Origin of the sequence: Dorea sp. 210702-DFI.3.17 (assembly GCF_020560825.1) — a bacterium.
Taxonomy (GTDB): domain Bacteria; phylum Bacillota; class Clostridia; order Lachnospirales; family Lachnospiraceae; genus Dorea; species Dorea formicigenerans.
In genome coordinates this window covers 1-57,671 of record NZ_JAJCNB010000015.1, presented here as the reverse complement: position 1 = coordinate 57,671, position 57,671 = coordinate 1, and the positions used below count along the sequence as shown (strand labels likewise).

Annotated in this window: 50 protein-coding genes, 2 tRNA genes, 1 pseudogene and 1 riboswitch (1 of these 54 running past the window's edge); of the genes and pseudogenes, 13 read left to right on the top strand and 40 right to left on the bottom strand. The window is 42.2% G+C overall.

Features of this window, described 5'->3' with window-relative positions; genetic code table 11:
* The 14 genes from LI149_RS09050 to LI149_RS08985 all read right to left on the bottom strand — a co-directional run.
* A protein-coding gene (locus LI149_RS09050) for an ammonium transporter (RefSeq protein WP_304515582.1) crosses the window boundary here: on the bottom strand, nucleotides 1-1,476 show its 5' portion. It extends 279 nt beyond the left edge of the window; 1,476 of the gene's 1,755 nt are visible here — the first part of the coding sequence; the start codon lies at nucleotides 1,474-1,476; its stop codon lies off the left edge, out of view.
* A gap of 346 nt (nucleotides 1,477-1,822) precedes the next feature.
* Nucleotides 1,823-2,071, bottom strand: a complete 249-nt coding sequence (locus LI149_RS09045; RefSeq protein ID WP_005334533.1) for a hypothetical protein — start codon at nucleotides 2,069-2,071, stop codon at nucleotides 1,823-1,825.
* Between the two features lie 66 nt (nucleotides 2,072-2,137).
* Entirely contained in the window at nucleotides 2,138-2,605 is a 468-nt protein-coding gene (gene smpB, locus LI149_RS09040; protein WP_005336994.1) for an SsrA-binding protein SmpB, read from the bottom strand.
* Nucleotides 2,586-4,754, bottom strand: a complete 2,169-nt coding sequence (gene rnr / locus LI149_RS09035; RefSeq protein ID WP_227143250.1) for a ribonuclease R — start codon at nucleotides 4,752-4,754, stop codon at nucleotides 2,586-2,588. The genes smpB and rnr overlap by 20 nt, the downstream gene beginning before the upstream one ends.
* 55 nt (nucleotides 4,755-4,809) lie before the next feature.
* Nucleotides 4,810-5,052, bottom strand: coding sequence for a preprotein translocase subunit SecG (secG, locus tag LI149_RS09030; RefSeq protein WP_005336987.1), 243 nt, complete (start codon nucleotides 5,050-5,052; stop codon nucleotides 4,810-4,812).
* 66 nt (nucleotides 5,053-5,118) lie between these two features.
* Nucleotides 5,119-6,417, bottom strand: coding sequence for a phosphopyruvate hydratase (gene eno, locus LI149_RS09025; protein ID WP_022279365.1), 1,299 nt, complete (start codon nucleotides 6,415-6,417; stop codon nucleotides 5,119-5,121).
* A 91-nt stretch (nucleotides 6,418-6,508) separates the two neighbouring features.
* Nucleotides 6,509-8,182 carry an AAA family ATPase gene (locus LI149_RS09020; RefSeq protein ID WP_173789747.1) on the bottom strand — a complete coding sequence of 558 codons (1,674 nt, stop codon included), beginning with the start codon at nucleotides 8,180-8,182 and terminating at the stop codon, nucleotides 6,509-6,511.
* A 144-nt stretch (nucleotides 8,183-8,326) separates the two neighbouring features.
* Nucleotides 8,327-9,673 (bottom strand): phosphoglucosamine mutase, encoded by a 1,347-nt coding sequence (gene glmM / locus LI149_RS09015; protein ID WP_029730756.1) that lies wholly within the window; start codon nucleotides 9,671-9,673, stop codon nucleotides 8,327-8,329.
* A 186-nt stretch (nucleotides 9,674-9,859) separates the two neighbouring features.
* Nucleotides 9,860-11,299: an NAD(P)/FAD-dependent oxidoreductase gene (locus tag LI149_RS09010; RefSeq protein WP_227968816.1), complete on the bottom strand. Its 1,440-nt coding sequence runs from the start codon at nucleotides 11,297-11,299 to the stop codon at nucleotides 9,860-9,862.
* A 65-nt stretch (nucleotides 11,300-11,364) separates the two neighbouring features.
* Entirely contained in the window at nucleotides 11,365-11,949 is a 585-nt protein-coding gene (locus LI149_RS09005; RefSeq protein WP_005334553.1) for a TetR/AcrR family transcriptional regulator C-terminal domain-containing protein, read from the bottom strand.
* A 137-nt stretch (nucleotides 11,950-12,086) separates the two neighbouring features.
* Nucleotides 12,087-13,478 (bottom strand): radical SAM protein, encoded by a 1,392-nt coding sequence (locus LI149_RS09000; protein WP_173786174.1) that lies wholly within the window; start codon nucleotides 13,476-13,478, stop codon nucleotides 12,087-12,089.
* A 63-nt stretch (nucleotides 13,479-13,541) separates the two neighbouring features.
* Nucleotides 13,542-14,183, bottom strand: coding sequence for a manganese efflux pump MntP family protein (locus LI149_RS08995; protein ID WP_227098418.1), 642 nt, complete (start codon nucleotides 14,181-14,183; stop codon nucleotides 13,542-13,544).
* A gap of 285 nt (nucleotides 14,184-14,468) precedes the next feature.
* Nucleotides 14,469-15,647, bottom strand: a complete 1,179-nt coding sequence (locus LI149_RS08990; RefSeq protein ID WP_005334560.1) for a phosphoribosylaminoimidazolecarboxamide formyltransferase — start codon at nucleotides 15,645-15,647, stop codon at nucleotides 14,469-14,471.
* A 10-nt stretch (nucleotides 15,648-15,657) separates the two neighbouring features.
* Nucleotides 15,658-16,371, bottom strand: coding sequence for an IMP cyclohydrolase (locus tag LI149_RS08985; protein ID WP_005334561.1), 714 nt, complete (start codon nucleotides 16,369-16,371; stop codon nucleotides 15,658-15,660).
* Nucleotides 16,372-16,586: 215 nt separating this feature from the next.
* On the opposite strand from LI149_RS08985, the gene LI149_RS08980 reads away from it, so the two are divergent.
* On the top strand, nucleotides 16,587-17,675 hold the full coding sequence (locus LI149_RS08980; RefSeq protein WP_227143249.1) for a hypothetical protein: 1,089 nt from the start codon (nucleotides 16,587-16,589) through the stop codon (nucleotides 17,673-17,675).
* Between the two features lie 92 nt (nucleotides 17,676-17,767).
* Here the strand turns inward: LI149_RS08980 and htpG are convergent, their stop codons facing one another.
* The 10 genes and pseudogenes from htpG to LI149_RS08930 form a co-directional block, all read right to left on the bottom strand.
* Nucleotides 17,768-19,822 (bottom strand): molecular chaperone HtpG, encoded by a 2,055-nt coding sequence (htpG, locus tag LI149_RS08975; RefSeq protein WP_029730761.1) that lies wholly within the window; start codon nucleotides 19,820-19,822, stop codon nucleotides 17,768-17,770.
* A gap of 432 nt (nucleotides 19,823-20,254) precedes the next feature.
* The gene (locus tag LI149_RS08970) at nucleotides 20,255-22,177 is read right to left on the bottom strand and encodes a hypothetical protein (RefSeq protein WP_227143248.1); all 1,923 of its coding nucleotides are present in this window, start codon (nucleotides 22,175-22,177) and stop codon (nucleotides 20,255-20,257) included.
* Nucleotides 22,162-23,673, bottom strand: coding sequence for a hypothetical protein (locus tag LI149_RS08965; protein ID WP_227143247.1), 1,512 nt, complete (start codon nucleotides 23,671-23,673; stop codon nucleotides 22,162-22,164). Before LI149_RS08965 ends, LI149_RS08970 begins: the two co-directional genes overlap by 16 nt.
* 225 nt (nucleotides 23,674-23,898) lie before the next feature.
* A pseudogene (locus LI149_RS08960) lies at nucleotides 23,899-24,579 on the bottom strand (DUF3641 domain-containing protein); the annotation flags it as partial.
* The gene (locus LI149_RS15715) at nucleotides 24,530-24,715 is read right to left on the bottom strand and encodes a hypothetical protein (protein WP_227143245.1); all 186 of its coding nucleotides are present in this window, start codon (nucleotides 24,713-24,715) and stop codon (nucleotides 24,530-24,532) included. The gene LI149_RS15715 and the pseudogene LI149_RS08960, both read right to left, overlap by 50 nt.
* Entirely contained in the window at nucleotides 24,639-25,226 is a 588-nt protein-coding gene (locus LI149_RS08950; RefSeq protein ID WP_227143244.1) for a heterodisulfide reductase-related iron-sulfur binding cluster, read from the bottom strand. The genes LI149_RS15715 and LI149_RS08950 overlap by 77 nt, the downstream gene beginning before the upstream one ends.
* A gap of 111 nt (nucleotides 25,227-25,337) precedes the next feature.
* Nucleotides 25,338-25,883, bottom strand: a complete 546-nt coding sequence (locus tag LI149_RS08945; protein ID WP_181973968.1) for a hypothetical protein — start codon at nucleotides 25,881-25,883, stop codon at nucleotides 25,338-25,340.
* Between the two features lie 63 nt (nucleotides 25,884-25,946).
* Nucleotides 25,947-27,152 (bottom strand): sirohydrochlorin cobaltochelatase, encoded by a 1,206-nt coding sequence (locus LI149_RS08940; RefSeq protein WP_227143243.1) that lies wholly within the window; start codon nucleotides 27,150-27,152, stop codon nucleotides 25,947-25,949.
* A gap of 206 nt (nucleotides 27,153-27,358) precedes the next feature.
* A riboswitch (cobalamin riboswitch) is annotated at nucleotides 27,359-27,572 on the bottom strand.
* A gap of 101 nt (nucleotides 27,573-27,673) precedes the next feature.
* The gene (locus tag LI149_RS08935; RefSeq protein ID WP_173786192.1) at nucleotides 27,674-28,372 is read right to left on the bottom strand and encodes a PolC-type DNA polymerase III; all 699 of its coding nucleotides are present in this window, start codon (nucleotides 28,370-28,372) and stop codon (nucleotides 27,674-27,676) included.
* 1 nt (nucleotide 28,373) lies between these two features.
* Nucleotides 28,374-28,541 carry a hypothetical protein gene (locus tag LI149_RS08930; protein ID WP_005336888.1) on the bottom strand — a complete coding sequence of 56 codons (168 nt, stop codon included), beginning with the start codon at nucleotides 28,539-28,541 and terminating at the stop codon, nucleotides 28,374-28,376.
* Nucleotides 28,542-28,813: 272 nt separating this feature from the next.
* Here LI149_RS08930 and LI149_RS08925 point away from each other — a divergent pair, with 272 nt between their 5' ends.
* Entirely contained in the window at nucleotides 28,814-29,332 is a 519-nt protein-coding gene (locus LI149_RS08925; protein WP_022279402.1) for a nitroreductase, read from the top strand.
* 115 nt (nucleotides 29,333-29,447) lie between these two features.
* Here the strand turns inward: LI149_RS08925 and LI149_RS08920 are convergent, their stop codons facing one another.
* The 4 genes from LI149_RS08920 to tet(40) all read right to left on the bottom strand — a co-directional run bounded on the left by LI149_RS08920 (nucleotide 29,448) and on the right by tet(40) (nucleotide 33,188).
* Complete coding sequence (locus tag LI149_RS08920; protein WP_005334607.1) at nucleotides 29,448-30,638, bottom strand: dicarboxylate/amino acid:cation symporter; 1,191 nt, start codon at nucleotides 30,636-30,638, stop codon at nucleotides 29,448-29,450.
* A 207-nt stretch (nucleotides 30,639-30,845) separates the two neighbouring features.
* Nucleotides 30,846-30,919, bottom strand: a tRNA-Arg gene (locus LI149_RS08915).
* A gap of 90 nt (nucleotides 30,920-31,009) precedes the next feature.
* Nucleotides 31,010-31,816: a hypothetical protein gene (locus tag LI149_RS08910; protein ID WP_227143242.1), complete on the bottom strand. Its 807-nt coding sequence runs from the start codon at nucleotides 31,814-31,816 to the stop codon at nucleotides 31,010-31,012.
* A 151-nt stretch (nucleotides 31,817-31,967) separates the two neighbouring features.
* Entirely contained in the window at nucleotides 31,968-33,188 is a 1,221-nt protein-coding gene (tet(40), locus tag LI149_RS08905) for a tetracycline efflux MFS transporter Tet(40) (protein WP_002578914.1), read from the bottom strand.
* A 309-nt stretch (nucleotides 33,189-33,497) separates the two neighbouring features.
* Here tet(40) and mobC point away from each other — a divergent pair, with 309 nt between their 5' ends.
* The 7 genes from mobC to LI149_RS08870 all read left to right on the top strand — a co-directional run bounded on the left by mobC (nucleotide 33,498) and on the right by LI149_RS08870 (nucleotide 39,507).
* A complete protein-coding gene (mobC, locus tag LI149_RS08900) occupies nucleotides 33,498-33,896 on the top strand; it encodes a plasmid mobilization relaxosome protein MobC (protein WP_002584975.1) in 399 nt (132 codons plus the stop codon).
* Nucleotides 33,868-35,493, top strand: coding sequence for a relaxase/mobilization nuclease domain-containing protein (locus LI149_RS08895; RefSeq protein ID WP_002584974.1), 1,626 nt, complete (start codon nucleotides 33,868-33,870; stop codon nucleotides 35,491-35,493). The genes mobC and LI149_RS08895 overlap by 29 nt, the downstream gene beginning before the upstream one ends.
* Nucleotides 35,483-35,869: a cysteine-rich VLP domain-containing protein gene (locus LI149_RS08890; RefSeq protein WP_004452819.1), complete on the top strand. Its 387-nt coding sequence runs from the start codon at nucleotides 35,483-35,485 to the stop codon at nucleotides 35,867-35,869. The genes LI149_RS08895 and LI149_RS08890 overlap by 11 nt, the downstream gene beginning before the upstream one ends.
* 112 nt (nucleotides 35,870-35,981) lie before the next feature.
* Entirely contained in the window at nucleotides 35,982-36,734 is a 753-nt protein-coding gene (locus LI149_RS08885) for a phage replisome organizer N-terminal domain-containing protein (protein ID WP_074754406.1), read from the top strand.
* A complete protein-coding gene (locus tag LI149_RS08880; RefSeq protein ID WP_074754404.1) occupies nucleotides 36,731-37,573 on the top strand; it encodes an ATP-binding protein in 843 nt (280 codons plus the stop codon). Before LI149_RS08885 ends, LI149_RS08880 begins: the two co-directional genes overlap by 4 nt.
* 14 nt (nucleotides 37,574-37,587) lie before the next feature.
* The gene (locus LI149_RS08875; RefSeq protein WP_020995296.1) at nucleotides 37,588-37,776 is read left to right on the top strand and encodes a transposon-encoded TnpW family protein; all 189 of its coding nucleotides are present in this window, start codon (nucleotides 37,588-37,590) and stop codon (nucleotides 37,774-37,776) included.
* Between the two features lie 111 nt (nucleotides 37,777-37,887).
* The gene (locus tag LI149_RS08870; RefSeq protein ID WP_227143241.1) at nucleotides 37,888-39,507 is read left to right on the top strand and encodes a recombinase family protein; all 1,620 of its coding nucleotides are present in this window, start codon (nucleotides 37,888-37,890) and stop codon (nucleotides 39,505-39,507) included.
* Nucleotides 39,508-39,590: 83 nt separating this feature from the next.
* Here the strand turns inward: LI149_RS08870 and LI149_RS08865 are convergent, their stop codons facing one another.
* Nucleotides 39,591-40,388 (bottom strand): hypothetical protein, encoded by a 798-nt coding sequence (locus LI149_RS08865; RefSeq protein WP_227143240.1) that lies wholly within the window; start codon nucleotides 40,386-40,388, stop codon nucleotides 39,591-39,593.
* A 186-nt stretch (nucleotides 40,389-40,574) separates the two neighbouring features.
* On the opposite strand from LI149_RS08865, the gene LI149_RS08860 reads away from it, so the two are divergent.
* Nucleotides 40,575-41,438 carry a pyridoxamine kinase gene (locus tag LI149_RS08860; RefSeq protein ID WP_117657729.1) on the top strand — a complete coding sequence of 288 codons (864 nt, stop codon included), beginning with the start codon at nucleotides 40,575-40,577 and terminating at the stop codon, nucleotides 41,436-41,438.
* Nucleotides 41,439-41,446: 8 nt separating this feature from the next.
* Here LI149_RS08860 and LI149_RS08855 read toward each other — a convergent pair whose 3' ends face one another.
* Nucleotides 41,447-42,322: a DMT family transporter gene (locus LI149_RS08855; RefSeq protein ID WP_227143239.1), complete on the bottom strand. Its 876-nt coding sequence runs from the start codon at nucleotides 42,320-42,322 to the stop codon at nucleotides 41,447-41,449.
* Nucleotides 42,323-42,392: 70 nt separating this feature from the next.
* Here LI149_RS08855 and LI149_RS08850 point away from each other — a divergent pair.
* Nucleotides 42,393-42,478, top strand: a tRNA-Ser gene (locus LI149_RS08850).
* Between the two features lie 374 nt (nucleotides 42,479-42,852).
* Here the strand turns inward: LI149_RS08850 and LI149_RS08845 are convergent.
* From LI149_RS08845 to LI149_RS08835, 3 genes are all read right to left on the bottom strand, one after another.
* Entirely contained in the window at nucleotides 42,853-43,434 is a 582-nt protein-coding gene (locus LI149_RS08845; protein WP_227143238.1) for a xanthine phosphoribosyltransferase, read from the bottom strand.
* A gap of 123 nt (nucleotides 43,435-43,557) precedes the next feature.
* On the bottom strand, nucleotides 43,558-43,725 hold the full coding sequence (locus LI149_RS08840; RefSeq protein WP_173789730.1) for a hypothetical protein: 168 nt from the start codon (nucleotides 43,723-43,725) through the stop codon (nucleotides 43,558-43,560).
* Nucleotides 43,726-43,882: 157 nt separating this feature from the next.
* Entirely contained in the window at nucleotides 43,883-44,995 is a 1,113-nt protein-coding gene (locus LI149_RS08835; RefSeq protein ID WP_227143237.1) for a phosphotransferase enzyme family protein, read from the bottom strand.
* Nucleotides 44,996-45,209: 214 nt separating this feature from the next.
* Here LI149_RS08835 and LI149_RS08830 point away from each other — a divergent pair, with 214 nt between their 5' ends.
* Nucleotides 45,210-46,139 (top strand): AraC family transcriptional regulator, encoded by a 930-nt coding sequence (locus LI149_RS08830; protein WP_227143236.1) that lies wholly within the window; start codon nucleotides 45,210-45,212, stop codon nucleotides 46,137-46,139.
* Between the two features lie 121 nt (nucleotides 46,140-46,260).
* On the opposite strand, the gene LI149_RS08825 is transcribed toward LI149_RS08830, so the two are convergent.
* From LI149_RS08825 to LI149_RS08795, 7 genes are all read right to left on the bottom strand, one after another.
* Complete coding sequence (locus LI149_RS08825) at nucleotides 46,261-47,145, bottom strand: carbohydrate ABC transporter permease (protein ID WP_117650553.1); 885 nt, start codon at nucleotides 47,143-47,145, stop codon at nucleotides 46,261-46,263.
* A 17-nt stretch (nucleotides 47,146-47,162) separates the two neighbouring features.
* Nucleotides 47,163-48,068: a carbohydrate ABC transporter permease gene (locus LI149_RS08820; protein WP_117495875.1), complete on the bottom strand. Its 906-nt coding sequence runs from the start codon at nucleotides 48,066-48,068 to the stop codon at nucleotides 47,163-47,165.
* A 153-nt stretch (nucleotides 48,069-48,221) separates the two neighbouring features.
* The gene (locus LI149_RS08815) at nucleotides 48,222-49,514 is read right to left on the bottom strand and encodes an ABC transporter substrate-binding protein (protein ID WP_227143235.1); all 1,293 of its coding nucleotides are present in this window, start codon (nucleotides 49,512-49,514) and stop codon (nucleotides 48,222-48,224) included.
* A 283-nt stretch (nucleotides 49,515-49,797) separates the two neighbouring features.
* Nucleotides 49,798-50,523 carry a glucosamine-6-phosphate deaminase gene (nagB, locus tag LI149_RS08810; RefSeq protein ID WP_022279411.1) on the bottom strand — a complete coding sequence of 242 codons (726 nt, stop codon included), beginning with the start codon at nucleotides 50,521-50,523 and terminating at the stop codon, nucleotides 49,798-49,800.
* 31 nt (nucleotides 50,524-50,554) lie between these two features.
* Nucleotides 50,555-52,486, bottom strand: coding sequence for a DUF5107 domain-containing protein (locus LI149_RS08805; protein WP_227143234.1), 1,932 nt, complete (start codon nucleotides 52,484-52,486; stop codon nucleotides 50,555-50,557).
* A gap of 514 nt (nucleotides 52,487-53,000) precedes the next feature.
* Nucleotides 53,001-54,710, bottom strand: coding sequence for an ABC transporter ATP-binding protein (locus tag LI149_RS08800; RefSeq protein WP_168933367.1), 1,710 nt, complete (start codon nucleotides 54,708-54,710; stop codon nucleotides 53,001-53,003).
* Between the two features lie 3 nt (nucleotides 54,711-54,713).
* Nucleotides 54,714-56,486: an ABC transporter ATP-binding protein gene (locus LI149_RS08795; protein WP_173786190.1), complete on the bottom strand. Its 1,773-nt coding sequence runs from the start codon at nucleotides 56,484-56,486 to the stop codon at nucleotides 54,714-54,716.
* 182 nt (nucleotides 56,487-56,668) lie between these two features.
* On the opposite strand from LI149_RS08795, the gene LI149_RS08790 reads away from it, so the two are divergent.
* Nucleotides 56,669-57,580 (top strand): LysR family transcriptional regulator, encoded by a 912-nt coding sequence (locus LI149_RS08790; RefSeq protein WP_005334640.1) that lies wholly within the window; start codon nucleotides 56,669-56,671, stop codon nucleotides 57,578-57,580.
* Nucleotides 57,581-57,671: the final 91 nt, after the last annotated feature.

Sequence of the window (57,671 nt, the reverse complement as noted above, 5' to 3'; positions counted from 1 at the left end):
TCCAAGACTGTTGAGTGCATTTTTCAACTTCTCATATCTGGACAATTTTGCAATAATGACAACTTTATGCATACCTGCATCCGGATCGACAGGACCTGAAACTTTTACAGATGCTGCCTTCTGAGCTTCTGTTGCACGATCATAATCATCTACACCAAGCTCTGTATTTTCATTGACACTCATACTTCCTTCTGTAATATCCATAAGGCTGAATCCTGCGTATGCAGATGCAAGGCCATGTTCTTTAATATCCAGACCAACAATCTCTTCTTCCTCAGAAACTCGAAGTCCAACCGTCTTGTCGATTACTTTGAACACGATCGTCATGGTAACTGCTGTCCATGCAAGAATTGTAATAACACCTAAAAGCTGTAAACCTAACTGATGGAAGCCGCCGCCATAGAATAATCCGTTAATTGTACACTCTGGTGCATTTGTTGTAGCAAATAAACCAACTGCGATTGTTCCCCAGATACCATTGCAGCAGTGAACTGCGACTGCTCCGACCGGGTCATCTACATGTACCACATTGTCACAGAACCATACACCGAATACAACCAGAAGTCCTGCAACGACTCCGATAATAATAGAACCTGTTGCATCTACTACATCACAAGGAGCTGTGATTGCTACCAAACCTGCAAGTGAAGCATTCAGACACATGGATACATCTGGTTTTCCATATTTAACCCATGTAAAGATCATACATACAACAGTTGCGACTGCCGGTGCGATTGTTGTTGCCATGAAAATGGAAGCTAACTGAGCACCTGTGCTTGCTGCTGCACCATTAAATCCATACCAGCCAAACCAAAGGATAAAGCAGCCAAGTGCACCGATTACAATGTTGTGTCCAGGAAATGCATGGACTTTTGTTACTTTTCCATTTTCATCTCTTGTAAATTTACCAATACGTGCACCTTCTATTGCTGCTCCGATAAATGCACTTAAACCACCGACCATATGGATTGCACAGGAACCTGCAAAATCATGGAAGCCAAGTGCTGCAAGCCAACCTCCGCCCCAAATCCAGTGTGCTTCAATTGGATAGACCACTGCTGAAATAACTGCGGAGTAAATACAGTAAGATAAGAACTTTGTTCTCTCTGCCATAGCTCCTGATACAATCGTTGCTGTTGTCGCACAGAATACTAAGTTAAATACGAAGTTCGACCAGTCAAAATTTGCATAGTTTGTGAAAATTCCAAGTGTCGGAATTCCTATGAATCCTCCAAGTGCATCTTCACCAAGTAATAAGCCAAATCCGATTAGAATAAATACACAAGTTCCGATACAGAAGTCCATCAGGTTCTTCATGATAATGTTACCTGCATTTTTTGCTCTTGTAAATCCAGCCTCGACCATTGCAAATCCGGCCTGCATAAAGAATACCAATGCAGCTCCGATCAAAAACCAGATACCAAACACTTCAGTTCCAACTGCGTCTGAAATTGCTGTTAAAATATCCTGACTCATAAATATCTCCTCCTTTTCTCTCACCCTCCTAAATCTACAATATATAATGAAAGGGTGCATATCTCTGTCGTCGACTCACAGAAATACACACCCTTGTGTCACTATATATTGTCAGGGATATAAGATATGCCTGTTCGGCATTTCTTATAATAAAAGAAAAGCACTTCAAGATTTCTCTTAAAGCGCCTTTGCTTTTATGCGACTTAGTTTAGCTCAGTTTTTTTACATTGTCAATTGTTGTTTCATATTTTTTATCATTTCAGTATTATCTAACAACAATCATGTTTTTCGAATCAATATTTTCTCTTTTTCTGACAAATCACATTTATACCTGGCCAGGACAATTTTACTCTTCATCCTCGTCTTCAAGTCCCAGAATCTCTGACAGAACCTGTATGATGATCTCATTTGTACAGGATTTTACATATCCCATCATATGAAGAGAAATCTCATCCTGCTTCTGCCCCTCTGTCAGTTCTGTATTCTTCTTCGTATCCTGAATCAGCTTCACCAGTTGAGGTGTCAGCTCCTCATAAATCTCAACCGTTGTATCTGTCACTAATTTTCTCAAGTCTTCTTTTTTTACAGGTACCATATATTATCCACCTTTTCTACGTCTTTTACAATTCTTATCCACATTTACTGTACATTTTCTTTCATCTTAGCCCAGATTGCGGATTTTAAAGTCACGGCTTGCTTCTCTCTGCTGGTCTTTTTTGGCAATATCCTGTCTCTTGTCATACAATTTCTTACCTTTTGCCAGACCAATCTCCACTTTTACAAGGCTTCCCTTAAAATATACCTTTAATGGTACGATTGCCATTCCTTTTTCTTTTGTCTTGCCAATCAATTTATTGATCTCTGCTTTGTGCAACATTAGCTTCTTCACACGAAGAGGATCTTTATTAAAGATATTTCCTTTTTCATATGGACTGATATGCATACCATAGATAAATACTTCCCCATTTTCAATGCGGATAAAAGACTCCTTGATGCTGCATTTTCCCATACGAAGTGACTTCACTTCGGTTCCATGAAGCACAATCCCGGCCTCGTAAGTATCCAGTATAAAATAATCATGATATGCCTTTTTGTTATTAGCAATCATCTTACCATTCGTCTTCGCCATTTTCTTCGTCCCTCTCCTTCGCAATTACAAAATCAATGGTACGCATCAACCGGTCTGTATCAGCAACTCTTACACGAACCTCCTGTCCAAGCTTGTAGACTTTTCCAGTGCGTTCGCCCACCATCTCATAACGGCTTTCATCGTAATTATAATGGTCATCACGCATATTGGCAACATGAATCAGACCCTCGATCGTATTCGGAAGTTCCACATACATGCCCCATTTCGTCACACCGGAGATTACGCCTGTGTAAACATTTCCAATACGGTCTGACATATATTCTACTTTCTTAAGCTTCACAGTCTCGCGTTCCGCCTCGTCAGCGCGCCGCTCCGTCTCACTGGCATGCTTCGTCACTTCTTCCAATATCTTGCGATAATGTTCCATACGTTCACCATTCATACGTCCCCGCAGGTTATCTTTGATGATCCGATGGATCTGAAGATCCGGGTAACGACGAATCGGTGATGTAAAATGTGTATAATAATTCGCTGCCAATCCAAAATGTCCGGAGTTCTCCGGCGTATATCTGGCTTGTTTCATAGAGCGCAGCGCAAGTCGGCTGATTAATGCTTCCTGCGGTGTTCCTTCTACTTTTCCAAGTAATTTCTGAATCTCTTTCGGACGTACTTCATTGGCCCCGATATGCATAGAGAATCCAAAATTATTAATAAATGTTGCCAGCGCCCGGATCTTTTCATCATCTGGAGCCTCATGTACTCTGTATACAAAAGGCATCTCCTGCCAGTAATAATCTTCTGCAACAGTCTCATTTGCCAGAAGCATAAAATCCTCAATAATCTTTGTCGCAACATTTCGGTCATAAGGTTTGATATCGATTGGATGACCATTCTCATCAAGAATCATTTTCGTTTCCGGAAAATCGAAATCAATGGAACCTCTCTGTTTTCTTCGGGCTCTCAGAATCTTTGACAGTTCCAGCATACGCTGGAACATCGGCACCAGTTCCTCGTATTCCTGCATTTCTGCCAGATCCTCGTCTTCCAGAATCTTCGCCACACTTGTATAACTCATACGGCGGTCCACATGGATAACCGTCTCTGCAATCTCATGGTCAATGACCATTCCTTTCGGGTCTACTGTCATAATACAGCTAAGCGCCAGACGGTCTTCTCCGGCATTTAACGAACAGATTCCGTTAGACAATGTATGTGGCAGCATCGGAATAACACGGTCTGCCAGATATACACTTGTTCCACGCTTCAGCGCTTCCCGATCCAGCGCACTATTCTCTTGTACATAGTTTGTAACATCAGCAATATGCACACCAAGAATATAATTTTCACCATCTTTCACAACAGACACGGCATCATCAAGATCCTTCGCATCCTCGCCATCAATGGTGACCATCTGCCAGTCACGGATGTCTTTTCTTCCCTGCATGTCTGCCTCACTGACCGGCTTTGATACACGTTCTGCCTGATTCAGCACCTTCTCCGGGAATTCTACCGGAAGATCATATCCTTTTACAATAGACATAATATCTGTTCCCGGATCATTGACATGACCGATAATCTCTACAATCCTTCCTTCCGGACTTCTGCCTTTCTCGCCGTAAGAAGTCAGTTCAACTACAACTTTATGCCCGTCTACAGCTTCTTTTGACTTACCCTCTGGAATAAAAATGTCCTGAAGAATTCTCTGGTTATCCGGAATGACAAAGCCATAACTCTTGTTGCCCTTCTTCTGATAAAGACCGACAACTGTTGTAAGACCACGCTCCACAATCTTTACAATCTTACCTTCCCGGCGCTTTCCATCACGATCAGAATCCTTCGTAATAATCACTTCTACTATGTCACCGTCCAGCGCTCCGCCGGCATCGTCCTCCCCGATAAAAACATCCTGATCCTCCTCAGGAATGATAACAAAACCAAACCCTCTCTGATTCGCACGGTAAGTTCCCTGAAGACGCTTCGCCTCACCTTTACAGTACTTTCCACGCTTACTGAGACAGATCTTACCTTCCTCTTCCAATGATTCCAGCACCTGACGAAGCTCATCCCGCTGTTCCTTATTCACTTGCAGGACCATAGCCATCTCTTTGAACTTCATTGGCACATACATATCATCACAGATAAAATCATATATAATTTTCTTTCTTTTCTCAAATGTCTTATTGCTCATCGCTCCTCCACTGTCAAAAAAAGCACTCCTATACAGGAGTGCTTTTCCTCTTCTCTTAAGCAAATACTTTCAAATTCAACACTGCTGCCAGTACAACAAACAGAATCGCAAGGAACTTTGTAGACTTTACAAGTGCTCCTTCCATTGAACGACCTTTGTTCTGACCCCAATAAGTATCAGCAATTCCGCTGATAGCTCCAAGTCCTGCAGACTTACCTTCCTGCATCAGTACAATGGCTGTCAATGCGATACAATCTATTGCAAATAAAATCATAAGAACAATTTTTAAAATATCCATTACACACACCTCCTGTAGATAAAACCATACTTAGTTTAGCACAGTAAGGTAGATTTCGCAAGCACTTTATTTGAATGGATTCTGATATTCTGCCACATCTCCGAGCCGTTCTTCTATCCGTAGAAGCTGGTTGTATTTCTCTACCCGTTCGCTTCTACATGGCGCTCCGGTCTTGATCTGACCTGCCCCTACTGCTACTGCAAGATCTGCTATCAAGGTATCTGCTGTTTCCCCGGAACGGTGTGATACAATCGTTCTGTAACCGGCTTTCTGCGCCATCTCTACCGTATCCAGTGCCTCTGTCAGTGTTCCAATCTGATTCACTTTTATGAGAATTGCATTGGCAACTTCTTTTTCGATTCCTTTTTTTAATCTCTTTGTGTTTGTCACAAACAGATCATCTCCAACAAGCTGTGTGTGCAATCCCAATCTTGTTGTCAGAAGCTCCCATCCATCCCAGTCTTCTTCGTCCAGTGGATCTTCAATCGATACAATTGGAAACTGTTCAATTAACCCTTCATAATAATCGATCAGCTCTTCTGATGACCGAATGACTTTGTAATCTTTTGTCTTACTTTCCCCTTCGAACACATATTTCTTAAAGCTTCTATCATAAAGTTCTGTTGCTGCCACATCAAGTGCCAGTGATACTTCCTCACCTGCCTTATATCCAGCTTCTTCCGTTGCACGCACGATATAGGCAAGTGCTGCCTGGGCATCCGGAAGGTTCGGGGCAAATCCACCTTCATCCCCAACAGCGGTGGATAATTCTTCTTTTTTCAACAATTTTTTCAGAGAATGATAGATTTCTGCACACATACGAAGTCCTTCTTTAAAGTTTTTCGCTCCTACCGGCATAATCATAAATTCCTGAATATCAATGGTGTTGTCGGCATGTCTGCCACCGTTCATAATATTCATCATCGGAACCGGCATACGCTTTGCATTTGCCCCGCCAAGATAGGAATAGAGTGGAAGTCCTATCGCAGTCGCCGCCGCCCTTGCTGTTGCCATGGATACGCCTAACATAGCATTGGCTCCCAAGTTTGATTTATCCCCTGTACCATCTAAACCTATAAGAAATGTATCTAAAGCTGCCTGGTCGAATACGTTCATTCCGATAATACCAGGTGCAATCTTTGCATTCACATGATCTACCGCCCGTTCCACACCAAGCCCGGCGTATCTTTTTTCCCCGTCACGTAATTCCAGTGCTTCAAACTGACCTGTGGAAGCGCCCGACGGTACACTTGCCCGTCCGCAAAATTCATCTCCTGCCAGCACTTCCACTTCTATCGTCGGATTCCCGCGGGAATCTAATATTTCTCTTGCGTATACATCTGTTATTGGCAGATATTTATACATACTGATGCCCTCCTTTTCGTAGAGATAGTATGCGCCAAATCTGCCAAATCATACTAAAAGCCCCGGCACAACACCAGGGCTTGAATCATTTTTATTTCTTTTTTACAAAGCATCTTTTCTTGAAAAATGAAATTCCATAGCACAAGATTTCATCATAATCATCTTCATATTCTGACGCATACATTTTTTTATTAATCTGCTCGATTGCCCGGTTGCAATCCCGCTCCATTTCTTCACGACTTTTTGAATACTTTGCTTCAAATATTGCAACTCTGGCATTCATTGAATCATAGACCACAACATCACTGCGTCCTTCGCCGTGCTCTTTATTCGATTCCACCATATAACCGGCTCCGGCAAATATGCCTGCGAGAAATGCATGATAAAAATCTTCTCTGTAATCATGATAACTGATTGTCTTTCGGAGAAGTTTGCTCATTTCCAGAGTGATTTCTTCGCTATCTCCTTCCCACACTGCATCAAACAGATGTTTTCTATCCCAGATTTTTGCACTGTCCTCAAACCATCTTTTTATGGTCGTCTCAAATATCTCCCTGATTTCTACATTTGGAATCTTGAGTGCGTATGTTTCTTCTGGCAATGTACCGCTGTATTCATCATCTTTTGCTTTTGTCAGATATCCAGTCAGATATAAAAGACTCCAAAGATTCTCCTCTGATGAGTTCAAATAATCATATGTGATTCCTTCATCCACCTTCTGAACAATACTTCCACCGCCAAGAAGTGTTTCAAACTTTTCTGTGATATTGCTTCCTGCATGATCAATAAATGATCGGATTACTGCATTATCACTTGTATTCTTCCAGTAACTTGCCGGTTTTGCATCCGGATTATGTTGAAGCTCCTGAAAATAATTCATTACATCCCATGGACAATATACATCACATTCGCCAAAATGATAACCGTCATACCATTCTTTCACCTGTCCGGCATATTCTGTAACTCCTGCATCGCTTAAGATTTTATCAACGTCTTTCTGCGTAAATCCGAAATATTCATCCAATCTTGCATCTGTAATTGTATCCAGAACAAAGTTATTTGTTCCTGTAAAAATGCTTTCTTTGGAGATTCGAAGGCAGCCAGTCACAATTGAAAAACAAAGTGCTGCATTATCTTTTAGTGCGGTCGTCATCATCGCTTTGATAACTTCCAGCATCTGTTCATAATACCCATGACTGCTTGCTTTTGCCAAAGGAACATCATACTCATCTAATAAAAGAATTGCCTGTTTCCCATAATATTTGTTCATGAGCTGAAGGAGCAGCTGTAATGACCTTGTCACTTCCACTTCTCCTGCTGCCTGTTTTCTTATTCTCTCATATATCTGCCGCTCATTGTCGCTTATATGTTCGCTATCTAAAAGATATGCATATTCTTCATATAATCGTCCAATTTCATATTTCAATTGTCCATAAGCACTGTCAAAACTTAAACCATCTACATTTTTAAATGTGAGAAATACAGTCGGCCGCTGGTTCTGCCATGCATGACACAATTTCTCATGATTGGAAATTTCCAACCCTTGAAATATTTTTCTGCTGTCTTTTTCTATATCGAAAAATTCAGCCAGCATACTCATTCCAAGGGTCTTTCCAAAACGTCTCGGACGTGTAATCAGTGTCACTTCTGTTCCAGGGTTCTTCAATACTTCACAGATCAGTCCCGTTTTATCGATATAATAGTATTCATTTTCTCGTATCTTCGAAAAATCTGATATTCCGACCGGGAAATCTATTTTTTTCATACCGCTCCCCCTCTCTTTATGACCTGATTTATTTTTCCTCCTGAGTCTTACTGCAAATTGATTTCTTTAAATCGCCCACACTTCATTTTGTTGGCATAAATCCATTGTCCTGCAAATCATGCATGCCCTGCCGAAAAATATGTTTTACTCTACTGCCAATCCTTCTGCTTTCATAACATCGACTACCTGTGCCACATATTTTGCACACAGTTCATCTGTCGCAGCTTCTACCATGACACGGATTACAGGTTCTGTTCCACTCTCGCGGACAAGGATACGTCCCTCATCACCAAGTTCTGCTGCTACATTGTCAACTGCCTTTATAACCTCCGGATTCTCGCGTGCTGTCTTCTTATCTGCCACACGGACATTCTGAAGAAGCTGTGGATAGATCTTTACAGGCTCTGCCAATCTGGAAAGGCTCATTTTCTTCTCCAGAATTACTTCCATGATCATAAGTGAAGTCAGGATTCCATCACCTGTTGTTGCATGTTTGCTGAAAATAATATGTCCGGACTGCTCTCCTCCAAGAGAAAAGTTATTCTTGCACATATTTTCATAGACATATTTATCTCCGACTGCTGTCTTTTCATACTTCATGCCAATCTTGTCACATGCTTTATAAAGTCCCAGGTTTGACATTACAGTTGTAACGATGGTGTCACCATTCAGGCGTCCATTCTCCATGAGATATTTTCCGCAAACATAAAGGATCAAATCTCCGTCGATCACATTTCCTTTCTCATCGACAGCAATGCATCTGTCAGCATCTCCGTCATAAGCGAATCCTACATCCAGATGATTCTCTTTTACATACTGCTGCAGGACTTCAATGTGAGTAGATCCACAATTGGTATTGATGTTCGTTCCGTCCGGCTCACAGTTGATTACATAAGTCTTTGCTCCAAGTGCATCATAGACACTCTTGGCAATCATAAACGCACTACCGTTAGAACAGTCAAGTCCGATTTTCATATCCTCAAATGATCTTGTTGCAAGTGAAATCAGATATCCGATGTAACGGTTTCTTCCTGCTGCGTAATCAACGGTACGACCAATATCTTCTTTTTTTGCCAACGGCAGTTCGTCAATCTCTCCATCGATATATGCTTCAATCTTAGCTTCTACCTCTGCCTCCAGCTTGTGTCCTTTTCCATTGATCACTTTAATTCCGTTATCATAGAATGGATTATGGCTTGCAGAAATCATAATTCCACAGTCAAAGTTTTCTGTTCTTGTCACATAAGAAACACTCGGTGTTGTTGTTACGTGAAGAAGATATGCATTCGCTCCTGATGCAGTCAGTCCGGCAACGAGCGCGTACTCAAACATATAGCTGCTACGCCTTGTATCTTTTCCGATCACAACCTTTGCTTTGTGATCCTGTCCGTAATACCAGCCAAGAAAACGTCCCACTTTAAATGCGTGCTCTACTGTTAAAACTACATTTGCCTCTCCACGAAAACCGTCTGTTCCAAAATATTTACCCATTTTTCTTATCTCCCAATTACTTTTTAATCTTATCTGTCTAAATTGAAAATTCATAATCTGTATACATTTTCTCATAAATGATCAGATTTTTTGAACTTCTTTGGTTCAGACAAATACAGTATTTTTTCTTATTATACTGTTTTATTCTTTATTCGACAACCTTTTGGTATATTTTCCTGCTTTACCTTATACGTTCATCTTTTTGCAGATTTCCCTTGCCACGCAGATACCATTTGCAGATGCCTGCTGAAGTCCTCTTGTGATAGATGCTCCATCTCCCATAACGCGCAGATTCTTGATATTTGTCTCAAATTTATCGTTCACTACGACTTTATTCGAATAAAATTTTACTTCCACGCCGTAAAGCAAAGTCTCATCCGATGCAATTCCAGGTGTTACTTTATCGAGTGCCTTAATCATCTCATCTATCGCGACCATGATACGATGCGGGAATACCAGTGATAAATCTCCAGGCACAGCATCTTTCAATGTCGGTGTAATATTGTTTCTCTGTAATCTTTCTGCAGTTGTTCTTCGTCCTCTTCTGAAATCACCATAACGCTGAAGCAGGATTTTGCCGTCGCTTAACATATTTCCAAGCTGGGCTATATGCTTACCATATTCGATTGGTGACTTAAAAGGCTCCGTAAAATTCTTAGATACAAGGAGTGCAAAATTCGTATTCTTTGTCTTCATGTCTTTTGACTTATAAGCATGACCATTGACAACTGCAAGTCCGTTATCGTAGTACTCTGTTGCCACTTCTCCGGAAGGGTTCGTGCAGAATACGCGTACCTTATCGTCAAATGTTGGTGTATAGTATACAAGTTTTGCCTCGTAAAGCTTCTCATTGAGTTCCTTCATGATCTCATCGCGGACTTCTACCCGGACACCTACATCAACAGTACCATTCTGTGTTTTAATACCATGATTTTTACAGATTCCTTCAAACCAGCTTGAGCCTTCTCGTCCGATACCTGATACGATTTCATCCGCATAGTAAGTTTCCTCTTTGTCTGTGACGACCCCCTTTGCCACACCATCCTCGATTATGATATCCTGTACCATAGTCATGAATTTGATCTCTACACCTGAAGCCAGCAAATGTTCCTGCAGTCTTGTGTAAATCTTATATCCTTCCTCAGTTCCAAGATGGCGGATCGGACATTCGATCAGTTTGAGATTGGCACGAATTGCTTTCGCCCGGATCCTCTCGATAGCTTCGTAATCGTCAATTCCATAGACCTTCTCATCTGCCCCGAATTTCAGATATATATTGTCTGCTTCTTTGATCAGTTCTTCCGCCTTCTCATAGCCAAGGATCTCCGGCAAAGTTCCCCCTACATCTGGTGACAGAGATAGCTTTCCATCGGAAAATGCGCCTGCTCCCGCAAATCCTGTTGTGATAGAGCATGGCTTACAACCTACACAGACCTTTGTCGTGCGTTTCGGGCACTGACGCTTCTCGATAGAGCGTCCCTTCTCAATCATTAACACTTTCATATCCGGTTTCTGTCTCATTAATTCATAAGCACAGAAAATACCGGAAGGCCCTGCACCTATAATAATTACGTCATATTTATTCATATATCTGCTCCACCTTTCTGTGAATAAAAAGTATAACATTTCCATATAAAAAAGACAAGGTAAGTCCCGAAGCCATACAAGCCTTCCGGCTCATTTTTTCTCCGTTAATTAATTACCTTGTCTATAGTGTCCTGTCCAATAATATCGATCAGTGAATGACTGACTAAAAATTCATAAAACTTTACCGCTTCTTCTGCCGATATCTCATTCCTGTGCTTTGAGATCCAATACTTGATCCCATTGACCAGGGTCATAGCCTCATACTGCAAAAATGTCTCTTTGCTTATGATTTCTCCTTCTTTAATATGTATCGGATTACGCTCCACGACTACATGCACCAGATTACAGATGTTGTGATATAGCATATCTTCAAAGGAATTCTGCCCCTTCACTTCAAATACCCGTGCATAATATTCTTTATCCGCAGCAATCTTTTTAAATATCATCTCCAATGCAGACCTTGCCATATTCATCTTCACAAGTTCCGTCGCACTGCTAAATACATCTTCCCACAAAAGCCATTCCATTACTTCATATTTATCCCGGAAGTAATTATAGAATGTCGGGCGTATTACCCCTGCTTCATCCGTGATCATCTTAATCGTAATCTTATCAAAAGATTTCTTCACGACCAGTTCTTTGAATTTCTGCCCTAGAAGCGCTTTTGTCATCTCGCCCTTGCGTTCCATGATTATCTCTTCCTCACAACATAATCTGTGAATTATTATAACACAGATTCCGTGTTCTAAACAAGACGGAACCTGTGCCTAAAATATAAGATTCAGTATTTCACCCCTCCATGAAATACCAAGTCCATTGTTTATTTCTATTTATAATTCTGATAGCCTTTCGCCTCACGCGGATGCTCGCTCCAAAGTTTATCCGCACACTCTGACCAACACTTCGCGTAAGTATGACATTTGCCACACAGATGCTCCACTGTTTCCGGTGACTGAAGATCTGTGGATTTGGCACCTGTCTCATGTACCATCTGTTGCAGCAATTCCGGATTTTCCAGCATCGGACATGGTTTTAAATGATTACAGTTAAATGGCTGATGATCCCGATATGCCATAAAAAGCGGCTGTCTGAGCGCATCTAATAAAGATACTTCTTTTATATTGGCTCCAGAATAATGGATAAATACACACGGTTCCACATCTCCGTTCGGATTAATGTGGCAATAATTTCTTCCCCCTGCAATACAACCGCCTACAAATTCACCATCATTCTGGAAGTCCATAGCAAAAATAGGTTTTCCACCGTTCGTGGAACGAATCTTACGAACTCTGTGATACATATATTCTCTCTGCTCTTTTGTCGGTAAAAGTTCCACTGCCGCATCATTTCCTACCGGCATATAATGGAAATACCATGTAAATCTACATCCTTTTTCAATGATCATATCCAGGAACTCATCGGACGTAACTGTCTCAATGTTCTTACTTGTATAACAGATAGATGTTCCAAAAATCTGACCGGAAGCCTTCAGCAGATCCATAGCATGCAATACTTTTTCATACACACCTGCGCCTCTTCTGAGATCATTAACTTCCTCAAATCCTTCCAGACTGATAGAAAGAGACAGATTGCCGACTTCTTTCATCTGCTCACAAAATGCTTCATCAACCAGTGTTCCATTCGTAAATGCATGGAATGCGCAATCATTATGTTTCTTACACAACTTTATAATGTCATCTTTTCTGACAAGCGGTTCTCCTCCAGTATACATATAGAAGTAAATTCCAAGCTCTTTTCCCTGTGTAATAACACTGTCCAGGTCATTGTATGTAAGATTCAGCCGATTTCCATATTCTGCCGCCCAGCAGCCGGTACAGTGCAGATTACAGGCACTGGTCGGATCCATAAGAATCAGCCACGGGATATTACAGTCATATTTCTTACGCATTTCACGGATTGTCTTTGTTCCGTAAAATGCTGCCTCATATCCCAGATTCAATGCAGTCTGACGAATGACATATGGATCCAATTCATCAATCATGTGGTTGACATATTTTACCCATTTATTATCTGGATCTTGAATCATCTTACGTGTAGCCTCATAATTTTCTTTTTGGAAATTGTCTCCCATATATTTTTCTGTCAGATCTACCAGTTCCAAAAGACCTTTTTCACGATCTTTCTTCACATGTTTTAACACTGCATCAATCGCGGTTCCATACGCTGCTCTGGCAGCCTTATGTGTCAATGTACCCACATCACATTTCCTCCTCGTATATCTTATTTTTTCAATATTTGAGCTGATTATCAACATTGCACATCAATACATGCAATATTGAATCACTACATCTACTCCTGCAATCAGGAACAATGCGCCACCTGCAAGATATGCTTGACTATTATGCACTGTACCAAGCCTATATCCTACATATACACCACCAATTACACTCAGTACTGTAATTGGGAAAATCGTCAGTGACTGGTGGATCATTTGCGCTTCCAAAAACCCCATTCCAATTCCCGCAAGAAATGCATCTACACTTGTAATAAGTGCCAAAAATGTCGTTTTCTTCCAGTCAATTTCATCATTGCGCTGTTCAAGAATGTTTCGCTTCTTAAGTCCCTTCCAGATCATATATATGCCTAATCCTATAAATATCAGAACTGTCACTGCCTCCCAGTGATCTGCAATTCGTGAACTTGAATTTGAAGAATCCCGGAATATCGGCAACAGAATAAGCAGATTTCCTACAATCAGACACCCCCATTGAACACCTCCGAAAAGCAGGCATAAACCAAATAGATTTTTCTTATTAATCTTTGAAAATCCAGCCCCCATATAAGCCATCGCTACAAATACATCTAAAGACAATCCTGCTGAGATTATTACAATCTCAAGAACAGACATAACCATCACCTGCCTTGTACTCTTAATTATGTTGTGATGAACAAAACCTTTCACTTCTCATGCATTTGCTCACAAATAAGTAAAAAAGTTTTGTTCCGTCCCTTGACATCATTGTATTAAAACATGAAAAAGAAAGGAATGTACAAAAGGTGGGAAACGTTATCCAAATGCTACATTTATAAAAATATGTCGCATACATTCTCACTCTCTGATAGAAAATGTTTTTTCTCCGAAAGATTATTTCATCTGCCATAAGATTACAATATAGAAAAGAACACCTTCCAAAAAATCTACATTTTTCAGAAAGTGTTCTTCTTAATTATTCTATATTCTTTTTTCTTAGTGATGGAACAGACGAATACCTGTGAATGACATCACCATGTTATATTTGTTACATGTATCGATAACATTGTCATCTCTTACAGAACCACCAGGCTGTGCAATATATGTAACACCACTCTTGTGTGCTCTTTCAATGTTGTCTCCAAATGGGAAGAAGGCGTCAGATCCAAGAGCGACACCTGTCAGTTTGTCCAGCCATTCTCTCTTGGCCTCTCTTGTAAATACTTCCGGCTTTTCTTTGAAAATATTTGGCCATGCGTCATCTGAAAGCACATCCATATAATCCTCACCGATATAAAGATCAATTGCATTGTCTCTGTCAGCACGACGGATATGATCTACAAATGGAAGATTCATAACCTGTGGAGATTGTCTTAACCACCAGTTATCTGCTTTCTGTCCGGCAAGTCTTGTACAATGAATCCTGGACTGCTGTCCGGCACCAATTCCGATTGCCTGTCCATCTTTTACGAAGCATACAGAATTGGACTGTGTATATTTCAAAGTGATCATGGAAATTGCAAGATCAATTTTAGCCTGATCTGTCAGTTCTTTATTCTCTGTAACAATGTTGGAGAAGAAGTCATTGTCGATCTTTAATTCATTTCTTCCCTGCTCAAATGTAATTCCAAATACTTCTTTATGTTCAATCGGATCCGGTACATAATCCGGATCGATCTGAATAACATTGTAATTACCTTTTTTCTTCTCCTTCAGAATCTCAAGCGCTTCCGGCTCATATCCAGGAGCGATCACGCCGTCAGATACTTCTCTCTTGATAAGTTTTGCTGTATCGACATCACAGACATCAGAAAGTGAAATAAAATCACCAAAAGATGACATACGGTCTGCACCTCTTGCTCTTGCGTAAGCGCTTGCAAGCGGTGACAGTTCACCAAGATCATCTACCCAGTAAATCTTAGCCAATGTCTCATCAAGCGGAAGTCCCACTGCAGCTCCTGCAGGTGATACATGCTTAAATGATGTTGCAGCCGGAAGTCCTGTAGCTTTCTTAAGCTCACTGACTAACTGCCATCCGTTAAATGCATCCAGGAAATTGATATATCCTGGTCTGCCGTTCAATACCTGAATCGGAAGATCCTTTCCATTCTTCATATAAATCTTGGATGGTTTCTGATTCGGGTTACATCCATATTTTAATTCCAGTTCTTTCATGATATTCCTCCTACTGATTCTTATTTATGATCTTTGTCTCATAAGTTCCGGTTGCAATATCAATATAACGCACAAAAAGTGAAACTTTATTATCTGCATTCAGACTGTTCCATACAAGATCTGTAAATGCTTCCATATCATCCGGAATGCTGACAAGCTTTGGCTCCCCTTCAAAACTTGGAAGTGGATTACCATCACACTTGTATGTATGGATAAAATGTCCCTCTCCTGCTGCTGGATTCTCATATGCAAAGGTATAGCGGTGTGAACTCTCCGGATTACCATTGTTGCTCTTTAAAATAGACATTGCATAGTTGTATGTTCCATTCTCAATATGCATGATTCCGGAAATACGAGGAGTATAATTCGGTCCGTCCGGCTCAAATGTACGACTTCTCAGTGACTGTTCAAAAGTGAGCTGCTTGTCCATGCCTTCATAAACCGTGTCTGTCTGGTCGCCATTCGTCACAATGGTCTTATTACCAAGCACACGCACCGGTGCATAAATGATCAGACTTGGATCTGTAAGCTTTGACGGATCAAATGCCTGTGTACGGATTCCTTCTCCGTCTTCTACGAACACGCGGTTTCTGCTGTTCTCACTTCTTCCCATAATAAAATATGCGGTCACAGCCTTCGTACCGTCCGCACTTCTACCAATAATAATTCCACGTCCCGGGTAGGAATTACTCTGTAATTCTTTTTCAAGATTCAACATTTCCATGAATATTCTCCTCCACAAGTATTCTAGTAACTGATCCAATCACATAATTGATTATATCATCATATGATTACCGATTACTACGCGCTATGCGCTTTCACAACTATTATATAAAAAATAATGATGTTTTTCCAGTCTTATTTGTGGTATATTATAAATAACTATTTAACCATTTTCATACATGGTTTTATATTTATCTGAATACGGAGGAAGAAACAATGAAAAAAAAGCATTTATGCCTTGTGTTAACGCTTATCTTTGCGTTGTTACTTGGCGGATGTGCCAGCGGTGAGACCGCAGACAAGTATGTAGGAGATTTGATCACTTCTATAAAAAAAGAGGATCCGTCTTCTCTATCTTCTTTTCTGGAACAGGGAATTTCAGATGAGAACGAAACATATGTACTTCAGTTTCCGGACGAGCTAAAAGATTCTTATCTTAAGTTCCTTCAGGCATCATTTAATGCCGTAGAATTTGAGATAAATGGTGCTAAAAAAATTGACGATGAACGTTATTCCGTGCAGCTTACTTTTACTCCACTGGATATTGAAGCAACGACGAAAAACATTTGCGAAAAATATAGTCCGGCCATCTCTTCTACAGACTTGAATGCCGAGATGACAAAGCTTCTCGAAAAAACAACGGAAGCTGTAAAAAGCTCTCCTTCTTACGAGGACTCCACTCAACTTACACTGGAGGTTAAGAAGTCAAAAGACGGTTACATCCTAGATGACGAGCAGTTACAGAAATTATTCTCTGCTACTATGGATAACATTATGGCACCATATGACAGTGTATGCGAGATACTGGACGCTCAGGATTACCTCACATCCTGTCTGAATGCACTGTTTAAAAATGATGTGGCTGAATATGCAAAACATACTGGCGAAGACGAGTCTTCTGTCCAGTCTCAATTAGAAAGTTCTATGTACGCACCACCGGAAGAGCTCAGCGCCTCATACACAGAGCGTTACAGCGCCGCACTGAAAGCAATCTGTAATAACTGTCAGTATTCTGTTGGAACACCAAAGAAACAGGACGGATTATTCAATTACATTATTGATGTAACCGTAACTCCGAATACAAGCTTCCAAAGTGCTATGAATGAACTCGAAACCGGAACTTACTATTCTGAGGAAGAAGTAGATCGTGCTCTTGTAGAATTGATGGAAAAATACGCTGCTGCACCAACTTATGGTGCACAGACAACGGTTACCGTTTCTCTGAACTTCAAAACACTGTCAGCGGCCGGTGCCGAAGATTCTGAGATTACTTCATTAATCGATACCATACTTCCAGTAGAATAGAGCATTCAGAATAAAACCGTATAAAAGAACCTGCCCCAAAATTGTGAGGCAGGTTCTTTTATACTTATATCACTATGGATCCTATATTGAATCTATTTTGTCAGAAGCATCATAATATCATTGCTTCTCTGAACAAATGCTGTCATCTCTTCTGGATTTAATGGCTTATGTGCCAGCATAGCCAGATCATACAACTGCTTGCAGATCAAAGATGTATTTTCTCCATCTTCATGTTTCTGTACATACTGTACCAGTGGATGATTTGCGTTCAGGATCAGGGTATTCTCTCCACCCATATCCATTCCCATGGAATCCATTCCATACATCTTCATCATCTCCTGCATACGGCGGCTCTGCTCTGATAATGTCATAATAGAAGCTACATTGCTGTCTTTCAGTTTCTCAACTTTCACATCCAGCTTGTCATTACCAAGCTCTTTGCGGAATGTTGCAGTCAGACTGTCTACAGTCTTCTGGAATGCTTCCTTTTCGTCTTCAGCAACTTCCTCTTTTGCATTATCTGTAACATCTGCATCAATTCTCTGGAACTGAACATTCTGATAGCGCTGCTCAAGCTGTGTAATGAACGGAGAATCAATGTTGTGTTTCAGTACAACTGCATCCTGTCCCTGTGCACGGAACATATTGATATACTGACTCTGCTGAATCTCATCTGTTACATAATAGATAGTTGTCTTCTTCTCTTCTGCATTTTCCTCGGCATTGTCTGGTGCCGCATTTTTATCGAGTTCTTTCAGCTCTCCACCATTTGCTTCTACGCAGTCTTTCAGTGTCAGATATTTTCCGTCGATATCCTTAAAGAGAACTGCATCTTTCATCTTGTCACAGAACTTCTCATCTTTCAGACAGCCAAATTTTATAAATGGACTGATGCTGTCCCAGTATTTCTCATAATCTTCACGTTTTGTCTTGCACATACCTGCAAGCTTGTCTGCAACTTTCTTGGAAATGTACTCAGCAATCTTGCCTACAAATCCATCATTCTGAAGAGCGCTACGTGATACATTCAGTGGAAGATCCGGGCAATCAATAACTCCCTTTAATACCATCAGGAATTCCGGAATGACTTCCTTAATATTATCTGCAATAAATACCTGGTTATTATACAGCTTGATCGTTCCTTCAATAGAATCATATTCTGTATTAATTCTCGGGAAGTACAGGATACCTTTTAAGTTGAACGGATAATCCATGTTCAGATGAATCCAGAACAACGGCTCTTTATAATCCAGAAATACTTTGCGGTAAAACTCTTTGTAGTCCTCATCACTGCACTCATTCGGATGTTTTGTCCAGAGCGGATGAATATCACTTAAGGATTCCGGACGCTTTTTAATCTTTACTTTATCTTTTGCAGGTGATACTTCTACAACTTCTTTTTCACCATTTTCATTCTCTTTTTCTTCGGTCTTGGCATCTTCATGAATGTGCTCAACAACCTCATCGTCCTCTTTCAGGTCTGCCTCGTCAATTGTCTCATACTCTGGCTCTGCATTTGCCTTTGATAAGAAAATCTCTACCGGCATAAAGGAACAATACTTCTGGATAACTTCTCTTACACGATATTCGTTCGCAAACTCCAGGCAATCATCGTTCAGATACAATGTAATCTCAGATCCTACAGTCTGCTTGTCTCCTTCTGTCATCTCGTATTCCGTTCCACCATTACTTACCCAGCGTACCGGTGTTGCTCCGTCTTTGTAAGATAATGTGTCAATATGAACTTCATCTGCAACCATGAATGCAGAATAGAATCCCAGTCCGAAATGACCGATCATATCGTCTTCTGTTGTCTTGTCTTTATATTTTTCAAGGAACTCTGTAGCTCCTGAAAATGCAATCTGAGTAATATATTCTTCAACTTCCTCTGCTGTCATACCAAGACCATTATCAATGAACTTCAAAGTCTTCTCTTCCGGATTCACTTCTACATGAATTGATGCCTTATAATCATCCGGTAACTGGTATTCACCCATTACATCCAGTTTTTTCAATTTTGTAATGGCATCACAGCCATTGGAAATCATCTCTCTGACAAAAATGTCATGGTCAGAATATACCCATTTTTTAATAATTGGGAAAATGTTTTCACTGCTGATTGAAAGACTACCTTTTTTTGCTTCCATTCTAATCACTCCTGTTTCTGATATTTTAAGCTGATTTAATCATTTGTGTTTTTGATGCCAGGGATAAAATCGAAACCTACATGAACTTACTCATAAGTAAGCAAATACAAAATCTTGAAATCTCCCCGATTAAATCTATGATAATCCCTTGCTTTTTAAAAGTCAATAGAAAATCAGCACTCTTTTTCATCGAGTGCTAACAATTCTGTGAATTTTATTAAGAAATAATAAACTTCCTTACGTTCATAGTTTGTTCATGTTTATTTTAAAATTCTTTCATCTCTTTAACATTGTTTCTCCACAACTCTTACATATAATAAAATCATCAATAACAGAAGTTCAGTAATACATTTTGAATAAACTTTTTCATAATACGTGCCGGGTGCCGCTTAGCGGTTACCCGGCATCCTCCCTTTTATGAACCTTTATATATTATTCTTCGTCTGCCTGTTCCTCTTTCGCACTGTCTTTTTTGCGTCTACACAATACCACACCGATTATTATTAATAGTATTGTTATTATACTTCCAATCACAATCCATTTCAACGTGGCAAAATGACGGTTTTCTTTTTCTCCTTGCCGATTTTTCTGCTCCTTTTCTGTCTTTCCAGATAATATTTTTTGAATTGGCGCTGCCGCCTTTTCCAATATCGTCTTCTCTGGAACGATTTCAAATGATATATTTTCTTCTGCTTCATTCCCTGCCAGATCCGCTGCTGTCACGCTTACTTCATATTCGCCTGGATTTGTAATCTGAAATGTATACTTCCCGTCTTCTTTTTTTAATGTCTGCCTTTTTCCATTAATCAACACTTCTTCTATCCAGTCTTCTTTTTTTCTGGAATCTACTTGAAAGTTCAGGATTCCTTCATACTGTGCCCCTTCCTCCACCTGATAAAACTGAATCTTCGGAGGTGTGTGATCTATTACGAATTCCGCTCTTGCCACCGCTTCATTTCCTGCGGCATCTATGGCATTTACCTGTAATGTATGACGCCCCTCCGTATCAATCTCTGTCCCAATCGGATATAACCTTCCGTCCATCTGGATCTGATGGACAAATGTCGTAAAGTCCTTGATAAATACATCCACCGGATAATCCCATGAAAACTTTTTCAGATACTTCCCCTGCAGTTCGTCCACCATCTTTATCACTGGATTCTTAGTATCAATCATAAATTGCAGGAAATGTTCTGACTTCTGTTTTGCCTTATCCACAGCCTGTACACTGGTTTTATAGATTCCATCTTCCTGAAATGTCTTTACAAGACTTGCGGATCCGTTCTCTAAACTCCACTTTTCTTCCGAATCTATGACCTCCGTTTTTTTCTCTCCTTCCGGTTTTTCATAATCAATCACTGCCCGACAGCTTTCTAATTTATTTTCATCAGTTGCCTGGTATTCTATCGTCACGGGCTGACTGGTAATCAGATAATCGGCTGCCCCTGTTAAACTTACTGTCGGTGCCAGACTGTCAATGTATAACTTCTGCGTTTTCTCCGTTTTATTACCTGCCTGATCTGTGACAGTCACTGTTACCGGCACACCTTCTCCACTTTTTGAAGTCTGTGTGATTAAAAACTCTGACTGATTCTCCTTTGATTTTCCAATAATTTTATTCCCAACATAACATGTAACCGTATCAACCTGGCTTCCCCATGCACCATCTTCTGATACCACACGAATCCACGCTTCCTTCTGATACCAGGTAGAAAATCCTTCCGGCGCCTCCAAGGTCACTGTCGGACTTTGTGTATCTATCAGTATTTCTATTGTCTCATCATATTCCGGAATCACATTGCCTTCTTCATCTTCCATAAAGACATGTAAAATATTTTTTCCTTCCTCAAATACTTCACCCTCAAGAGAAATCTTGGTTTTCTGCTCTTCTGCTTCTTGTGATACTATGTATTTTATTCTCCCCTGTAACAAAGTATCTTCCCCATGTTTTAATTCGTACACAGTTGTTCCATAGGCGCCATTATGTGTGATCATAACGGACGGCTTTGATAGATAATATCCATTCTTTCCATCAGCCTTGGAGATTTCCAGCTCATATCTCTTAATCTCGGGCTGCTCCGGTTCCTTGTCTTTGTCTTCATCTTTCCCTCCTGGCTTCTCTTGTTCCTTATCCCCTTCTTCCCCTCCTGGCTTCTCTGGTTCTTTATCCCCTTCTTCCCCTCCTGGCTTCTCTGGTTCCTTGTCTTCTCCATTAGTTCCATTTGAATTTTCCGATTCTGTTGTCTTTTTCATGTTTTTTTCTGCCTCATTCTGCGCATAAATAACTGCCTGCTGTGTATAAATCATTACCAGGACTAATATCAATAACGCTCCGGTTCTTATCTTCCTACCCATACATTTTCTCCTTCCATGACTATTCCGTATTCCTGTGCCAATTTTTGAAATTCTGTTTCTTCCTTAATTTCCGGGATCTGATTCAAATACTCTTTTACTGTCTGTGCACAAATTTCTCTGGAAATATCTGAATCTGAACACTGCATACGCATATAAAGAATTCTAAGCTGCTTTGAATCTTTTAATTCTTCCGCTCCTTTCCTGCATATTTCAAGTGCCTGATCTTTTAAGCCTTTTTCTCCCTGTATTTTCACAAGCTTCTGATAAATATCTTCTTTCTTCGACTCCTCTTCCCACTCAAGCATATCTGTATACATTTCCAAAGCCATATCCCAGTCTCTTGCCGTTTCAGCCGCAGAAGCCATATAAGAAGTACATTCTTTTACCAGTCTCTCCTCTGGCTTCTCATCCAGAATTTTCTTACCAATTCTTAAGATTGCTTTTGCATGTTCTTCCGATTCCTCCACTGCATAGCCCCGAATCAGACAGCGCTCATAATCCAGCCTTGAATCGTCCGGCATCCACTCCTCGATTTTCCTGAATATGTTCTCTATTTTCTTTTCATTTGCATATTCCTTTTTCTCATTGCTGCTCTCTTTATCTTCTATCCCAGCCACATACCGCACTAATACAGCCAGATTTTCCGACATCTGATCTTCCCTGGCATCTTCAAACGCCTGAATACTTTTTTCGTAATCTTCCAGCTCCAGAAAATACAACAATCCCATGGATCTCTGCGCTTCTACGAATGCTTCGCGCTCTGAAACTTCTGACATATTTAAACCGTCTGAACTTTCCATCTTAAGTTCTGTGTTCTTCTCATCTCCTTTTTTCTGAATGACCCGGACACTTACTGCGGCTACGAATACACAAATACTTATCATTGCCATAACCGTTCTTTTTTTCGTCCATATTCGTCTATCTTTACTTTTCTTCTCTGTTACATTTGGAATTTCTTTTTGAATTTCGGACATCTGCTTAAATGCCCGTTTTGAATGCCCATCCAGGCATCTGGATATTATTTTTTGAAACTTTACCGTCTCCCGTCTGGTTAATTCCGGGATCGGGTCTGTTACTGACAACAGGTACTGAATTGTCCTGCCTAGTCCGTATATATCTAATTCAATGCTAGCAGCCTGATAATAATTGACTTCAGGTGGAAGAAAGTTCTCCCTCACACTTCTTCGATTCATCTGAACCAGCATTTTTTCATTGGATTCCACACTCATATCAAGAAAATGTAGTGTCATATCCTCCGTGACGATCACGCTGTACGGATTCACATACTGGTAACAAGGGTTTCCCCGGCACTTATGTATGCACTCCAGTTGATCTGCAAGATCACGGATCCATAAAAATAATTGTTTTTTTGTAAGGTTCGGGTGATATTTCAACCACTGAATAAGTGACTTTCCTTCTACATAATCAGAGCTGATATAACATTTTTGATTATGTTCGATCAGGCGAAGCACCTCGTAAGCTTCCCTTTCGCCCATCCGCATTCCTCCCATCTGTATTACTTTTTTGAAATTATCGGTGTGATTTCAAATTGTGACAAATTCTGATTCTCTTCGACCTGGCAGAAGTTTTCTCAGATAAATTAGAGTGATTATTATCATACGCGAAAAAAGAGAAAAATGCAAGAAACATTTTGTTGCATTTTCCTCTTTTTATTCATAATTTTTCTTTTTTAAGCAGCCTGCTTAGTCTGTTGCGCCGCCTCAGCTTGAACCGGCTCCTGCTGTACAGGCATAACAGTGTTTATCCATCCGGATTTTCCGGGCTGTGTAAGGTTTTCCTATCCAATCAGCTATGGTCTCCTTCGAAAAGATCGGAAGCCCTGCTGCCAGGTTAAAATCACAGTCATACAGCTTTCCATCATAATCTACCGAAATCTGAAAACGACACATCAAAGCTTCCACCGTTGCCGGGTTGAAAGCATCATACAACTTCTTCATATACCCTGAAAGATTCCCGGATCTTCGGAGAAATGCTCCAAATCGTCCCATTGGATTGTTGTAAAGTGTATACAGGGCATTGAACACAATTCCAAAATCTGCTTCCAAATGCTCTTTATACTCTAGTTCCATAGCGGTCTGATCCGGTGGGAAAAAGGCTCCCGCCGGATTGTACACCATGTTCAACACCAACTCAGGATTCTTTCCATAGCCAAGTGTATTTAATTTCTGTAATACTTGTATTGCCCCGTCAAATGTACCGGTTCCCCGTACTCGATCCATCTGATCTGCCCTATAATAAGGCAGGGAACATACAATTTCTACTTTCTGTCTGGCATAAAATTCAATCAAATGTTCATATTCCGGATTCATCTCTGGCACTCCCCCTGTAATATCAATGGTCTGCACTTGTTGTTCTCTTGCAAATTGAATACAATCCTTCATCCAGAATCTTCTGCATCTCTTCCGGCTTGGAAATATCATGCTTTAACAGCCCTTTACAATTACAGACAGCATATTTTTCCTGGAATTTCTGTAAAAATTCTGCACGTTTTGCATTCATAATATCCTTCTGCCCCATATGCTTCACTTCGCAGTGTCCATATTTTAATCCAAGAACGATCATTGCTCCGACAACAGCACTGTACTCCTTTTACCGATTCCAGATTTCCCTTCACGAATCGCTCTGCTGATGCAAGAATCTCTCTTTTCTCACGATCCAGACAAGGCAAAAATACTTTGCCGGACTCCAGATTCTTCTCACCGATTCCTAGTTCTTCAAGTTTTGCATAAATGTCTGTCACTTTAACCTTCAAATAGGGTTTCAAAAATGTATAACAGTTCGGGCAAAGCATGATAACCTCTTCCACGCCTCTTTTTTCAAACTCATCATTAATACGCTGTATAATTCTCTTTTCATCAGCTTCCAGTCCAAGCTCCGCAATCGGCTTTCCACAACAGTCATAGGCAACTCCGATTCCGTGTTCTTTCAGAAGTTTCACAAGCTTCTTCATTGTCTTTGGATAAAAAGAAGGAAAATTACACCCTGGGAAAAGGATGCATTTTCCAGTTGCATTACGATAATTTTTCATATAAAGTTCTGATAAAATACAGAAACCTCTATCACGCTTTCTTTTTATTGCATGATAGAGGTTTCCAATTACATACTATTCATTTCACATTTTGTTACAAAATAAAGATTATTACTGTACCAATTCCGGATTGGACACACTGACTTTATGGTCATACCATTTACCCTTTGTTCCAATCAATGCCAGATCAAATTCATCGTCCAGTGTCGGTACCGGTACGTCAAAGGAATATACTTCCTTTGGCGCGGAACCATCAGAATAAGTAATCTCTGTTGTCTCTGACGGATCAATCAGATCTGCCCCGTCTTTCTGTGCATCTTCTGCTGAGCCTAAGAATAACTGTACGATATTTTTAGAATTCAATGTAATATGTACTGTCATCTTACCATCTTTAACAGTCAGCGTTGCTTTTCCGTCATTATAGTCCGGATTCTCGTGGAACATACCGCTGTCTGTATTAAAATCTACCTTATAAGTTCCATCTTCCAGCTCAGGCTCCTTCGCATCTTTGCTGTCAGTCTTTGCTTCTGACGCATCATCTTTGGAAGCTTCTGTTTTTGTGTCATCTTTCTTATCCGTATTACTTCCGCATCCGGCAAGCATTGTCATTGCCATACTGGCGGAAAGTAATAAAACTAATAATTTCTTTTTTAACATGTCCATTCTCTCTTTTCTAATTATTTTTCTTTATAATTGTACTCTGAAAATCTGACCTGTCAACTATTTAGCTTCAATTGCAGCTTTTGTATGTGCTACATAAATCTGCTGAATTGCATCAATCTCTCCAAGACCTGCAATCTGTGATTCTACACTGTCAAATGCTTTTGACGCTTCAAACTGGCTCTTCCATGAATCATCATCGTCTCCTGCCATATCATTGTTCGCATGATCTCCTGCAACAACCATCAGTGGACGAAGGATTACTTTCTTATATCCGGCCTCTTTGATTTTCTCAATGACTGCCTGACACTCTGTATCTTCCGGCTCACCTTCTACAGTTCCGATAAATACATTCTTATATCCAAGCTGCTCAATCTGTGTCTGCATCTGATCATAACTTACATTTGCAACGTGTGAAGTTCCATGTCCCATGAATACAAATGCGGTTCCATCTTCGGCTGCTGCATCAATGCTGTCATAGTTTGCTGTCTTAACTGCTTCGTCTGTGATTGCTTTTGCAACTGCTTCTTTGTCTGCATTGATAACTGTTGCATCTGCTCCAACTTCGCCGAGAAGAGGCTCAGCAATCTTTACAGATTCAAATTTATCTTTATATTTTTCCACTGTCTCTGATAACTCATCATACTCTGCGCCATGCATCAGATGTGTCGGCTGAACAACAAGGTTTTTAACTCCATTGTCTACTGCACGCTCCAGCGCCTGCTCCATGTTGTCGATCTTCTCATCATCACGGGCCTGTACGTGATTGATGATGATCTGAGCTGTAAATGCTCTTCTTACTGACCAGTCTGGATTAGCAGCCTGAAGTGCTTTCTCAATTCCACCGATATCTTTTGTACGGCTGTCATTGAATGATGTACCAAAACTTACAACAAGAAGTTCATTCTCACCAATCTCGTCCTGATTTAACGGATCATCTTTCGAAGCGTCACCTGTATCTCTTCCGAAGTAATCAGGATCTGCGTTTTCACCTTCTACTAATTCTTTTTGGGCATCTGTTAATGCGTCCCAGGCTTCCTTAGCTTCTTTGCACTGTTCATCTGTCTTGTCAGTTCTCTCCTGAACATAGATATCATCAATCAGTTTTGCCACCTTGTCTGCTGCCACCTGATCGCTGTCCTCCTTCGTATCCTCTGTCTTTGCATCACTCTTTGCGTCAGAACTTCCTGAATTTCCTCCACATCCTGCAAGCAGAGACATACTCATAGCTGCAGTAAGTAATACGACTACCAATTTTTTCTTCATCTTTCCATCCTCCATTTTTTTCTAAGATACAAAATAATTTTTCCGGAGGTTTCTTATTACATAGAAATTCATATAATAAAAAATCCCTGCCATTAAAAAATGAACAGAGAGTACGCAAAACAAACTATTGACGAAATTATCTTCCTTCCGTCAAATAGCCTTTCTATGTATTTCGTACTGCCAGTTCCTCGTGGCCTGAACAAATATGTTCCTGTACTGTGAAAGGCAGGTATCCCGGCTTATTGCTCAGGCGCTCTAAAATCAGCCTTCCCGGTCTCCCAGTGGCATGTAGGATTCAAAGCTCGCAAAATACGGTGACGAGTTCGTACAGGATTCACACCTGTTTCCCTTTTCATCAGCCAGATAAATAACTTTTTATAATATCTTTCTCTGACTGACACCTCACACATTTTTTATTCTTTTGTATCTTTAACTATTACTTTTACAATCTAACACATCTGATAATTACTGTCAATACATCAGCCTGTCAGACTGTATTCCATATTGGTTTCTCACTTCCATTACGGCCGGGATAAAATCCGGTCGATTTCTCTGGAAGCCTCACTCTTTGTCAGTGTATGTATGTCCATTTCTATAGAAATATTCTTCTGTTGCATAAGCCTTGTGAGAAATGCGATCTGTTTTGCGGTTATCGGTTCTTTTTTCTTCACCTTATATGCCAAGGGCTGTGGTTTAAAAACCTTCGGTTCCTTTTCCTCATAAAAATGCGCCATAGACTGATACAGTTTTGCGGTTGCCAGAGCATCATGATATGCCCGGTGCGCCGCCACATTTTCGATATGATAGTATTCGCAGAGTGCGCCAAGCTTTCTGGATGGAAGGTCTGCGTGAACAACTTTGGCAATCTTAAGTGTATCAATTCCCATATGATCATAAGTGTAACCAAGTTCTTTTGCTTTTGTCTTCACAAAGCTGAAGTCGAACTGCACATTATGTCCGATCAGCGTATCCTGTTCGCAGAATTCAAGGAACTCCGGCAATACTTCGCCGCAGTTCCCTGCTCCTTCTACCATATCATTTGTAATTCCGGTCAGTTGCGTAATCATCGGAGGTATCCCGGCCTCCGGTTCAATAAAACGAATAAAACGGTCAACAACTTTTCCTTCCCGTACTTTCAATGCACCAATCTCAATAATCTCATTGTGCTCCGGGCTAAGTCCAGTCGTCTCTATGTCAAATGCAACATATGATTTTAACATCTTACTTGTCCGTCTCTTTCTCATCCATTGCTCTTACTTTGTCATTTGCATACAATACGCCGCGCATACAGCCATTGCCTTTCACATCTGGATAACCTTCCTCATTATAACAGACTGTAATCACACAGCCATTGCGACAACCAGTACAAGTAAATTTCAAATCTGACATTTTCTCTTCCTCCCCCGCGCCTTTGCGGACTGATGCATGATTCATTTTTTCGCTACCCACGGATTTTTTTGTGCTATGCACTTCTTCAATCCTTAATATTACTAGTATAACATTTTGTTCATTTCTTAACAATGTACATATCTACCCATTTTGTCTATATTTACAAATTATTTTTCGTATTTTTATCTAAAATAGACAATGATTTTTCTTGTTTTTAATATTATACTGTACTTTAGATAAAAAGGTTAATTATTTTAAAAGGAGAGGTAATCATGAACGAAGTATTGAATAACATTTATACTCGAAGATCTATTCGTAAATTCAAAGAGCAGGACGTTCCAAAGGATCTCGTAGATGAGATTGTCAAAGCAGGAACTTACGCTCCAAGCGGCAAGAACTTACAGACATACCGATTCTATGTAATGCAGAATGCAGATTCTATCAAGAGTCTTCAGGATGTTGTAGCAAAGGGAATGGAGAACCCTGCTTACACATTGTACGGAGCAAAGACAATTGTACTTGTTGCATGTGAGAAAGAAGCTGTCAACGGAGTCAGCGACTGCTCATGCGCGATTGAAAATATGCTTCTTGCAGCACACTCACTTGGACTTGGTGCATGCTGGATCAACCAGTTAAAATACTGTGGAGACAAAGCAGAAGTTGCTGATTACCTGGAAGGTCTTGGAATTGACAAAGACATGCAGGTTGTCGGAATGGTAGGAATGGGATATCCTGATGAAGAGCGCGAGGCTGCTAAGAGACAGGATGATCTTGTTACATATTTAAATTAGTTTTTAGTTTCTTTGCATATAGAAATGGAGAGTGGTTTTGTTCCACTCTCCATTTTCTTATTCTCATACCATTGATATGTTTTCATTTTCTAAAATTCAAGAATGCCTCAACAATCTATAATTCCACAGATATGTTCTGCTTTTCTATTCCATGTTTTTCGGCATAACCGGTCAGGAATAATGTCAACGCTCCGTCTCCTGTTACATTGCAGGCTGTTCCGAAGCTATCCTGAAGTGCGAAGATTGCAAGCATCAATGCTGTACCGTCATCGCCAAATCCAAGAACGCCTGTAATGAGTCCCAATGATGCCATTACCGTTCCTCCTGGAACTCCAGGGGCTCCAATGGCGAAAATCGCAAGCAGGACGCAGAACAGTACCAATGTCTGAATATCTGGTAATGTACCATATAATACCTTGGACACGATCATACAGAAAAACACTTCCGTCAATACGGATCCGCACAGATGGATATTTGCAAACAACGGTACACCAAAATCCACCATATCTTCTCTTAAAACTTTAGATTTTCTCGCACACCGAAGCGCAACTGCAAGTGTTGCGGCAGAAGACATCGTTCCAACTGCTGTAATATAAGCCGGTCCATAATGCTTTACGACTTCAATTGGATTCTTTCCAGAATAGACTCCTGCTACAACATACAGCACTGTCAGCCAGATATAATGTCCGATCATAACGATTACGACCGCACTGACAAATACCGGAAGCTGCTTTGTAATAGTTCCATCATATGATAAACAAGTGAATGTAAATGCAATAAACACTGGAAGAATTGGAATAATAATCTTTGACACAATTGCAAGTACAATATTTTGGAACTCATCTAAAATAGTAATGATCGTCTTTGCTTTTGTCCAGATTGCCGCAAGTCCGATTAAAATGGAAAATGCAAGAGCACTCATGACATTCATAATCTGCGGAATAGTCAGACCAAAAACATCTTCCGGCAATTCTTTTAAGCCTTCAATCTCTGACACAACCGGAAGATTCGGAATAATTGCATATCCAGCTCCCATAGAAAGAAGTGCTGCCAGTACGGACGACGTATATGCAACCATAAGTGCAACTCCAAGCATACGTGACGCATTATTTCCAAGCTTTGTAATAGACGGTGCAATAAATCCGATGACAATTAACGGTACTACAAAGTTAATGACCTGTCCCAGAATATTCTTTAATGGGACAACAACGCTCATTACATTTTCCGGGAAAATCTGTCCAAAGATAATTCCAATAACAATACCAATCAATAATTTCACTGGAAGACTGCTAAATATTTTTTTCATACCCTACCTCACTCATTCTTCATGCTTAATAAATTTCTTCTATGTATAAATCATTCTCCTTTTTATCCCGATAAAGAAATTTATTAGTTGAAAATATTATGTTTATTATACAGTTATCAAATATGTTTTGTCTACTTTTATCTTAGAAAAAGGCAATTTCTTATCATAGAAAAAAAGCACATCCTTTCGGATATGCCTTAAATTCAACGTGCGCGAGAAGATTCGAACTCCCGACCTTCTGGTCCGTAGCCAGACGCTCTATCCAGCTGAGCTACGCGCACATTACTGTGTTCCGTTTCTCTTGTGTCCCTCACAGCAAAATCTATTATAGCGTAGATCCCCCGGGTTGTCAACAAGTTTTTTCAATTTTTTCAAACTTTTTTCACTGGAATTTTTTCACTCTTTTTTCTCTCCAGCACATTTGCCACCATCGTGATTGCAAATGCACATCCCATTGCAGCAATCATAGCCACTGCAAATGCCGGGCCTTTTCCTTCATTTGCCATAAACGGAGCAAGCACTGCCGGCACATAAGCGGTTCCTTTTACATTGAACAGTCCTACGATTGCTCCACCTACAGTTGCACTTGCCAGCGCTCCGGCAAAGACAATCTTGTTTGAGAACATGAATGGATAAGACGCCTCCACAAATGTTCCAAAACAGATATTGATAATGCAGCCTGGAAGTGCTACAGCCGCCTCACCTTTCTGCTTCGGCAGAATAATATTGGCAAGTGTGATTCCTGCTGATACCATGACAAGTCCTGTCATATCAATAGCTCCAAGGAAACTAAATCCCATTTCTTCCATTTCCAATAGTACAATCGGAAGAATTGCCGCATGGTAAACACCTCCAATAATTGCCGGCCAGATCAGAAGTCCTGCTACCGCCCCTGCAAGGAGGGCATTGTAATCAATACACATGTTGATCAGAGAACAGATACCATTTCCAATCCATAATGCTACAGGTGCAATAAGGAATTTTCCCACCAATCCAGCTGCCAGTCCACCAAGACCTCCCGAAGCAATATTAACTGTCGTACCCGGCACATTGTGACGGAAACAGAACACACTGATATAGTAAGCAAGTACACCTGCCAGGATTCCGATGATCAGTCCTCCCAGTATTCCTCCATCCACTGCCAGAATGCCGGCTACAATACCTGCAACAATGCTCATGTACGGTAAAGTATCACAAGAAAATTATGTCGAATTGACAGCCGCCTCCGCTATACCGAATAAGGAAATAAAGAGTCCTCAAATTTTGCGCTACTAAATGAAGACGAGCGGAAGTAATCTCCCGCTCGTCAGTAAACTTAACTATGCCATATCAATCCCGCTTCTTTCCCGCCACCGGCACTAAGAACAGCGCGGGCAACAGCAGGAAAGCGGTACAGACCAGCCCCCAGGGTATGGACACCTGCTGGGCTACCAGCCCCACAATAGGCCCGCCGATGATCTGCCCGAAAGAGTCCAGCTGTCCGCTGGTGGAAAAGACTGTGGCGCGCATTTTCTCATCCACATGGTCGTTCATCCAGGCGGCCAGCACAGGCTCCTTGATGGTGCGCATAAGCCCCGCCAGCAGGAACACCAACAACATGAACCAAAAGCTCCGCCCCACCGCGAAGAGAACCAGGCACAGGATATACCCGGCGCTGGTGGACATGACCACACTGGTTCGGCTGACAGTCCCTTTTTTCTCCATGCGGGCGATGAGCAACTGAGAAGCCAGAATACCTAAGCCGCTGCCGATAAGACTGATAACACCGAACCAAGTGACGCTGTTCAGCGGCCCGATAACGGGTATTACCGTGTCATCCAGAAAATGAGCGGTGGAGAGCCGGTCAAAGCCTTCACTGGCAAGTCCCCCGCATAGTGTGATTGCTAAGAGCGCCAGCAACACAGGTGCGCCTTTCACAAAGCCCAGGTTGAGCTTGAACAGGCAGACAAAGTCTTTAAGCAAGCCCTGCCGTTCCTCAATAGCAGGGGAGAAGTTGGTTTCTGGCATGATGCGAACCAACACCAGCCCCAACAACAAGCACAAACTGCCCCCCAAGATGACAGGCATTTGCAGGTTTATGTTTCCCAGCAGTGTGCCCAGCACCACGCCCAGAACGCCGCCGATTTGCCCCATTTGACTGCCCCGCAGGAACACCTTGTCTATGGGTTTGTCCTCTTCCTCCGAGGCAATCCACGCCTCCAGAGCGCCGGTGATGAAGGTATCACCGCAACCCCAGACAACCTGGGCCAGCAGAACCGGCGCGAACCACGGTAGCGCACCCTCCATCAGAAAGCCCAGGCCGTAGAGGAACATTCCAATCAGCACCGAGCGCCGACGGCTATACAAATCCGCCACCACACCGGTGGGTATCTCGAACAGAAAGCAGGAGGTCTCCAGAACCGTCCCTACCAGGACAAGCTGGAAAGCATCCAGCTGCACCACCTCCAGGTGGTACACGATGGAAAGCACTGTGGACATAGAAACCGCCAGGGAAAAGACAAATCGGAACAGCAGGTAGACAGAATATGCCTTTGAATTTTTAGCAAACATGAAGTTACATTCTCCTTTATTTTTGCAGTTTGCCATATGAATACCTCCGATACTGAAATTAGAACAACATGGCTGTTCTTCTTCGCGATATTATAGCAAATGGGCTTTGTGTTGTCAATGTAAAGAGAAGCGAGAGCGAGAGCGAGAGCGAGAGCGAGAGCAAGTTTCTACCACGGTGCCAAAATCCGCAATTCTGCGGTTTTGCCCCTCGCGGGAAACTTGTTGGGGAGTGCCTTCCCCAAACCCTGCTATGCGGCTTGCGCCGCTTATCCCCGCCGCGCTCATGCGGCAAGAAAGGAGGTCACGACCATGCGAAAAAAATACAACACACCCCACCGCAGCCGCGTTGTGAAAACCCGGCTGACCGAAGATGAATACGCCGACTTCACAGCGCGGCTTGCGCCCTATGGTATCAGCCAGTCGGAATTTCTCCGGCAGGCGATCCGGCGTACCACCATACGCCCCGTACTCCATGTGTCGTCGGTCAATGACGAACTGCTCTCCGCTGTCGGGAAGCTCGCAGCCGAGTACGGCAGGATCGGCGGCAACCTCAACCAGATTGCCCGGTATCTGAACGAGTACGGCGCGCCCTATCATGCGTTGTCCGGCGAGGTACGCGCCGCCATAGCCGACCTTGCCGCCCTCAAGTATGAAGTCTTAAAGAAAGTAGGTGACGCGGTTGGCAACACTCAAACATATCAACTCTAAAAACGCCGACTACGGAGCCGCCGAACAATACCTGCTCTTTGAGCATGACGAATTTACCATGAAGCCCGTCCTTGATGAAACCGGCAGGCTTATCCCCCGCGAGGACTACCGGCTGTCTACGCTGAACTGCGGCGGGGAGGATTTTGCCGTTGCGTGTATGCGGGCCAATCTCCGCTATGAGAAAAACCAGCGGCGGGAAGATGTGAAAAGCCACCACTACATCATCAGCTTTGACCCGCGGGACGGGCCGGACAACGGCCTGACCGTAGACCGGGCGCAGGCGTTGGGGGAGCAATTCTGTAAAGAACATTTCCCCGGCCACCAAGCCCTTGTCTGCACCCACCCGGACGGGCATAACCACAGCGGCAACATTCATGTGCATATCGTCATAAACAGCCTGCGGATTGAGGAAGTGCCGTTCCTGCCCTACATGGACAGGCCAGCCGACACGAAAGCCGGCTGCAAGCACCGATGTACCGACGCTGCCCTGCGCTACTTCAAATCCGAAGTCATGGAGATGTGCCACCGGGAGGGGCTTTACCAAATCGACCTCTTGAACGGCAGCAAGAACCGCATCACCGACCGGGAGTATTGGGCGCAGAAAAAGGGACAAGCCGCGCTGGACAAGCAGAACGCCCCCATGATTGCCGATGGTATCACGCCCCGGCAGACCAAGTTTGAAACGAACAAGGAAAAGCTGCGGCAGACCATACGGAAAGCCCTTGCCACCGCCGCCAGCTTTGACGAGTTTTCCTCTCTGCTGCTGCGGGAGGGTGTGACCGTCAAGGAGAGCCGGGGGCGGCTGTCCTATCTCACGCCGGACAGGACAAAGCCCATCACCGCCCGGAAGCTGGGCGACGATTTTGACCGCACCGCCGTCCTTGCCGTTTTGGAGCAGAATGCCGCCAGAGCCATAGAAAAGGCCGCAGCCATACCTGAATACCCCTGGCAGGAGAAACGCGGCATACAGCCCGCAAAAGCCCCTCAAACCGCCCCCAAACAGGACGGAGTGCAGCGGCTTGTGGACATTGAGCAGAAAATGGCCGAGGGCAAAGGCCGGGGCTATGAACGCTGGGCGAAGATACACAATCTGAAGCAGGCCGCCAAAACGCTGTCCGTCTACCAGCAGTACGGCTTTACTTCCCCGGAGCAGTTAGAAGCCGCCGTTGATACCGCCTATGCGGAAATGCGCCAGACCAGCGGCGAACTGAAAGCACTGGAAACCAAGCTGCAAGGGAAAAAGGAGTTGCAGCGGCAGGTGTTGGCCTACGCCCAGACCAAGCCCGCCCGCGACGGGTTGAAAGCGCAGAAATCCGAGAAAGCCCGCGCCGCATACCGGCAGGCCCATGAGAGCGATTTTATCATAGCCGACGCAGCCGCCCGGTATTTCAAGGCGCATGGCATTACCAAGCTGCCCGCCCGGAAAGCGTTGCAGGCCGAGATCGAGCAGCTTATCTCCGAGAAAGACGGCCTGTATAACACCTATCACGAACAGAAGCAGCGGTTCAAGGAGTTGCAGACCGTCAAGCGGAATATCAACCAGATTTTGCGCCGGGACGAGCCGCACCGCAGAAAGGAGCAGAGCCATGAGCGATAACCTGCCCCGCATGGACTACCGCCAGCACCGGCGGGCGCGGCGGCTGGTACATGAGTGCTGTAACTACGACGAGGGGAACTGCCTGCTGTTAGACGACGGGGAGCCTTGCGTGTGCGTCCAGAGCATTTCCCTTTCCCTCATGTGCCGCTGGTTCCGTGTGGCTGTCCTGCCCCTTGACGGGGAGCTGTCCGCAGCCCTCTTATACCGGGGGAGCCGGAAACGGTGTGCCGTCTGCGGAGCGGCCTTTGTCCCCAAATCCAACCGGGGGAAATACTGCCCCGACTGCGCCGGGCGCATGAAGAAAATCCGCGCCGCCGAGAGAAAGCGGAAACAAAGGCAGAGATGTCACGCTTTAGAGCCTTTCAAACCCGCATAAATCAAGGCTTTTTTCGTGGGTGTCAAAGGGTACGCGATACATTTATCCTTTTCCCCCGGAAACGGCGTTCTAAATGCGTACAAACACCCCAAATCCACCCAAAGGAGGAACCATGTCAGACAACCGAAAATACTACTACCTCAAGCTGAAAGAGAATTACTTTGACGAGGACGCCATTGTGCTGCTGGAAAGTATGCAGGACGGTATCCTCTATTCCAACATCCTCTTGAAACTGTACCTGAAATCGCTGAAAAACGGCGGGAAGTTGCAGCTTGATGAAAATATCCCCTACACCGCGCAGATGATTGCCACCATTACCCGTCAGCAAGTCGGCACCGTAGAACGGGCCTTGCAGATTTTTATGAAGCTGGGGCTTGTGGAGCCGTTACAGAACGGCGCACTGTATATGAGCAACATTGAACTACTGATCGGCCAATCCTCTACCGAGGGGGAGCGAAAACGGCGGGCAAGGCTGGCTTTGCAGGAGCAGAAAGCCTTGCCAAAGGCCGGGGCGGACAAATGTCCACCATATCAAGCGGACATTTGTCCACCAGAGATAGAGATAGAGAAAGAGATAGAAAAAGAGAGAGAGCGAGAGTTAGATACGGGACAACCCGCCCGCGCCGCCTATGGCCGGTATGAAAATGTTTTTCTTTCGCAATCGGAACTGGACGGGCTGAAAGCAGACCTGCCCGGCAAATGGGACTATTACATTGACCGGCTATCCTGCCATATCGCGTCCAGCGGCAAGCGATACAAGAGCCATGCCGCCACCATCTACAAATGGGCGCAGGAGGACGCAACTAAGAAAGCCCCGAAAAAGGGCATACCAGACTACTCATGCAAGGAGGGCGAGAGTTTATGAAGAACGAAATCAACGCTGTTTTGGAGAATATGACGGCCACCACCCCGGAGCCGGAGGACTACACCGGCGAGGACGGTTTGCTGTACTGCGGCAAGTGCCGCAAGCCGAAAGAAGCCTATTTTGCGCCGGATAAGGCCGCTATCTTCGGGCGCGACCGCCACCCGGCAGAGTGCGACTGCCAGAAAACCGCCCGCGAGGAACGGGAAGCCGCCGAAAAGCGGCGCAGGCACCTTGACACCGTGGAAGAACTGAAACGCCGGGGCTTTACCGACCCCGCCATGCGGGACTGGACTTTCGAGAATGACAACGGCAGGAACCCGCAGGCCGGGCTTGCCCGCCGGTATGTGGAGCATTGGGAGGATATGCGGACAGACAATATCGGCTGCCTGTTCTGGGGCGGCGTAGGAACCGGGAAAAGCTACCTTGCGGGCTGTATCGCAAACGCCCTCATGGAGAAAGAAATCCCCGTCCACATGACGAACTTTGCCCTGATCCTCAATGACCTTGCCGCCAGCTTTGAGGGGCGCAACGAGTACATTTCCCGCCTTTGCCGCTATCCGCTGCTGATCCTTGACGACTTTGGCATGGAACGCGGCACCGACTACGGGCTGGAACAGGTTTTCAATGTGATTGACAGCCGTTACCGCAGCGGCAAGCCGCTGATCGTCACGACCAACCTCACGCTGGACGACCTGCGAAACCCGGAGGACACCGCCCATTCCCGGATTTATGACCGGCTGCTTTCCATGTGCGTCCCGGTACGCTTTACCGGCGACAACTTCCGGCAGGAAACCGCCAAGCGGAAAATGGAGAGCATGAAGAAACTGATTACCGACTGAAAGGAGTATTGCCTATGGCAGATAACAAGCAGCACGACACCCGCACCGCCCGCCGCCCCGACTGCGTGACGGAAATCCGCATGGGCAATTCCGTCCTTGTCGTGTCCGGCTATTTCAAGAAAGATACCACGACCACCGCCGCCGACAAAATGGCGCGGGTACTGGAAGCGGAAGCCGCTGCTACGCAAAAACCGGCAATTTGACCGACTGTAAAGAAGCAAATTTAACGCTTTTGCCGCTGTACAGCCCCCGCTGTTCCGTGGTACAATGAAACCACGGAATAGTGGGGCTGGCTGTCGGAAACGGAGGATTTTATGTTAAGACAAGCCACCCAAAACCTCATTACCGCCCTTTATCCGAGATTGTCCCATGAGGACGAGCTGCAAGGCGAGAGTAATTCCATATCGAACCAAAAAAGGATACTCGAAACCTACGCAAAACAGAACGGCTTTACCAATCTGCGCTGGTACACCGACGACGGTTATTCCGGCGCGAACTTCCAGCGGCCCGGATTTCAAGCCATGCTTGCGGACATTGAAGCCGGGAAAGTTGGTACGGTCATTGTCAAGGACATGAGCCGGTTAGGGCGAAACTACTTGCAGGTAGGGTTTTACACGGAAATGCTGTTCCCTCAAAAGGGCGTGCGTTTTATCGCTGTCAACGACAATGTGGACAGCGCAAACGGCGGCATGGACAATGATTTTACCCCTCTGCGAAATCTGTTCAACGAATGGCTGGTGAGAGATACGAGCAAGAAAATCAAGGCAGTTAAAAGAGCAAAAGGCATGAGCGGCAAGCCCGTTACCAGCAAGCCGGTGTATGGCTACCTCATGGACGAGGACGAGAACTATATCGTTGACGAGGAAACCGCGCCGGTTGTCCAGCAGATTTACCAGCTTTGCCTTGCGGGGAACGGCCCGACCAAGATTGCCCGTATGCTGACGGAACAGCAAATCCCCACGCCGGGGACGCTGGAATACCGCAGGACAGGCAGCACACGCCGCTACCACCCCGGCTATGAGTGTAAATGGGCGACGAACACCGTCGTTCATATCCTCGAAAACCGGGAGTACACCGGCTGTCTGGTAAACTTCAAGACGGAAAAGCCCTCTTACAAGACCAAGCACAGCGTAGAAAATCCCATTGAGAAGCAGGCCATTTTTGAGAACCACCATGAGCCGATTATTGACACGGAAACATGGGAGCGTGTGCAGGAGTTACGCAAGCAGCGCAAACGCCCGAACCGCTATGACGAAGTGGGGCTGTTCTCTGGTATGCTGTTCTGCGCCGACTGCGGCCATGTGATGTACCAGCAGCGGTATCAGAACAAGAACCGCAAGCAGGACTGTTACATCTGCGGCAGCTACAAGAAGCGCACCCGCGACTGTACGGCGCACTTTATCCGCACCGACCTGCTGACCGCCGGTGTCCTCTCCAATCTCCGGCAAGTGACGGAGTATGCTGCCAGGCACGAGAGCCGTTTTGTAAAGCTGCTGATCCAGCAGAACGAAATCGGCGGCAAGAAAAAGACCGCCGCAGCCACCAAGCAGCTTGAACAGGCGCAGGAGCGGATTGCCGAAGTGAGCCGCATTATCAAGCGGCTGTATGAGGACAATGTGAACGGCAAAATCAGCGACGAGCGTTTCATGGAACTGTCGGCAGACTATGAGCAGGAGCAGCGGGAACTGAAAGACCGCACCGCCGCATTGCAGGCGGAACTGGACAAGTCGCAGGCGGCCACCGTTAACGCCGAGAAATTCATGGGGATTGTCCGCAAGCACCTTGCCTTTGAGGAATTGACACCCACCCTCTTGCGGGAAATGATTGAGAAAATCGTCGTGCATGAGTGCAGCTATGACGAGAACGGCACCCGCAGGCAGGACATTGAGATTTATTACAGCTTTGTCGGCAAAATTGACTTGCCCGAAGCCTAACGCCCGACCTATCCGACACAATGGCCAAGTGCCGGATAGGAACGGCAAAATTTTTTACACTTCTATTACTTCTTTATCGCACATCAGCAAACTCCCACCTCATCAAGACCGGAAACCTGCTTAGCTGCAATTGCACAAATAACGATTGGAATTGAATTTACAAGTGTATCAAATACATCTGACAGACTTCCACATCCTGGAATCTTGCTGCACGCCAGGCAAAGTGCCATGGCAATAAATGCCGGAAGGCTTGTCATCATAATTCCGCGGAAATTAATGCGCTTCCATATATTTCCTTCTGCTTTTGATGCTGCATTTTCCCCTGTATTACCAATAACTGGCATATATTTAATTTTCCAGTATTTTGCAAGTGCTGTCGTAAATGCAACGGCTCTTGTACGATTCGTTGTTCCTGTTGTTCCAGATGCTGACAGAACATTACATCCCATGTTCTGCGTGAGCGCGACACCACTTCCGCCCGTTCCGGCCATCGGAATCTTCGTTCTTGCGCAGGCTTCCATTGCCTGTCTGTTAGCCCCGTCCGGACTGGCACTGACGAACATTACACCGTCAATTTCACCGTCATCAATCTTCTTCGCAAGTTTTGCGTCCACCTTTTCCGCTTCTACATTAACCTCTGTTAAAGTCCCCTGAAATACTGCCTGTACTTCTGTTCCATTCCATGTGTATAAAGTTGCCGGACTGTCCGGTCCCACATTATCCAGACTGCCAGATGCCAGTACATACTGTACAAATGTGATCTCCATGTCTGCTGCCTTTGTCTGTCCGCAAATTTCTTTCATCATTTCCGGCAGATTGTTCCCACCCTGTTTATAAAGATTTCCACCACTGCTTCCTATAAATGCAATCTTTTTTCCCATTCCTTTATGTCCTTTCAGATCAAGTTATGTTACCATGCTACCTTGCTACCATGGTAGCGTGCTAAAGCGATGGAATAAGCTTACCATTTTAGAATGCATTTGTAAAGAGGAAAATATTATGCTACTATAAATATCTGGATTATTAAAACTATTATTTTAACGCAACATGAAAAAGGAAGAAACACTATGACTAAAAAAATTGCTGTAATAAATGATTTATCCGGATTTGGCCGTTGCTCACTGACAGCCGCAATTTCCGTCATCTCAGCCATGGGAATTCAAGCCTGTCCACTTCCAACCGCAATTTTAACCGCGCAGACCGGATATCCGCACTATTACCTCGATGACTATACAGATAAAATGGATATTTACCGCCAGGAATGGCAGAAAATGGGACAACATTTCGACGGTATCTACACCGGATTCGTCGCAAGCGAAGCACAAATTGATCAGATATTCCATTTCATAGATACATTTTATACATCAGATACATTTCTTCTCGTGGACCCGGTCATGGGAGATGATGGTATAAAGTACGATATGTTTACACCGAAGTTACTGGAAAAAATGAATGCGCTGGTCGGGGAAGCGGATATTATCACTCCTAATCTGACAGAGCTCTGCCTTTTGACAGATGCAAGTTACGATACAATTATGGAAATTACCGACAAAGATATACTTATAGATGTCATTGGCGAACTGGCATCAACACTTCTTCCAGTCGATAACGATTATTCAAAAGAAATTATCGTTACCGGAATTCATTTCAATAATGAGCACGGGCAAAAAATGATGGGAAATCTTTATATTTCTCAAAAATCAAGAAAACTGTTCGCTTTTCCACATGTAGGCGGAAGCTATTCCGGAACTGGTGATCTATTTGCTTCCTGTATCGCAGCAGGAAAATGCCGCGGTGACAAAATTCCAGATTTAATTCATCTCGCCGGGACATTTTTAGAACAGGCTATTAAAGACTCTGCCGAAGAAAATGTACCATATCCAGACGGCACCAATTACGAGAAATATTTGCATTTGCTAATGATGAAGTAAAATCATTATTATTTTTTCTCGGATATCACCAGCCCCAATACAGTCAATGCGGTTCCTCCTAACATAAAAGGTGTCACTTTCTCATGAAGAATGATCACTGACACGACAATTGTAATTACTGGAATCGCATAGATGTATGCACTCGTCTTTATTGCACCGAGCATCTTGACCGCATAGTTCCAAGTTACAAAGCAGACTGCACACGCTCCAATTCCCAAATATAACAGATTTGCCAGATTCAAAGGCTTAGTATACGCACTTAAATGAAACTTTGCACCGGATCCAATTAAAATAGGTATCATAAACATCAATCCATAGAAAAATACTCTTCTTGTTGTCTGGATCACATTGTAACCAAAACCACTAATTTTTTTGATTAATATAGAATATGCTCCCCATACAAAAGAGCCTGCTACACATAATAAATCCCCGATCAGATTTATCGAAACATTCTCACCGCCGCCAAAACTAAGTAAAATGATTCCGGCAATGGCACACACAAATCCGAAAAAGAAATATTTTTGTAATTTTTCTTCTTTTAAAAAGAAATGAGCCATAATCGTCACGAACAAAGGTGCCGTCGATACGATAACACTGACATTGGATGCCTGTGTGTAAGTCAGTGCGATATTTTCAAATAAATAATACAAGCAGACACCACAAAGTCCTGCTCCAACAAATATAATTTCCTGTCCTTTTTCAGTTCTTAACTTCTTTGGCCGCATCAACCACAATGTAAAATATCCAAGTAAAAATCGTGAAAACAATAAATCTACCGGTCCAAAATCTTGTAGTAATACCTTTGTCGACACAAATGTTGTTCCCCATATCAGACATGTAACGATTGCTGCTATATGCCCGGTTACTTGATGCTCTCTCTTCATGTAAATATTCCTCGCTAAATTGTATAAAAAATTTTGCAAATTATTTTTCTCTATGTTATAATGGCGTCATGCAGCGATGGTCGAGTTGGCTGATGGCATCTGCCTCGAAAGCAGAAGAACCGCAAGGTTCCGGGGGTTCAAATCCCTCTCGCTGCGTTTTCTTTTTTTAGCAATGAACTTGGACACATAATCCAAATTTATTGCTTTTTTTGTTCTTTATAGTTCTATATATTTTCATCAGATTTTCTTAAGAAATTTTAGAAACATTTCCATTTTCTGACACAAGGCATTCACAATTCTCCATTATAATGAACTTATCAATTGAAGAAGACGGTAGTCGTACTTGCAGAAAAGCCAGACATGACAAATGTACACTATGCCCTCCAAAATGTCGGCTTACTGCTCACAATCAGGTATGATTACCGGACTTCGCCTAACAACAATTAAAATTTACATAGATAAAATGTTCAAACCCTTTCAAAAAAGAACCAGCACTTTCAAAAGTGTTGGTTCTTTTTTATTCCTGTTTCTTACTGCTCTCTGAATGTAATCTCTCCTGTGGAGGCATCCATGCCATCCACAATTGCCAGTGACTCCAGACGGTATCCAAGATTACGGATCACTGTTCCCCCACTCTGGAAGCCTTTCTCGATTGCGATTCCGATTCCCTCTACAGTTCCTCCTGCAGCTTTCACGATCTGGATCAATCCCTGAAGTGCACAGCCATTTGCCAGAAAATCATCGATAATCAGTACATGAACATCCTCACTTAAAAATTTCTTTGCAACGATTACCTGATTCTTGCATTTGTGGGTAAATGACTCGACTTCTGCCGTATACATCTCGCCTTCAATATTAATGCTTTTTGTTTTTTTAGCAAATACAACCGGAACCCCGAAATGCTGTGCTACAACACAGGCGATTCCGATTCCAGAGGCCTCAATAGTAAGAATCTTGTTAATTGGTCTGTCCGCAAATCTTTTCTTAAATTCAGCACCCATCTGATCAAATAATTCTATATCCATCTGATGATTCAGGAAACTATCCACCTTTAAAACATTTCCCTCTTTTACGATTCCATCTTTTACAATTCTTTCCTCTAAAAAGTTCATCACAGATTACTCCTTTGTTCCATTTCAGTTCATTTGGAAATTATTATACTCCTTTTCTTCATGAAATGCATCAAAAATTTGTTTCTGTCGCTTATTTTATAAATTTCAAAATATTTTAGAATTTTATTCTACTTTCAATGCATTCGGATATATTTTCTTAAGCCGGACATCATCAAACTTTTGATCCATAGTTTTCTGCCAGCTATGTGTTGCTGCTGATACAGTCTCCAATAGCCAGCCCAAAAAACTGGTACAAAAAAAGAGCCAGATTAATTCATATCCTGAGTACATATACTTCTCCTTTTCTTTCGTTTTCGTATTTGTCTGAAAATCCCCACTTCTACAAGTAGTAACTTCACTTACGTCAAATCTGAACTTAAAAGAAATATTAGCATATTTTACTTTGGAAATCTATGTTCTGGCTCTCTCTTATTGCATATTCAGGGGTTTACATATATTTTTTCACGATTTCATGCATTTGGTCCCACTTTTTCTCCATATCGCTGACCAGCTTGAACTGCGTTCTGCACCGATCCAGATTATGTTCCTCGCGATGGATCTTGAAGTATGTATCTCCCTGCAGATAATCTGTCAGGAACCGCATACCACATTCAAATGTCATGACCTTTGCTCCCATCGGCAAAAGTTCCATCTCCCGTTTTGTCAGCTTGCCATTACAGCCTTCAATGAATCCTTTTGTAAACAGATCAAAAAGCTCCATACTGCATTCAACCTTAGACAGATCTTTTTCATCTTCCGCACCTGTACTTGCTCCGAAACGAATGGCGTCACCGAAATCATTCACAGCAAGTCCCGGCATAACAGTATCCAGATCTATCACGCAGATTGCCTTGCCTGTCTTATTGTCAATCATAATATTGTTAAGCTTTGTATCATTGTGTGTAACACGAAGCGGAATCTCTCCCTTTGCCTGAAGGTTTGAAAAACAGCATGCTACATCTTCATGGTCCAACACAAACTGAATTTCTTTCTTAACACCAGCCGCACGGCTCTTAATATCTGTTTCTACCGCTCTTTTAAAAAACTCAAATCTTGCCTTTGTGTCGTGAAATCCTTCAATTGTCTCAAACAATGTATCGGCCGGATAGTCTGCCAAAAGATTCTGGAAATTTCCAAATGCCATTGCTGCCTGATAGAACTGATCCGGATTCTCTACCTGATCATAACTGCTCGCATCTGTAATAAAAATATAGGATCTCCAGTAATCTCCAAACGAATCCTGATAATATGGTTTTCCATCCAGCGCCGGAATTACATTCAACGTTTCTCTGTCTGGATCTCCTCCTTTTTTTATAATTTTTTCGCGAAGATAGGAAGTCACTCCAAGAATATTCTCCATAAGCTCTACAGGGTTCTTGAATACATTTTTATTCATTTTTTGAAGAATGACCTTCAAAATCCCCATACGTTTTACTTCAAATGTCAGCAAATATGTATCATTAATGTGTCCATTTCCAAATGGTACATCCTGGATCAGTCTTCCTTCATATTGAAAATGTGCAATTGCTTCTGCCTTCTGCGTTCTGACTACCTGTATCATAATACTTCCTCCGGTTTTATTCAAAAATCCTTCTACTTATTATTGATGTCTTTTATCACTTGATTATTGTAGTATAAATTTGTACAAAAATCTTTATCATATTTCACTCATAATTTATATTATCTGCTTCTATTTCTTGCAATTTTTAATACATACGTTATAATTATTTATAACATTTGTACAAAAAATACAATTGCGCAAAGGAGACTTTAATATGGCATACAATGGATTTTTACCGGAGAATGTAATCAACATCGGTAAAATATACAGTATTCATTATTTTGAATACATGAGCGATTTTTCATTCGAAGGTGAAAGCCACGATTTTTGGGAATTTATCTGTGTAGATAAAGGAGAAGTTGAAGTGACCGGCGGTGATAAGAAGTTTATTCTTCACAAAGGTGAAATTGCTTTTCATGAACCTAATGAATTTCATAATGTTACAGCTACTGGAACGATCGCACCGAATCTGATTGTTATCTCCTTTCAATGTGATGATAATGCTATATATTATTTTCGCAAAAAAATTTTGAAGATGGATGAAGTAGAACGCAATCTTCTGGCAAGCATTATTTTTGAAGCCAGACATACCTTCCAATGCCGGCTGGATGATCCATATCTTCAGAATATGCCGCTTAAACAGCCACCTGACATCTTCGGCTCACAGCAAATGATCCGTCTGCTAATAGAACAGTTTTTAATCCACCTTGCAAGACGTTACTCAGCCTCTTACACCAGCGTTGTCCGTCCAAAAGACACTATGCCTGCAGCCAAATCAACAAAATCCAAAAATGACATTGAAGTCTACAGTCTGGTCACCGAATACATGAAAGAACATATTCGTTCTCATGTCACTATTGAACAGATCTGCAAGGACAACCTGGTCGGCAGATCACGACTGCAGAAGATATTCAAAAATCAATGCGGACTTGGCATCATCGACTATTTTTCGAAGCTGAAGATCAACACTGCAAAAGAACTGATCCGATCCAGACATATGAATTTTACACAGATTTCCGATTATCTTGGATATACCTCCATTCATTACTTCTCAAGACAATTCAAAAAAGAAACTGGAATGACACCGTCTGAATATGCATCTTCAATCAAGGCAATGTCAGAAGGGAAGTTTGAGGAATATTAGTGGAAAATAAAACAGAACATTACTAAAAAGCAAAGGAATCTGTGTGCGAATCATCAGTTAATTTTTAATAGCTGGATTCGAAAACAGATTCCTTACTTTATATAATATTCTTTTTATGTCTCTAACCTTTAATTCCTCCGGTAATTCCTCCGATCAATTTCTCTGACAGGAACAGATACAGGACAAATGTCGGTGCAAATACAATAATTACTGCCGCGAACATTCCAGCCCAGTTTCCGGTGTACTGCATGGACTGCAACATTCCATAAAGTCCTACGGCTACCGGACGTAATGCATCGTTGTTTGCAAAAATCAGTGACAGGAAATACTCATTCCAGATATTAATGAAATTGAATATTGTCACTGTTACCAGTCCGGACTGAGCCATCGGGAACATAATCTTCCAGAAAGCTTTTGCCGGAGGACATCCATCAAGAGCTGCTGCCTCTTCATATGTACTGGAAATATTTGCAAAGAAAGTAAGTAAGAAAATCGTTGTATATGGAATATTAATTCCTACATACAAGAAGATCAAAGTTACCTTACTTGCTGCAACATTATTCAGAATTCCAAGATTTGCTACAACTCCAAACAATGGAAGAACGATCATCGTGATTGGAATACCCATCGCAGACACTAAACTTGTCTGGATAATTTTATTCCCGATAAATGTATATCTCGCAAGGACATATGCTGCCGGCGCACAGATCAGGATCAACAATACACAAGATACTACTGCATAAAGGAGGGAGTTTGTAAAGAATGTTGCAACTCCGCCACTTCCCCATGCCTGCACATAATTTTCAAAGTGTAGTCCCGACGGGAATTTCAATGCTTTTCCTGCAAAGATATCTGTTGTAGTAGAAAGACTGGCTGCTATGATCCATCCAAGTAACATGAATGTAAATGCCACCCATAAAATTACTATAATATATCCAGGAGCGAGCGCCATTTCATGTTTCCAGTCAATTTTCTTTTTCACTTTTATTTTTTTCTCTTTTGCCATCTTGCGTCTCCTCCTTTCTAAAATTCTAAGTCATCCTCTTTAATCAGTTTATTACAGATTGTAAAAATAACTACAATACAGATGCACAAGATAATACCGATCGCTGCTCCATATCCTGCATTTCTTTCTGTAACTGCATTTCCGGCTCCAAATGTCTGCATGTACATGTACTGTACCGGGACAATAGTTGCCTCATCTGCTGTTACAGTTGAGAACATCTGAGACCACACAAAGAATGCCGCTGTACTTACTGACCACATCGTAATGTTCGTCTTAAATACTCCTTTTAATAAAGGAAGTGTCATATGCTGGAATTGCTGTGGCCTGTTGGCACCATCAATGGTTGCCGCTTCATATAGCTCTGGACTGATTCTCTCAATTCCACTCATCCAGATCAGCATGTGATATCCAATCATTCCAAAGCAATATGCAAATAACAATGCTCCGAATTTGTGATCTGTATCCAGCCATGCTGTCTCTGCCAGTTTATGCATACCGACCGCATCAAGAATAGATTTTAGTAATCCGAACTTAGAACTATATACATACTGTAACCACATAGTTGCAAGAGCTACCGCACTTACAAGGTTCGGAAGATAGATTACCGCACGAAAGAATTTCTTACCACGGATTCCACTTGTCAGGATAACTCCAAACAGCAGAGAAACAGAAAGTACAATTGCTCCACCGATTGCCCAGATTTTAAACAGGTTCAGCATAGACTTTCTAAAAATTGCAGTTCCAAATAATTTCTCATAGTTCTGTATACCTACAAATGTCCACAAATCTGTTGTGTCTGTAACGGAATCAATTTTGAAGAAACTCATCATAATCGTCCGGACGATCGGGTATAAAAAAACAATGAGGAAGATGATAACTGCCGGCGCTAGGAAGCCTACGATCATTTTCTTATTATTTTTCATCTCATTTCCTCCTTCTCGCATAATCTCAGCCATCTGCCTCATTCTTTTTTCAGATGTCCTGCGACCGTTTTCTTAAAAGAAATATGGCGGCGATGCCATAACCGCCCCGCCACCATATTATAATATGCATCTTATTTGATTATCTCAAATGACTTATTTTCCTGCTGCTTTTTTCATTGTAGAAATGAATCCTGCTGCATCTAATTTACCAGCTGCGAGCTCAAGTGCGCTTGTCTTTAATGTACCAGTCAGGTCATTGTTGCTCTCTGCGCCTGCTGCCCAGTCATAGTATGTTGTTGTCGCATCAAATCCAGCTTTTACTTCTGTAAGCTCTGTTGGCCATGCATCAGAATTTGCTTTGTCAGTTGGGATACAAAGAGCTTCTGTTGTCATCTCTTTGTCATAATCACCTGTTGTGATATAAGTAATCAGCTCAAATGCTTCGTCAGCCATCTTGGAATCTTTATTGATTGCAAATACCTGATTAGCAATGTTGTTAGCTGTATTGTCATCTGTTCCGTTCGGAACTGATGGATAGTTGAAATATCCCCACTCAAGATCCTCAGCTACAGAAGCTTTTGCTTCATTTGGAAGCCATGATCCGCAGATAACGATTGCTGCATCTCCAGGAGCAAATTCCTGATTCTGTCCTGCCGGATATACATTTGTCGCAATGTTCTTTGAGAAGTAACCTTTTTTAGCGAAATCTGCAAAGCTCTGAGCTGCTGCAAGAACTCTCTCATCATCCCATGTTACGTTCTGACCATTTACTTCTTCTCCGGTTACAAGAGATTTTACTCCATCCTGTCCAATATATCTTGCAAGATGATATCCGATAAATGATGTCATATAAGCATCGTCTGCTGTGATTGGGGTAATACCAGCGTCTTTTAATTTAGCGCATACTGCATCTAACTCATCCCATGTTGTAGGAACTTCTTTGATACCAGCTTTATCAAATAATGTCTTATTGTAAAAGAATCCGAAGATTGATGGCTGATATGGGATTGAATGAAGTGTTCCATCCTCATATGCTGCACGTGCAATTTTGAATAATGTCTCGTTTCCGTGCTCTGACTCGTAATCTTTTGCCACATCCTCGAGATCTAACAGATATTTTCCCCAAGATCCGTTTACACGGTTTACATCTTCATCGAACAGGTCGATGGTCTGCTTTGCATCGAGTGCAGGCTGAAGACCCTCACGCTGTCCGGAACGTCCCTTGAACTGAACGTCTACTTCTACACCTGTATCTTCTGTATACTTTGCAATCGCATCCTGGATTACTTTCGCCTGTGGCTCATCTTTACTCCACATAGCCCAGTATACAAGTTTCTTGCCATCTCCTCCAGATGACTTGGAATCGTTGGAACTTCCGCCACATCCAACTAACATGGTCGCAACCATTGCCGCACATAAAAGTGCACTGATTACTTTCTTTTTCATTCTTTTTCCTCCTATACCATTTTGGTAAATCGTTTTTAGTAATTTTGCAATTACTCTTTTCCCGTTGGATTCATTATGTCACAATTTTGCACAATAATCTTTATCCTAAAGTTTCATTAATTTGCACAATCTGCTCTAAAATGCTATTTTCAGCAAAATAACGGGCTGTTTTTTGTACACATTGTATAAATTAATATTTTCACAATCTTGTTATTTATTCTACATTACACAAATCATTAAGACCTATTATCGATTTTCATCTGATTATTTTATCCCTGATTCTTTATATCAGAGATAATGCTGCTTCATCTCCCACCAAAATAACATCATTATGCATCTGAAGGATTGATGCCGGCACACCTGGAATTACCGGTCCGAAAAATGCTTTCTTTACAATCTCTGCTTTGTCTTCCCCACTTACTACAACAAGAATCTTCTTTGCCTGCATAATTGTCTTTATCCCCATGGTATAAGCCTGTCTTGGAACATCCGTCGCCGAAGCAAAAAATCTTTTATTTGCCTCAATAGTACTCTCCTGAAGGTCCACACAATGTGTCCCCGTCTCAAATGCCTGTCCTGGCTCATTAAATCCAATATGTCCATTATGTCCCATTCCAAGAAGCTGAAGATCTACGCCTCCAAGGCTTCTAATCAGTTCCTCATAACGTTCACATTCTTTTTTACTGTCTGGTTCCATTCCATTGGGCAAATGTGTGTGTCTCTCCTGAATATTCACCTGATCGAACAGATGCTGATGCATAAAGTAATAATAGCTCTGTTCATTGGTTCCCGGCAGTCCTTTATATTCGTCCAGATTGACACTTGTCACCTCTGAAAAATCCAAGTCTCCTTTTTTGTACCAGTCTACCAGCTGACTGTAAGTTCCTATTGGCGTAGAGCCAGTTGCCAGTCCAAGTACACTGTTTGGTTTCAAAATGATCTGCGCAGAAATTATATTGGCTGCTTTTCTGCTCATATCCTTGTAATCTTTTGCTCTGTACACTCTCATAACATTTCCTCCATTTTTATAGACACTTTTTTTAATTCACTTTAAAATTATAGTAGTGTGGCAAATGCCCTTTTTCCCCGTACACTTTTTCGTGAAGGCTCTCCCAGATTGACTGGATATCGCTGTCTCCTTCCCGGATATCTGACACATCAATTCCATCGCCGTCATTCAGCAAATGATACGCCTCTTCATTTCTTTCTAATTTTGCAAGTGCTGCCACATAATAATATTGAATTCGTCCGTTCTTCTGATTTTCTGCGGTCTGTTTTTTATATTCTTCATCAATTTCCTTGTAAGCCCCACATTTTTCCAGAATCTTAAACCCTTCCTTCTGATAAGAGAGTCTCTCTCTTTGGAGCGCCATTCCTTCCATAATAAACTGTTTTGCCTTCTCAGGATCCGATTTCAGATACAGACACGCCAGTCCATGATATGCCCATGCATTGGATGCAAGATCAACCGATCTTACAAATTCATCTCTTGCCTCTTCTTTTCTTCCGGCAATCAGATAGCTGATACCAAGCTGATAATGTGCATACCAGTTCGCGGCATTGGACGCATCTTTTCCGACTGTTTTCTCTTCCAGATATGTCAGGAATTTCTCTCCATTCCAGAACTCGTCCGGCTCATCTTCTGGATTTGGCATATGTAGAATGCCTGTCTCAAAGAAATGTTTCCACTTCTTTAATGTTTCTGACTGATTCACAAATTCCAGATGGCCAGTTCTTTTTGTTTTTGGTGCAAATGTTCCATATCCGCTTCCTGCCTGGACTAGCTTTGCCTGCTTCTTTGCAAGTCCTTTTGTCTCTTCCAGACGTTTCATAAGTTTCTCAATCTCCTGATTTGCCTTCAGTTCCTCTGTCACCTTCTCATAACGCCATTCATGGGACTGTTCACATGCACCTGCACCAAGATCCACTGCTCCGTAGCGTTCCATCCATTCCCATGCAGTGTGTGGTGCCATCGGAATACAGCCATACTGTGTCTTTCCAAGTCCTGCCTGGATCTCCACATAACGTCCTGCACCTTCCGTCAAAAATTCCTGCCAGCGGTCGGAAGCATCAATATTTCCCCATGAAAATAACTTTCTTCCCTGTAGTCTTGGTGTTGAAAATTGTAAAAGTCCATATCCGTCTGGCGCAATATTGGCAATATATTTGGGTTCTTCTTTCGGAATATGGAAGAAATAATCTATACTGGTCGGAATCTTCTTATAATCTGTTACATCAATTCCATTAACAAACGGAATCTCTACTTTAAAACCATTCGTCCCTACCGCTGTAAATGCTTCCTTTGCCGGTACGACAAGGCGTCCCCCTTCATACTCCGGTACTGCCATGTTACTCCACCAGTACATCGGAATAACCTGATTGCTGTCATTAACAATTCTCATTCTGCAGTTCAGATACGGACAAGCCTCCTCCAGCCAGAAATCCATCTGCCAGATAACTCCCCGGATTCGCTCATATTCATACATACGAAGTACCGGATCACCTTCATCTGTCTGCGTCTTTGCTACATAAAGCGGCTCCGTCGTCAATGGATTATGGCCGATAATTCCAAGATTCCACTCGACACCTCCGGAAAACCATGCATTTCTAATAGCAAGGTTGCTAAATCTGAGCACATCATTCGTGTAAAGAAGATTCTTTCCTGTTTTCTTATCCCACAGCTCCCACAATCTTCCACCATATTCCGTAAGAAATACTGCCTTCAAATACTCGTTTTCCAGAACCGCCGTCTTTACATCTTTCTCATGCAGCTCTCTTGTATATCCATTAAGCTGACGATATGGAAACGCACTATTTACTTTGCCATATCCTTCATAAATCTCATCATCCTCGTCCAGATCAAACACAAGCGAATTCTGAGTTGTCAGTTCCCCAAAAAGATCCGGTACCGAAGACTCCTCCCCCAGTTCTGCAACTTTCATACGCTTCGTCTCAAATACTAGCCTTGTCATAATATACCTCCCACTTCATACAATTTTATTATTCACTCTACCTTATAACACACTCTTCTCCCTTTCAAGATGCTTTCTGGCAGTTCGTGTCTGGCGTAACGCACACCTCACAGCAAAATAACTCGACATTCCTGAATCAAATTTTCTCTATCTCACCTTCCATCATGGCATAGAATGATTGTATAATCTTTACACAATCTACACCTTTTTTTGCCATATCTGCGTCACCATGCACAAAACATTATCAAACAAATTTTCTAATTCCCTCAAACTTCTCACATTAAAATTTATTGTCGTAAAATATCGGCGAATAAAATTCGAGGCAGAATTCTCAGATAATTGTATAAATATCGTAATATCTGCGAGCATAGCTCACATGATTATTTACTGTTTGAGCCTGCCTTTCAGGCGAGTTTAAATAATCATGTGAAAATAAACGGCGCAGCAGATATCGATATTTATACATATCTGAGACTCTGCCTCGAAAATCTATCATTTTATGCAATTCTTTTTATTACACAGCCTGGAACTGACTGTTATACAACTTATTATAAAATCCTCCTTGTGCCAGCAGTTCTTCGTGTGTTCCCTGCTCGATGATTTTTCCGTCTTTCATAACGAGAATAAGGGATGCATTCCGGATTGTAGAAAGCCGGTGTGCTACGATAAAGCTTGTGCGTCCCTTCATTAATTTGTCAAATGCTTCCTGAATCTGCTGCTCTGTTCTTGTATCAATACTTGATGTGGCCTCATCAAGTATCAGCATTGGCGGCAGGCAAAGCATGACTCTTGTAATACATAGAAGTTGCTTCTGTCCCTGGCTGATACTGTCTTCATGAAGCACTGTATCCAATCCTTTTGGAAGACGCTCGATAAATTCCCAGCTATGTGCTTCTTTTGCTGCACAGATAATGTCTTCATCTGTGGCATCTGGTTTTCCAAATGCGATATTTTCCCGGACTGTTCCATCTTTGATCCAAGTCTCCTGTAGCACCATTCCATAGGAACCGCGAAGTGCATGGCGGCTGAGTCCGTCAATTGGCTTGCCGTCAATTTTAATGTTTCCTTGATCCACATCATAAAAGCGCATCAGCAGATTGATAAATGTCGTTTTTCCACAGCCGGTCGGTCCTACAATAGCAATCCGCATGCCGGGATCTACTTCCAGATTAAAATCTTCAATCAGGCGGTGATTCTTATCATAACTGAAGTCTACATGGCTGATGGACACATTTCCTTTCACTTCGTTGATTGTTCCTTCCACGTCTGGGGATTCTTCTTCTTCCTCCAGAAGATCAAAAATACGGTTCGCACACGCCAGCGCATTTTGCATCTCTGTAATGACAGAACTAATGTCATTGAACGGTTTCATATACTGGTTCGCATAAGATAACAACACGGACAGACCTCCAACTGTCAGAGCTCCGCCTGGTATCATAAATGCTCCTACAAGAGCAACACCTGCATAGATGACATTATTTACGAAACGCGTAGACGGGTTTGTCAGACTGCTGTAGAAAACTGCTTTCTGACTGTATTTTTGTAAATCTGCATTGATCTGTGCAAATCGCTCTGACGCTTTTTCTTCATATCCGAATGCTTTGACTACTTTTTGGTTTCCAATCATTTCATCAATGAGTGCCGTCTGATTTCCTCGAGTCTCACTTTGCTTATGAAACATTTCAAATGATCTGGAAGAAATAAATCTGGCAATTAAGAAACTCATTGGTGTCAGCACAATGACCAGAAGTGTGATCCAGAAATTCTTGGAAAACATAAAAATCAAAGTTACAACAATCGTTACAATTCCGGAAAACAACTGCGTAAATCCAAGTAAGATTCCATCAGACAAAATATCTGTATCTGCGATGATCCGGCTTACAATATCTCCGGAACTGTGACGGTCCAGATAAGACAGGGGCAGCCGCTGAATATGACGGATTGCCTGGGAACGGATATCCTGTACAATATGATAAGTCATATGATTATTGATCATGTTCATGATCCATGTTGCCAGCGCTGATATTGCCACTAATACAAGAATTTCTCTTAATAATATCCACATGGCATCAAATTGAACCTGATGCTCTGCAACAATCTGATCAATGGCATCTCCGAACAGGATCGGCACATATAATTGTAATATTACTGAAACGGTTGCAAGCAACACGCTCAGCACAAGAAATATTTTATATTTTCCAATGAATTTTAAAATCTTCTTCATCTTCTATGCCTCTCCTTTCTCGTCATAATTTATTTTTTCTCTTAATTTTTCTTCCGGGAATTGTGAATAATAAATTTCCTGGTAAACTTCACAATTTTTCATCAGTTCTTCATGCGTTCCCTGTCCAGCCAATTCTCCATTTCCAAGAACAAGTATTTTATCTGCCTGCTTAATTCCAGCTACACGCTGAGATACAAGAAATGTTGTCATCTTGCCTTCCAGACCATGGATTGCTTTTCGAAGCGCTGCATCTGTTGCAAAATCAAGAGCGCTCGCACTATCATCTAAAATTAATATCTCCGGTTTCTTAACTAAGGCTCTTGCAATGGTAAGCCTCTGTTTCTGTCCACCAGACAGATTACGTCCATTCTGCTCCAACTGGAAATCCAGCTTTCCCATCTTTCCTTCAACCACTTCTTTTGCCTGGGCAATTTCAATTGCTTTCCAGATGTCCTCATCTGTGGCATTCTCGTCACCCCATTTCAAATTGTCACGGATTGTTCCCTGGAACAGTACACTTCTCTGCTGAACAATTCCGACTTTCTCACCGATAGATTTTCTTGTGTATTCTGTAACATTTTCTCCGTCCATATAGACCTGTCCGTCCTGCGGATCATAGAATCTTGGGATCAAAGATACCAGTGTTGATTTACCACTTCCGGTTCCTCCGATAATACCAATCGTTTCTCCCGGCATCGCCTGGAAACTGATATCCTTAAGACTCGGTGCTCCCGCGCCCGCATAAGTAAATGTGACATGATCAAATTTAACTGCAGGTGTATGATTCTGCTTTTTCTCTTTCTGACGCATCTCATCGTTTACATATGTCATACTGGACTTCACTGCCAAAATTCCTGCCACACGGTCTGCGCACGCCATTGATTTGTTCAATGTAATGATCAGTGATGCTAATTTGATCAATTCAACAATTATCTGAAGCATATAGTTGTAAAGAGCAACCACTTCACCTTGCTGCATATTTCCCATATTAACCTGAATACCAGCGCGGTCAATCAAAATAATTGTTGCAATATTAATCAGCACATAAGTCACTGGATTTAAAAGTGCTGAAATCCTTCCGACAAAAAGGTTCAATCTCGTCAGTTCCCGGCTGCTGTCTTCAAATTCTTCTACAGATTGCTCTTCCCTGCAAAATACACGGATCACACGGACACCTGTTAAATTTTCTCTTGTCAGTCCTGTCACCTGGTCCAGTCCATTTTGCACTTTCTTAAATAATGGAATGCTGACCAGCATAATGGAAAATACAACAACGAACAATACCGGAATCGCAATCACAAATATCCATGCACATTTTACATTGATTGTAAATGCCATGACCATGGAGCCAAGTACGACAAATGGACTTCGAAGCAGAAGTCTCAGACCCAGATTCAATCCATTCTGAACCTGATTCACATCATCTGTCAAACGTGTGATCAAGGTATCAGTTCCCATGGTATCTAATTCTGTAAATGACAATGACTGAATATGATCAAACATTGCCTGTCTTAATTTTGCCGCAAATCCACAGCTTGCCTTCGCAGCAAAAAACTGTGCGGTGAAACTGCAGGCAAGTCCGACTCCCGCCATTAAGATCAATACAAAAAACATCTGAACCACATAACTTCGGTTATCCTGTGCGACACCGACATCAATAATCTGTGCCACAACTACCGGAACTAAAAGGTCAAAAACAACCTCCAGAAGCTTAAAAAGCGGTGCCAGAATACTTTCTTTTTTGTACTCTTTGAGATAAACTGCCAAACTTTTCATGTCTCTATTTTCCTCTCTCTTCCTGTTTCACGAATCTATGCCTATTATAACGCATATTCAGTAATATGCATAATATTCCTTTTATTGCTTTGTAATATATTTTTTATATTGCATTTGTAATACCTTCATTATAATATAGTGTTACATACGTTTTGGAAGCTTTCAAGAAATGGAGATGGATTATGGAACTTAGACAATTAGAATACTTTAGACAAATTGCAGATACACATAGCTTTAATGAAGCAGCCAGACATTTAAATATGTCACAGCCTCCTCTCAGCTATCAGATTCACCAATTAGAAGAAGAACTGGGCGTACAACTTTTTGAGCGGACAAGCAAAGGAGTTATTCTGACAAATGCCGGCGAAGTCTTATACGAGCGCGCCGGAAATTTACTTGATTATGCAGATTCTGCAAAGCTTGAAGTTACAAAAGCCGGAAAAAAGCGAGTTCTTCGTATCGGAATGACCTCAACAACAACTGCTGTAATGATGCCATTTATCTCTACATTTGCAAAAAAATATCCTGACGTAAACTTCGAAGTAAGGGACGGAAGTACCTATACATTATATAGTTATCTTATGGATGGAATTATCGATATCTCCGTTGCACGTACCCCGCTTCAGTTAAACAAAGTAAACTCTTTTACTTTATGTTCTGAGCCAATGATTGCTGTGTCAAACTTTTCAGCAAATCTCCAATCTTCTAATGCTGTCCCTGTCACAAATAATACTGCTACAAATTCAAATAGCAAAATGCTTTCTTCAAAAATAATACAGCTAAACGACCTGTCAAAACATCCATTGATTCTTTATCGCAGATATGAACGATTAATTCTTGATACATTTCATGCAAAAAATCTTGATCCTGAAATATTCTGTCTCTGTGATGACGCAAAAAGCGCTTTGCTCTGGGCTAAAGATGGACTCGCAACTGCCATTTTCCCCAAATCAATGCAGTCATTGTGTACAGGACTTCGAATTTATGAAATTGATGAACCTACTCTTATAACACAAATTGTATTAATCTGGAAAAAAGAAAAGAAACTTTCTCCTATCGTACAAGAATTTTTAGATGTATGCCAAAAAAAATAATTCAAGAATGTCTCGGCATTCTTGCTGCGAGGTGCCCGTCATGCAATTGCATGACATACTTCTACTGCGCACCTCTGCAATCCTGCCGGAG

Coding starts and splice junctions, on each gene's coding strand:
- LI149_RS08805 (WP_227143234.1), bottom strand. CDS start 52,486: ATGACAAGGCTAGTATTTGAGACGAAGCGTATGAAAGTTGCAGAACTG.
- LI149_RS09045 (WP_005334533.1), bottom strand. CDS start 2,071: ATGGTACCTGTAAAAAAAGAAGACTTGAGAAAATTAGTGACAGATACA.
- LI149_RS08885 (WP_074754406.1), top strand. CDS start 35,982: ATGTCAGACAACCGAAAATACTACTACCTCAAGCTGAAAGAGAATTAC.
- LI149_RS08855 (WP_227143239.1), bottom strand. CDS start 42,322: ATGAAGAGAGAGCATCAAGTAACCGGGCATATAGCAGCAATCGTTACA.
- LI149_RS08840 (WP_173789730.1), bottom strand. CDS start 43,725: ATGTACTCAGGATATGAATTAATCTGGCTCTTTTTTTGTACCAGTTTT.
- LI149_RS09010 (WP_227968816.1), bottom strand. CDS start 11,299: ATGTTATACTTTTTATTCACAGAAAGGTGGAGCAGATATATGAATAAA.
- LI149_RS09020 (WP_173789747.1), bottom strand. CDS start 8,182: ATGAAAAAAATAGATTTCCCGGTCGGAATATCAGATTTTTCGAAGATA.
- LI149_RS08990 (WP_005334560.1), bottom strand. CDS start 15,647: ATGAAAGAACTGGAATTAAAATATGGATGTAACCCGAATCAGAAACCA.
- LI149_RS08820 (WP_117495875.1), bottom strand. CDS start 48,068: ATGAAAAATAATAAGAAAATGATCGTAGGCTTCCTAGCGCCGGCAGTT.
- LI149_RS08985 (WP_005334561.1), bottom strand. CDS start 16,371: ATGGAAATGTTGAATCTTGAAAAAGAATTACAGAGTAATTCCTACCCG.
- glmM (WP_029730756.1), bottom strand. CDS start 9,673: ATGGGTAAATATTTTGGAACAGACGGTTTTCGTGGAGAGGCAAATGTA.
- LI149_RS08930 (WP_005336888.1), bottom strand. CDS start 28,541: ATGTCAGATTTGAAATTTACTTGTACTGGTTGTCGCAATGGCTGTGTG.
- LI149_RS08920 (WP_005334607.1), bottom strand. CDS start 30,638: ATGAAAAAAATATTTAGCAGTCTTCCAGTGAAATTATTGATTGGTATT.
- secG (WP_005336987.1), bottom strand. CDS start 5,052: ATGGATATTTTAAAAATTGTTCTTATGATTTTATTTGCAATAGATTGT.
- mobC (WP_002584975.1), top strand. CDS start 33,498: ATGCGAAAAAAATACAACACACCCCACCGCAGCCGCGTTGTGAAAACC.
- LI149_RS08980 (WP_227143249.1), top strand. CDS start 16,587: ATGAAAAAAAAGCATTTATGCCTTGTGTTAACGCTTATCTTTGCGTTG.
- LI149_RS08910 (WP_227143242.1), bottom strand. CDS start 31,816: ATGAGCATTGTTGCAGGTATTGTAGCCGGCATTCTGGCAGTGGATGGA.
- htpG (WP_029730761.1), bottom strand. CDS start 19,822: ATGGAAGCAAAAAAAGGTAGTCTTTCAATCAGCAGTGAAAACATTTTC.
- rnr (WP_227143250.1), bottom strand. CDS start 4,754: ATGAGCAATAAGACATTTGAGAAAAGAAAGAAAATTATATATGATTTT.
- LI149_RS08890 (WP_004452819.1), top strand. CDS start 35,483: ATGAGCGATAACCTGCCCCGCATGGACTACCGCCAGCACCGGCGGGCG.
- LI149_RS08950 (WP_227143244.1), bottom strand. CDS start 25,226: ATGAAAAATTATCGTAATGCAACTGGAAAATGCATCCTTTTCCCAGGG.
- LI149_RS08965 (WP_227143247.1), bottom strand. CDS start 23,673: ATGGGCGAAAGGGAAGCTTACGAGGTGCTTCGCCTGATCGAACATAAT.
- eno (WP_022279365.1), bottom strand. CDS start 6,417: ATGTATAAATATCTGCCAATAACAGATGTATACGCAAGAGAAATATTA.
- LI149_RS08945 (WP_181973968.1), bottom strand. CDS start 25,883: ATGTTAAAAAAGAAATTATTAGTTTTATTACTTTCCGCCAGTATGGCA.
- LI149_RS08800 (WP_168933367.1), bottom strand. CDS start 54,710: ATGAAGAAGATTTTAAAATTCATTGGAAAATATAAAATATTTCTTGTG.
- LI149_RS08845 (WP_227143238.1), bottom strand. CDS start 43,434: ATGAACTTTTTAGAGGAAAGAATTGTAAAAGATGGAATCGTAAAAGAG.
- LI149_RS08940 (WP_227143243.1), bottom strand. CDS start 27,152: ATGAAGAAAAAATTGGTAGTCGTATTACTTACTGCAGCTATGAGTATG.
- LI149_RS08870 (WP_227143241.1), top strand. CDS start 37,888: ATGTTAAGACAAGCCACCCAAAACCTCATTACCGCCCTTTATCCGAGA.
- LI149_RS08825 (WP_117650553.1), bottom strand. CDS start 47,145: ATGGCAAAAGAGAAAAAAATAAAAGTGAAAAAGAAAATTGACTGGAAA.
- LI149_RS15715 (WP_227143245.1), bottom strand. CDS start 24,715: ATGGGGCAGAAGGATATTATGAATGCAAAACGTGCAGAATTTTTACAG.
- LI149_RS08815 (WP_227143235.1), bottom strand. CDS start 49,514: ATGAAAAAGAAAGTAATCAGTGCACTTTTATGTGCGGCAATGGTTGCG.
- LI149_RS08835 (WP_227143237.1), bottom strand. CDS start 44,995: ATGATACAGGTAGTCAGAACGCAGAAGGCAGAAGCAATTGCACATTTT.
- nagB (WP_022279411.1), bottom strand. CDS start 50,523: ATGAGAGTGTACAGAGCAAAAGATTACAAGGATATGAGCAGAAAAGCA.
- LI149_RS08970 (WP_227143248.1), bottom strand. CDS start 22,177: ATGGGTAGGAAGATAAGAACCGGAGCGTTATTGATATTAGTCCTGGTA.
- LI149_RS08880 (WP_074754404.1), top strand. CDS start 36,731: ATGAAGAACGAAATCAACGCTGTTTTGGAGAATATGACGGCCACCACC.
- LI149_RS08865 (WP_227143240.1), bottom strand. CDS start 40,388: ATGGGAAAAAAGATTGCATTTATAGGAAGCAGTGGTGGAAATCTTTAT.
- LI149_RS08860 (WP_117657729.1), top strand. CDS start 40,575: ATGACTAAAAAAATTGCTGTAATAAATGATTTATCCGGATTTGGCCGT.
- LI149_RS08830 (WP_227143236.1), top strand. CDS start 45,210: ATGGCATACAATGGATTTTTACCGGAGAATGTAATCAACATCGGTAAA.
- LI149_RS08795 (WP_173786190.1), bottom strand. CDS start 56,486: ATGAAAAGTTTGGCAGTTTATCTCAAAGAGTACAAAAAAGAAAGTATT.
- LI149_RS08925 (WP_022279402.1), top strand. CDS start 28,814: ATGAACGAAGTATTGAATAACATTTATACTCGAAGATCTATTCGTAAA.
- LI149_RS08935 (WP_173786192.1), bottom strand. CDS start 28,372: ATGTTAAAATCATATGTTGCATTTGACATAGAGACGACTGGACTTAGC.
- LI149_RS08790 (WP_005334640.1), top strand. CDS start 56,669: ATGGAACTTAGACAATTAGAATACTTTAGACAAATTGCAGATACACAT.
- smpB (WP_005336994.1), bottom strand. CDS start 2,605: ATGGCGAAGACGAATGGTAAGATGATTGCTAATAACAAAAAGGCATAT.
- LI149_RS08875 (WP_020995296.1), top strand. CDS start 37,588: ATGGCAGATAACAAGCAGCACGACACCCGCACCGCCCGCCGCCCCGAC.
- LI149_RS09005 (WP_005334553.1), bottom strand. CDS start 11,949: ATGGAACGCAAGGGCGAGATGACAAAAGCGCTTCTAGGGCAGAAATTC.